Below are 57,671 nucleotides of genomic sequence, written 5' to 3'. Positions count from 1 at the left end.
AATGCAAAGCAAAAGTACATCGGCTTTTTAAACGAAGAACGTAAAGAAGAGCGTTTTTCGATTGAGAGTATTAGTGACATCTATAAATTCACCGATAAATTATTAGACTCAATTACGCTGTATGAATAACTGGGCCATTGCCCAGTTTTATGCCTTCTACAATCTTGGTAATGCATTTAATGACGGTCAACTATAAATGAAAACTAATAGGGCCATGTATTGCTTTTTGACTTAATAATTTAATTTACCCTAAAGAAAAACAGCTGCTCAGCTGCGCTCGCCTTCGCAAGCAGGCTTGCACCTACAGTTCATTAATTCTCGCGCTGAACCCAACAAATCTAGATTTAAGGGGGAGTAGAATTGCATACCCAAAACTTATTTTGTGAACATATAAAGTTATCAAGAACCTTAAAAATAAGTTATCTCAAAAAGGTTGAACTAGTTATAAAAATATGGCAACGTCGCTCTCAGTTCCTTTTTTAGGGGCTAACTGCAATTCATATTAACTAATAAAAAATCAATGTACCATAAAAGGTATGAGAAGGAATTTATATGAAAAAGGTTATAAAACTCGCTTGTGGACTTGCGTTATCAATCGGCTGCACAGCTGCAATGGCAAATACCATGAGTTGTTATGTCGATACACCAAAATACGACGAGTTCACTACAAATCAGTGTGATGCTATCGTATGGGGAGCAAATATCGCAACTGCCGTATTCAGAGTAGATGATGCGCCAAGTGGTTCAAGAATATTATGGTCAGACAATCGCTGCTCTGACACATCTAACATGTGTATGATCAGTATTCACGCTTTTAGAAATTACACGATGAAAGCAACAGTATTGAAGCCAGATGGTACCTGGCATCAAGTTAGCGCGAGTGCCTCTTTTGAAGATGGTCGTTAAGCGTTTCTGATACTGAAAAGTCTTCAATAACGTTCGCCATTCAGTTAAAGCCCCAACTTCTGAATGGCATTTCGGGCTTGAATCCAAATTTATCTGGGTTTAAATGCTAAAGACCAAAAACTTAATAATTCAACTAACATAGGCCTTCACTTAAGGTCTAATCAATAAATTATTTGAAGCGCTTGCCGCCTACCAGCATCTTGAAATCCATTGGGTAAAAGCTAAACATCGAACTAAAAACACTTGCGATCTTCACTCGCCTTCGTCAGCAGCCTTGCACCTATGGCGATGTTAAGGTCATCGAGTCTTGCTCGTTTAGACTTTAATTAACCACCATATTGACGGCTACAACAAACAATAATACGGCGAAAATTTTCTTGATTGTTGAAACCGGTAAATAATGAGTCGCTTTGGCACCTAATGGCGCTGTAAACCAAGACGTGCAGACGATACCGAATAAAGCAGGTAAATAAACAAAGCCAGCAAAGCCATCTTTTAAAGCAAAATAGGCGCTGCCTGAACTGATGTAACCGATTGAGCCAAATAGCGCGATAACAATGCCGCATGCAGAGGCGCAGCCAATCGCTTTTTTCATATCGAGGGAGAAAAACGTGAGCAAAGGCACCAACAGGGCCCCGCCACCAATGCCTATCATTGCCGATAAGCCACCGGTAAGGGTGGTAAAAACAGTCAGTACTCCTTTATTGGGGAGTTTGCGCTCAACTGGCGCATCATTTTTACTGCTCAGCAGCATTTTCAGAGCAATCAGGACCACACTGACAGCAAACACAATGCGTACAACATGCTCTGGCAGCAATGCCGCCAAAAAGCCACTAATGAGCGCACCTAAAGCGACCCCCATCATGATCCAAGGCGCAATGCCCCAAGGCACATTGCCATTTTTATGGTGTGCAATGGCCGAAGAAGTTGAGGTAAAAAGTATCGACGCCATGGACGTAGCAATGGCTGCGACCACCACCTGCTCAGCAGCTAGCACCTCAAAGTGAAGTAAAATAGCACTCAGTATGGGCACTATAACCAGCCCGCCACCAATACCTAGCAGGCCTGCTAAAAAACCGACCCCACTGCCAAGAATTGCGCAGTATATGATTAACATTATTACTTCACTCATTGAGTTTATCTCTTATTATTTTGTGGGCGACTGCATCACAATAATGCAGTGATATATGTGGCAAGCTGATTGCTAAATTAAGTGGTAATCGTGCACAATCAAAAAGCCTAAAAACCTATAAAGCTCAAGCTTTAATTAAGCCATAAGCGCATGATAGCCAACAACATTACTCACTTAGGGTAAGGCTTAAGCTCACCTCGTGTGGCGCGAGTATAACAACATAACTGATGCAGATTGATACTTTAATCTTCAATAAGCCCTGAATATTATTCATGTTTTAAATGAAAAAAATGCACCTTAATCAAACAATACTTTAGACATCTAGATTTCCATTGTGAATTTATGCTTATTTGTATGCCAAAGTACAAATAACAGCAAGAGCCACCCATTTACTGATCATCAAAAATGAATTGAATTCATGTTAAATGTGAAATTAAACCGTTTTTCTTCATGTACCTAACAACGTATAAATCTCTCCATGCTGTTAAGCGCAGCCAATTATTAATTCTGGTTTGAACTCACACCATTGGATACCCGAACACCATGAAACACGATTTTACATTTACCATTAAAACCATAGCGCTAGACGAAAATTACCACCCGTCAGATAAAACACGGATCACCACTAACTTTGCGAATTTAGCCAGAGGAAGCCATCGCCAAGCGAACCTACGCAACGCCTTAAAAATGATCGACAATCGCTTTAATGCCTTAGCCAATTGGGACAACCCTACTGCGGATCGCTACAGCGTTGAGCTTGAAATTATTTCGGTGAATATCGATGTTGCAGGCAGTGGCCAAGCCTTTCCATCCATTGAAGTATTAAAAACCAACATTGTTGATCGTCACACCAATAAACGTATTGAAGGCATTGTTGGCAATAACTTTTCATCCTATGTGCGCGATTACGACTTTAGCGTATTACTACAAGAGCATAATAAAAATCAGCCTGCCTTTAGCATTCCTGAAAACTTTGGCGAATTACATGGCAAACTGTTTCAAGCGTTTGTGAATTCAGCGGTATATAAACAGCATTTCAACAAACCACCCGTAATATGCCTCAGTGTGTCAGACAACAAAACCTATCATCGCACTGAAAATCAGCACCCGGTACTGGGTGTTGAATACCAGCCAAATGAATCGTCACTCACTGAGCAATATTTCAAAAAAATGGGCTTACAGGTGCGTTATTTTATGCCACCAAACACAGTTGCGCCGCTGGCTTTTTATTTTGTCGGTGACTTGCTTAATGATTACACCAGCCTTGAGCTAATTAGCACTGTCAGTACCATGGAAACGTTTCAAAAAATCTATCGACCAGAGATTTACAATGCCAATGCAGCGGCTGGTAAGGCTTATCGCCCCAATTTGCAGAACCTCGATCATTCACTGACGCAAATAGTGTATGACCGCGAAGAGCGCAGCAAATTAGCCAGTGAACAAGGCAAGTTTGCACAAGAGCACTTTATTAAACCGTACCAAACGGTACTTGAGCAGTGGTCTGCAAGCGCTGTTTAATCGCAAGCTCACATAACAGGCTTTAACGTTAGCTTGCAATCAAAACCCAATTTTATGGCAGCATTTATTATGAAAACACAGACTCACAACACCCTATTGCCGACGTCAACAGCCGGCAGTTTACCTAAACCACTTTGGCTTGCAGAGCCAGAAACACTTTGGTCGCCTTGGAAACTACAAGGCGATGAATTAACAGTCGGCAAGCACGACGCATTGCGCGTATCATTGCACGAGCAACAACATGCTGGCGTTGACATTGTTAGTGATGGCGAGCAAACCCGCCAACACTTTGTCACCACCTTTATAGAACACCTCAGCGGCGTTGATTTTGAAAAACGTAAAACGGTAAAAATTCGCGACCGCTACGATGCCAGTGTACCAACAGTGGTTGGCCCTGTGAGCCGCCAAAAACCGGTGTTTGTTGACGATGCCAAATTTTTGCGTCAACAAACCACGCAACCCATTAAATGGGCTCTGCCCGGCCCGATGACCATGATCGATACCCTCTACGACGAGCATTATAAGAGCCGCGAAAAACTAGCATGGGAATTTGCCAAAATTCTCAATCAAGAAGCCAAAGAGCTAGAGGCTGCCGGAGTTGATATCATCCAATTTGATGAACCCGCATTTAATGTGTTTTTTGATGAAGTGAACGATTGGGGCATTAAGTGTTTAGAGCGAGCCATTGAAGGACTAAAATGCGAAACCGCTGTTCATATTTGTTATGGCTACGGGATCAAAGCCAATACCGATTGGAAAAAAACCCTTGGCTCACAATGGCGTCAATATGAACAAATATTGCCAAAACTACAGCAATCAAATATCGATATTATTTCGCTCGAATGCCACAACTCGCGTGTGCCAATCGAACTACTTGAACTGGTTCGAGGTAAAAAAGTAATGGTGGGCGCGATTGATGTGGCTACCAATACCATTGAAAGCCCTGAAGAAGTTGCAAATACTCTCAGAAATGCGCTTAAGTATGTTGATGCCGACAAGCTCTACCCTTGTACCAACTGTGGTATGGCACCGCTTGCCCGCGATGTCGCCAAAGGTAAACTCAACGCCCTAAGTGCCGGTGCAGCCATCGTCCGAGAGGAACTTTTAACGAGTACTTTGAGCCAAAATTTAGCTTAAAAGCCGCTTAACCTAGTAAATACCTAAGCCCACGGTATGTCATTACCTGGGCTTATCACGCTTTGCCTAACCAAACCCGCTTACGCTTAAAAACATTATCCCTTAGTTCTTTACAACTAAAAGTAATTTCAACCCTCAATAATAAATTTATCTCAAGTCGCTCTTTTCAGGCCAACCCATTGAAAAAGTTTGTAATAGCGCTGCCGCAGCGAACAAGAAGCGAATAAGCAACAAGTCAGGCTAAATCAAATCACAGCTGTAACACTTCAAGACACCATACAATAAACACATTATTTTCGACTATGTACGCCACCATACAGACGCATTGCCAAAGCAGCTGCATAGTCATAGCATCGACAATAGGGGTTAACTCACTGTCATTTCAAAAATAAACATTAAAAATCAATAACACTCAGTTTATTTGGCCAATATATTTTTTCAATAACAGGAAACAAAAATGGAATTATTTCATGTATTAAAAATTGTCACCGTTTCAGCTCTACTCACGGTCAGTCTCAGTGCATGCGAAGATGCGGGGAAAGCACAATCTGCCGGAAAAAAAATCGATCAGACAGTTGAAAAAGCAGGCAGTAAAATCAGCGACACCGCAGACAACCTTGGTATGGCCATCAATGACACTGAAATTACTGGCAAGGTCAAAGCGGCTATTTTTGCCGATCCAGACTTAGCAACCCTGAGTATTAGTGTTGATACTAAAAAAGGCGTAGTTACGTTAACAGGCTTTGTTATCTCTGCCGCTAATAGTGATATGGCCACTGTATTAAGCGAAGAAATATCTGGAGTTAAACAGGTTAATAACCAGCTTACAATTAAACCAAAACAACTTTAACAGACCCGTTGATACGCTACGAAACACTGCTAAAAACAGGCTATCGCAATGCTATATTATGCGCTTAACTACACGCGCTAATAAACAATTAAACATGATATCTGCTGTTATAAAACCAACATTGTGAGGTTCTATAACAGCACACTAACAATTAATCCCTGTACCAAAGCTAAAATCGACGATCTCTAAATGGCTATAACCTCAATCCTAGATAATAAATCAATCTTGCGCAGTTTCTACGCTGTAACAGCGCCTACCAAATCTCCAGCCAAAAACTTGAATTTACCTAAAAAGCGAACTTAATTTAAACGTACACCGCATCTATCAAATGGAATTTGAAATGATCAAGCTCATACTCTTCGCATGTATATTTTTTTGTTCGCAAGCTTTCACTGCAAACATCTTTCAACTTAGCCCACAAGCCACAAGTATCGATTTAGCAAACATTGAACCAAATCATCAACCATGGAACGCCAGTTCAATCTACGTAGCCGGTGACATAGTCACCCATAACAACAGCTTATTTATTGCCGCTTTTTGGGTAAAAGGTATTGAGCCAATCGAAAACCAACCGTATTGGGATGGTTGGATTTGGTTACAAAACACAGTGATAGAAAAATGGCAAGCAAACAAAATTTATCAAGGTGGTAGTTTGATAAAACATGGCACTGACTACTACTTTGCCCGCTATTGGAATGAAAATAACCCACCTAATGCCCATAGCAGTTGGCAGCGCATTAAAGATTTATTTTACCTAAGCCCAGATTTACCTCCGGAACACCCTGACGACTTTAAAACGTTAGATGGTGTTGACCAAAATGATAACGGTATTCGTGATGATTATGAGCGCTATGTATATGAAAAGTTTGATTCACCTCAGCTCATCACTTTTAGTTTAAGTGCAGCGCCAACATTACAACTCGTCATTGATATTGAACAAGGTCGCATACCAAATTTAGATATTAATATAGGCAAACAAATAATTTTAGACTTCATCAATATCAGTATGTGTACTAGGCAATTGCAAAGTAACCATCCAACTTTTAGAAACCCAAAGCTTATGTATTTCAATACGATAGATAGAGCTTACGCCAATCGAAAAGCACAGAACAAAATTGATAATTTAATCCCTTGGGATGATGATTTTCATTATGGGGCAGATAAAAACTGCCTCGCATTAGAAGGGGCAATAAAATGACTAAATATTTAATAATATTTGTTTTAAGCCTATCTAATTACTCTTATGCTGACTATGCACCTCAAGATAGATACTGTTCCAAACAAATTGATCAATTAAGATTATTTTATATTAATGGGATGTTTACCACGCTCGATAATTTCCGTGATAACTTATTTTGGCTTGATAACTTTCAATATACTGAGTTAAGTAGCTTTCAAAAAGGAATTAAACCAACTGGAAGCTATAACAAAGATGAAGACCTTCACTTACAAATTTATGAAATAGCTCAACAAAAATATGCCGACTTACCTATTTTTTCAAAAAAATATTATGTAATTAAAGCTATATTAGGTGGAAACCTTGGATCACTTTCATCTGAAGAAGTTGAAATGGTAGAAGCTGTGCTTCAAGAGATATTCTCCGCTGTCGACTTCAAAAGATTAAATGATACCGATTACAGGAATGCCTATCAAAAATTGCTCTTTCAACTACATTCTTGTAATCGCATAATTTTAATCGGCCACTCTCAAGGCAACTATTATACGAATTCACTCTTTGATGAAATTTTATCTAATTATCAATATAGTGATGGTTATTTAGCATCAGATTACCCCATGGTGGGTCTAGCCTCAATAGCAACACCAACATTATCTCTTGGTGGTAATTTGGGCGATGAATATCGTCATTTAATTTCTCACCTGACTCTAGAACAAGATCAAATAATGCGTGTAGTAAGAATTTTATTTGGCAGTATGCCGTCTAACTTTTCTATATCTTCATTATTCGATTATACCGGACATAGCTTAATTGATTCGTATATAAGAAACCCTCCTGTCGCGAATCAAATTAGCAATGACATAAAGCAATCCATTTCGTACCAAGTTCCATTCCCATTGTTTGAACAACATCCTGTAAGCTCAACCGCTTTTTCACATATAGGTTATTCAACTATTAACAATGTGCTCGACCTAAAATTTAAATCAGGCAGTGTTTATCGCTATTACGAAGTGCCAATACCTGTATGGGAAAATTTCTATTACTCAACATCGATGGGTGAGTTTTTTAATGAAAATATTCGAGGGCAATATCGAGCTGGTAAGTTAGAGATTGAAAGTATGAAATTTATGACATTTACATCTAACGAGCCAATTGCAAGCGTTCACAAGTAACGTTATGTATTCGTTTGAATATTAGGCTATGGCATTAAATCACAGCCTAAAAGCGTTTAACCACCGAGGGAAAAGAAGCGCAACGCTTCACCGAGAGGGATTAGTTATTTAAGGTTAAGTGCAAAAAGCGGTTTCGCTATCTCGTTTAATACCAAGGTTACCGTATCGAAAAGCGGTTTATTTTGGTTAGCAGAACTGAATTAAAAACCCGAGCTGCTTTTAATATGATTATCACGTCTTGCTTTTTGGCTTTGATTTAATAATTTAATTTATCTTAACGCTCACCTTCGCACTCTAATAATGTGATAAAGATTTAAGGTGGTTTTATGAGCGTGTATTGCAAATTCGCATGGAAGATTAGCGATGACCTAAGCGTTAAAGACGCACTGAATCAATTTGCTCAGAGATATTTTGATGCGCAAGCAGCAGTACAACTCGAAGAGTATCAATATGCTGTAGACAATGGAATGAACGACTTAAGGGCTGTAATTAAACCAGAACACCACTTAATTACCTTCTGTTGTCGTTACAAAAAGGACATTCAACGTACTGAAAACATTGTAAAAAAGTTTGCCCACGAAAATGGCCTACAAATCGTAGTTTTACAGTGATGAAACTCAGAAGTCTAATGCTGATTATAAATGTTGGCTTACCGTTAGAAGTTAAACCTTAGAAAACCGCTTTGTTTAATGATGAATGAGATCTACTACATATGAGATCTGTTAACACCAATTTTCTTTGCTAAACAACTATTTTGTGCCAAAGAACTAAATTGCTCGCACTGTAGGGGTGACGCTCCAATATCGCGAAAGAATGCCAAGATTATAGCACGGAACGATTTACATCTTTTCGAAAATTATTGCACTACATCATGCGATGATTTTGTAAAAGGTGAGTTTATTTAAAATGCGAGATGAAAGAAATCGGACACCTTGATTTTTCATGTTATTTAAAAGCCCATATCAAGTCATCAATATTGGTGAACATTAATTTGACGCTCCAATCTTCCCCGCCATAATCACTCAATATATCTCTAGTCCCTATTGAAAATCGTATTTTATCAGACAAAAACCCAAAATTTATCTCTCCACCAAGTAATACTTTATTACCAAAATTATCAGTGTTTGAAATGTTTCTATTGACTGATAAAGATCCACCCCATGAAGAATAGAATGTGCTTGGACGATGAAAACGGGTGCCAACCCAAGCATTCACAAAGTCGACACGGTCATCAGATTTATCTTTAATTTGCATATGCAAAGACATACCGAACTCAAAATTCCCATTGTATGTTCCGGTAGCTCGAAAATTAGGTTCTTGGGACCAGGCAACGACGATCCCAGTTTGAACAGCGTCTAAGCCAAATTGATCAGGAGCAAGAGAAATAAGTAAACTTGATTGATCATGGGGCCTAACATTTCCAATATTCTCAGAAGCAAAACTGTCAGGCGGAATTAATATGTAGGCACCAGACAAGAGTTTATTAAAGCCACCGCGATTCTCTCGTTCTAAATAAATTAACCGTTGAGTCGCCCGTTTAACTATAAGGGTGCGCCAAAAATCTCGCCGGAACATCATGTAGTTCAATTGGTCTGAAACCATAATGGAACTGTCTTTTCCATCTCTATAGCTGATATACTCAGCAGTATAATTATTCAAAAAATCATCAATTTTTTTGTCTCCAGTTTCATGTATAGCTAAAAACACTAAATAAGTCTTTGAGGAATAATTTTTATCATACAGAGAATTAATAACCTCAAGCCAAGGCGAATTTTCTTCAGAACATTTTTGTGCATTTACACACGATGCAAAATCGTCATTTAAAAAAGCGCCTACTAAGGCGTTAAAATCTCTTAAATATATTAATTCGCTTTCCTTACTAGTAGAAACACCTTCAGTGACTTGACTCAAAACCTGCCTAAAGGTGTCCACTTCGCATTTAGTTTTAATATTGTCTGATAACTCGTCAGCGCACAATTGCTGTGAAACAAAACGCATACCATCATAAACTCCCGCTACGTAATCATATTCACGAAAAGATGGATCAAAGAAAGCGCCAAATGCTCCTAAAAAATTTCCTGTCAGATACGGATTACGAACAGTTGGACTATAGCTCCGCTGACTTTTTTTATTAACCGCGAAGTACAAGTTTAAATCGTTTTGTAGGTCGCGTTTTCGAAGCGTGCCAATTCCAGGTAATATATTTTTCAGTTGGTTCATCAATGTTAAGGATGTTTCTTTTTGTTCTTTTTGTTCTTTTTCCAGCTTCTGAGCTTCTGTTAAGTTTGATTGTTGTTCATACTCTTTAGGATCAGAGGGTCTGTTGGTATTATCCGGATCAATAAATACAAAACTTCCAATATCCCCTCTTTCATTGAAGGTAGACATAAGTTCAGCTGCTAATCCGATAGGAATATTGTTAAAATATCCACCATCAATGAACATTCCTTTCAGTGCATTATCTTTATGACAATACTTTTTGGCTGTCTGCGCTTTGTCGTAAAAACAGTAATTCAACGTGATTGGGCCGAATGCACCGGGAAAAGCGCTAGACGCTAGGCCTGCACGAATAACAGAGTCAAATGGAATTCGGCCTGCATGTGACGGCAATTGGATATACTTGCGATTTGAAGTGTCTATCAACGACCAAGGTAATTCTTCGTCTGATAGCGCCTCGAATGCTAAACGATATGCACCATCTATGTCGGGAACCGATATAAGACGAATAGGAATCGCATAACTTTGTTCCCGAATAGTAGCCGAAGTATTGTTATTTAATTCAAGTTGAATTTCATTTGGTCTTGCTAATGTCACCATGATTCCAACAATAATATTACAGTCTTTCTTAGCCTGACCTGTTTCAAACATATTTCGCAATTTATCTATGGGCTCCTCAAATACAGTTCGACTAAAAATAGAGTCTACTATTTTTTGCTTTTCATTATTGGCTGAAACCCCGCCTAGAGATAAACCATCATATTTGGAGTAATCTACGGGCATTAAATTGTCTAATCCTACACCTATCCATATATCCCTAAAGATATTGTCGAATAGAGTCTGACTGTATTTATCGTATTTGATACATGAGCTTATAGCTGACGCTATAGAATTAATCGCACCTGCTGATGAGCCTGTTGTAACATTCATTTTTGGGAGTTTTTTAACATCCATTTTTGAGGGGATTAAATATTTATGCTCAGAATTCATCGTTTTTACTATTACGTGATTCAGTCCTGCCTCATAGACTCCGAGACTAATACCACCAGATATGACAACCGCGCTTGTGTCCTTTTCTTGTGCAAGGGCAATTGATGAAAAGCATGGAACTGATAACAAAAACCAATAAAAAATAGATTTCATATGTAACTCCATTTACCAAAATAAATTAATTAAGACTATGTTTTTTAGCGCGATTGTTTCCGATTTTTCAAGTCAATGACAATACTTTGCTATCTAATCAAACCTTTCGATTTGACTTAACATTTTTCCCTCCATTAAGAGTTACTTATAAACAAAAAGATTTGTAAATTTAGAACTTGACAGAAAATACATGAACTTAGAGCGCCTACTTTTTATACAGAAAAGTTATCAATAATAAAACAATAGCACAAGAATAAAAGTTCGCTTTATGAGCAGATAAATTTTGAATTAAGTTAAAAAATCGTATGGAAAAGGAAAGTGTAGCAGTCCAGTACTCAATATATTCAGTATAGATTACATATTGTGCTGACAGGTTCTTTGGCCCGCTTCGGATAGATATCCAACCTAGATTCAGATCATCAGACTATTCTCTGTGTGTCCGTTTTTCGCTCAGGTTAATGGGAGTGAGGCTAAAATTCCATTAGCCTGCGCTCATTTGAGACTGTCAGATTTAGTCTATTTAGACTGTTCGATTATTAGAGCAATATGCTCCCGCAGGGTTCGCTCGCCGCGAAAGGCATCATCCACCCCAATTCCATCCATGTGTGAATCTATCAACCAGTTCTTCTAGTATCTCTTGCAAAATTAATGGCACCTTCCCTACCAGGGTCCCTTCCATGAATTCTTGCAGAGTCTCTCGAACAACAGGTGGACAGCTTCCCCCATTCCTGAAACGTCGTTATCACTCGGTAAGCGCGGCTTAATGGCTGCAAAGCAGCCGCCACACTTAACGAATGATTTACTTTGGGGAGAAAAGCATGGTTACTTTGATTATTACGAATTTTACAACTGGCAAAAAAAGTAGAAGCACGTTAAATAAAACATTTGAGAAAGCTGAAGCAGTTATTAAAAGAAGGCTAGATAAATTAGCTCAGAATAATAATCGATTTGACGCTGTCGTGTATGGCGATGGCCAGCAAATCGGTTTTACCGAGAGTGATTTTTAATGGTATTAAATTAACTATCACTCATAGTGATATCCCAAGAAAGGTTGCTTTACTGAATTCACTTATTTTGTGAAGCACTTTTTAGTCACAGCTTAAGCTCGATAGCCCCTAATTTCAGATTGAGTATGAGTACTACAACTTAGGGTTATCATCTCAAATCAAAAGCCCATTCAGCACAGATAAAAAGGTAACACTTTATGCTGCTAGTTTAAGATGACTTTTGTTGGGTAAATTTGTATATGACATTATGTAGAATTCACCACCTTTTTTACCTGCATCATCAGCAAACATACCAATAAGGTACTCGTAAGCATCACCAAGTAAATCGGCTTTATAAAGGTTTTTGTTACCTAGCTTATGTTTATTGAAATGACGTAATAAACGCATTAATAACTCATTACTCAGTTTGTCTTTATCACCAAATTGAATAGCAGTAAGTACTTTTTCTAGTGACGTATTTTGACGTTCAATTTCAGCAAAAGCTTCATCGATACTTTCACCGACATTTTCAGTTTTCTTAACTAAATTTGCCCAACGTGCATCTTCTGGTACAAATTGCTCAGGGTTGTCAGATTGAATAAGTTCCATTGCCTCTGTAGCGCTGCAATCTTCCTCTTTCATTACGTCAGCAATACGTTCATCAAATACATCAGAAAGACGTTTAATAAAAATGAGACCAAATATGTAGTTTTTAAAGTCACTACTGTCTACTGTGCCACGCATAATATCGGCACTTCCCCATAACCAGCTTCTTAGCTCTTCTAAGGTGATTTTTTCTGCTGTTTTTTCTACTTTAGTTTCTGTAGTCATTTGATTCTGCTTTTAAGTTTGCTTCGTTAACGAAGACTTATAATTTGGTTTTACAGTGAGTAATCATAAAAGATGATTACTCACTACTTAATTTGTTATGACTGCTCAGCGGCAAGCCATGCGTAATAGACTAATGCACTAAGCACATACCAACGCGATTTTGCGTTTTTGTCTCTTCTGACATCTTGAAACCAATTAAAAAATAAGGCTTTGGTTTTAGGTGTTACATAAAAATTCATGGTTACATTGCTAAACGATATAAACAGTTTTTCCGTAGCTTCAACATTTATTACGCCACATGCGCTGGCATATACTTCACTAATTATTTGCTTGAGTGCATGTTTTCTTTTTTGTTGTTTATCTTTACTACCCACTTGCTCAAATTGGTGGTGAAAGCTCGTTTTAACTTTTTCAGGTATCGGCAAATAGTTGTTATTATTCGCGCTTTTAATCCTGTAGTGTTCATTTCTCGCAACACTATAACAGTGTTGCTGTTCCAAAGAACCTGAGATTGATACATATATGTTTAACATTGTAACCTCCTTATTTTATTGATTTAATAACGTTAGTAACTCCTGCTGAGTTTGTTCAAAATATTGTTGATACTGAGCTAACATTTTTAGCTGTTCAGCCATGTTGGGTATTTCTATAACTTCATCAACATAAACATATTTAGAGATGTTTAAGTTGTTACCCGTATTATCAGATTCGGTTTGTCTGATCTCGCGTATTGTCACGTTTTTAGCTTTCGATTCATCTGCAATATCGCCATTAACTAAACCTGAAATTTCTTCTAAATCAGATTTACTAAGCTCAATATGAAACTTGTTTTTATGACCTATATCTCGAATATCAATAAAGCGAATTGGGCTACCTTTAACTTTCGCTTTATCAAGCACTAGTAGTACTGGCTCAATACCTGTTCCATTTAAAACCCCTGATGGTAATGCAACGATATAATCTACCAATTCATGGTTTAACAAGTGCTCACGTACAGCAGCATCATAACCACCACGAAACAAACACCCTTGAGGTAACACTAAATACGCTTTACCTGTTTCATTGAGTTGATGAAGAGCAAATTGCATCCAAATAGCATCACCTGCTGATGTAGGGATAGATTTACCCTGTTCAGTGATTATAAAAGGACTGTGTTCTAATTCCGTACGAAAATTACTCTCAAACTTTTGAGCTAATGGTGGCTCCATTACTACCAGGTCAAACTTTTTACCTTCGAACTTAAATTCACTTAAACTGTTTCCTGTAAAAATTTCTAAGTTTTTACCTTCTAGCAATAGTAAGCGATTGGACAGACTTGCTGACTCTAAAAATAATTCTTGCAAAAAAGTTTGCTTTGTTTTAATTAAGCTCGAAGTTCGAGCTAGACCACAAGCAGCATCTAACAATGTTTTTTGGGAAGCATCGCCTACTAATTTAGTAATCAATTTTTCCATGTAAGCAGTGCTACCAAATTGCCCATGCTTACCAGCATGATCAATTAATAGCTCTCTTATAGCAGGAGCAAATGCTGATAAATCTTCAAATGAGGCAATGCTATATACAATTCTGGTTATAACGCTTTCAGGCAATATATTAATTTCAGTGCAATGTTCAAAAGCTGTTTTATACTTTTTTCTTAACTCAAGTATCACTTCATTTAATGCTGGAATTATCGCATTAGCTCCCATATTTTTAATATGTGTAAAGCGCTCCTGATTCAATAAAGCACAGGTTGCAACCGTAGTGATTATATCTAAGGTATTGCGAGGGTCGGTGATCCCTCGGCCTGTATCGACTAAATTCCAAATCGCTTTTTTATAATCTTCATTAATCATTTTATGTAGCCTCAATTAAGTTAAGAACTTTAGCTTCAACAGTTTTTTGCTGTTGCTCAGCGAGCTTTAACGTTGCGCGGTTAGCGGCAATGCCAGCATGAAATAATCCTGCAATTTGGTTTTGAACTTCAACAGTTGGAAATTTAATATTTATTTTTTTAAGACCACTTAGAGAGATGCTCTTAATTACATTGGTAGAAGAAGATACACTAGAATGGTTAAGTGCTTTTTTACCTAAAGGTGAATTAAAGTAACTAACAATAAATTCAGCTTTTAGTCCGCTCTTAATTCGTATAACAATGAAGTTAGCTGTAGCAACTAAATTATGTTTTGCTACTTCCTCCGTTACAATGCAACATTTCATCGATTGGCCACGTGCTAGTAAAACCACATCACCAGATTTCAGAAGAAACTTATCAATTTTTTTGCCTTCTTTAACTTCTATACGTTGAAGGCTTTCTGTTGATATATAACCATCAGATAAAAGGTCACTCCCTTTAAGAGCACAGTACTTATGATCTGATTGCTGTGCAGTTTCTTTTTCAAAAAATGCACTTGGTGCACCTGCAAACATAGTTTCACATTGTTCAAATATCATAACAATCTCCCAACACATTAAAAATCGTAAACTGATTAGTATTTTCTTGTTGAGTGTAATTTAGCGCATGATTTAAAATGAGTCAATAAAAAATAGTAATTGACTTACTATTTTTTATTTTACTAAGAATGTTTAACTTATATATGAAAAAGGCGAGCCTATCATTTCTGATAAGACTCGCCTTTTTCTGGGTAAAAAAATAAACAAACTATGAGTTTGTCTATTTTTAATTACTTGTTCACATTTACAGGCTTCTATTAATGTTACTTTCAAACTTTATTAAAGTTTCAAACTTGTTTCTATTGTTTCAATCTTTATTCGAAAGTGACATAAATTTTAATTATTCTGTATAGCTGTCAATCGGTGGGCATGCACACACTAGGTTGCGGTCGCCGTATACGTCATCAATACGGGTTACTGTTGGCCAGAATTTGTTTTTAGCTACCGCTGGTACTGGGAACGCTGCGTAGAAACGGTCATATGCACGGTCCCACTCGTTGCCAAGTACGTCTGCTTGAGTATGCGGTGCAAATACTAATGGGTTGTTTTCCACTGTCCACTCGCCGCTTGCTACTTTATCGATTTCGCCTTTAATAGAAACCATTGCTTCAATAAAGCGGTCGATTTCAACTTTAGACTCAGATTCAGTTGGCTCAATCATTAACGTGCCAGCTACTGGGAACGACATAGTTGGTGCGTGGAAACCGTAATCCATTAAGCGTTTTGCTACGTCCATTTCTGTGATGCCTGTGGCTTCTTTTAATGGGCGTAAATCAACGATACATTCGTGCGCAACACGGCTATTTTGACCACGGTATAAAATTGGGAAATGCTTGCTTAACTTTTCAGTTAAGTAGTTTGCATTGACAATAGCCATTTCGGTTGCTTGTTTTAAGCCTTCGCTACCCATCATGGTGATGTATGCCCATGAAATAGGAAGGATGGCAGCAGAACCATAAGGCGCTGCAGATACTGCACCGTTACCTGCTGTTGTACCTGGCACGTTGATAACGCTGTGGTTAGGCATAAATGGCGCTAAGTGTGATTTCACACCAATTGGGCCAACACCTGGGCCGCCGCCGCCGTGTGGGATACAGAATGTTTTGTGTAAGTTTAAGTGTGATACGTCTGAGCCGATGAAACCTGGGCTTGTAACACCTACTTGCGCGTTCATGTTTGCGCCATCCATGTACACTTGGCCACCGTGTTGGTGAATGACGTCACATAACTCACGGATGGTAGCTTCGTACACGCCGTGTGTTGATGGATAAGTTACCATGATGCACGATAGGTTTTCTGACACTTCTTCAGCTTTCGCTTTTAAGTCAGCCATATCAACGTTACCGTTTTTATCACAGTTAACAACCACTACTTTCATGCTTGCCATTTGCGCTGTTGCAGGGTTTGTACCGTGCGCAGAGCTTGGAATTAAACACACATTACGGTGGAAGTCGCCGCGTGATTCGTGGTATTTACGAATGGCGATTAAGCCTGCGTATTCGCCTTGTGCACCTGAGTTTGGTTGCATTGACACCGCATCGTAACCGGTAATATTCACTAACCAATCATGTAATTCGTTGATCATGATTTGGTAACCAGCTGCTTGGTCTAATGGGCAGAATGGGTGAAGGTTAGCAATTTCAGGCCACGTTACTGGGATCATCTCTGCTGTTGCATTCAATTTCATGGTACAAGAACCTAATGAAATCATTGAATGATTAAGCGATAAATCTTTGTTTTCTAGACGTTTGATATAACGAAGCATTTCTGTTTCGCTATGGTACGAGTTGAAGTTTGGATGCGTTAAAATGGCATCGTCACGTACCAGTGCCGCTGGAATTGAATCTGAACCATTTGCTGTGATTTGCGCATCAAGTGCAGCAACATCTAAGCCATGGCCTGCGCCTAAAATAACGTCAAATAATGTTGCGATATCAGCACGTGTTGTTTCTTCGTTCACTGAAATCGAGTATTCACCCGCGTGGTTAGTCGCAAAGTTAATTTCTGCAGCTAATGCACGAGCAACAACTTCGTCTTTATTTGCAGCCACAACTGTTAGCGTATCAAACCATGTTGAATGTTTTAAGCTTACGCCTTTAGCTTGTAAACCAGCGGCTAAAATATCCGCAAAACGGTGAATACGCTGCGCAATGACTTTTAAGCCTTGTGGGCCGTGGTAAACCGCATAAAACGCAGCCATGTTGGCAAGTAATACTTGCGCTGTACAAATATTTGAGTTGGCTTTTTCGCGGCGAATGTGTTGCTCGCGGGTTTGCATTGCCATACGTAGCGCGTCGTTACCTAAACGGTCTTTTGAAATACCGATGATACGACCTGGTAATGAACGTTTGTATTCATCACGCGTTGCAAAAAACGCTGCGTGTGGACCGCCGTAACCCATAGGTACACCAAAACGTTGTGCTGAACCTAGCACTACGTCTGCACCCAGTGATCCTGGTGATTTTAATAAAATTAAGCTCATGATGTCTGCTGCAACACAGGCAATGGCTTTTTTATCTTGTACTGTTGCAATTAAAGCTGGGATATCAACAACTTCACCCGTTGTTGATGGGTATTGGAATAACGCACCAAAAATGTCGTGATTTGCCACATCTGCCGCAGGCGCAACAACAACGTCAAAACCAAATTGGCCTGCACGTGTTTTAATTACGTCGATTGTTTGTGTGTGTACGTCATCGGCTACGAAGAAAGCATTGGCTTTTTTCGCTTTAGCAACACGTTTTGCAAGGGCCATTGCTTCGGCAGCGGCTGTTGCTTCATCAAGTAATGACGCTGATGCTAAATCTAAACCGGTTAAATCAATCGAAAGCGTTTGGAAGTTTAATAATGATTCTAAACGACCTTGGGCGATTTCTGGTTGGTATGGCGTGTACGCTGTGTACCAACCTGGATTTTCAAGTACGTTACGTAAAATAACGTTAGGAACTAATGTCGGGTGGTAGCCTTGACCGATATACGATTTGTAGAGTTTATTTTTTGATACTACCGATTTTAAGTAGCTTAATGCTTCTACTTCAGTACGGCTTTCACCGACTGTTAAGCCCTGCTTTAAACGAATATCTGCAGGTACAGTTTGGCTGATAAGCTCTTCTACACTTGATACATTTAATTCAGCTAGCATGGCTGCAGTTTGCGCTGCATCCGGGCCGATATGACGGCGAATAAAATCTTGCTTTTGCTCTAGTTGATCAAGAGATTTGGCGTGTGACATTAGTCCAGATTCCTATTAATCCAAAAAAAATAAATGTTACAAACCGGATTGGTCGGTTTGCTAACACAATGCCGTTGAGTCAATGGGGTTAACAACAACATTTGAATTTGTGCAATCAAAGTACTTACGTATTTCAATTGGCTTTAGTTTGGTTTTTTATGATTATTGCCAAGACAATGATGGTAAAAAACCATAAAAGCCCCAAATGGGGCTTTTATACATCAAACGACTATTATTCTTCGTCGATTGAGTTTTCGTAACCTTCAGCATCAAGTAGGTTATCAAGCTCAGACTCATCTGATGCTTTAATGCGGAATAACCAACCATCACCATAAGGCTCTTGATTTACAGTCTCTGGTGAATTTTCAAGTACTTCATTCACTTCAACAATAGTCCCGCTAATTGGTGCGTAGATATCAGACGCTGCTTTTACTGATTCTGCAACAGCGCAATCATCACCGGCTTCATATTCAGCTTCAACATCTGGTAACTCAACAAACACCATGTCACCTAAAAGTTCTTGTGCGTGCTCTGTAATACCAACAGTGTAAACACCGTTACCTTCAGCGCGAACCCACTCGTGTGATGATGCGTATTTTAAATCGCTTGGGATATTGCTCATTCTACTGTTCCTTCGACTAAATTATTTTGGGACTAGCCCGAAACTGATTAAATTATTTTTTTACCAAAACGTACAAATGATGGTGCCACCACTTTTACGTCAACTAATTTTTTACGCATTTCTACTTGCGCAGTCTCACCAACGGTATTTGGTACGCGAGCAAGCGCGATACTGTAACCTAAGGTTGGTGAGAATGTACCAGAAGTGATTACACCTTCGCCACCTTCTACGATGACTTTACTGCCTGAGCGTAATACACCTTTATCTTCATAGACTAAACCAACCAATTTATCGACACCTTCTGCTTTTTGTTTAACTAAAGCAGCGCGGCCGATGAAATCACGATCTTCTGGTTCCCATGTAATGGTCCACCCCATATTAGCAGCAAGTGGTGATACAGTTTCATCCATATCTAAACCATATAGGTTCATACCCGCTTCTAAACGTAGCGTATCACGTGCGCCTAAACCAGCAGGTGCAACACCCGCATCTAATAATTTTTGCCATAAATCAGCAGCTTCGTCGTTATGAACAACAATTTCATAACCCGCTTCACCGGTATAACCCGTGGTTGCTATAAATAAGTTGTCGGCTTGAACACCAAAAAATGGCTTCATACCTTCAATTGCAGCGTTTTGCGCTGCACTTAATACGGTGGCTGTTTTTGCTTTTGCATTAGGGCCTTGTACCGCAATCATTGCAAACTCTGGGCGCTCAGTCACTTCAACGGCAAAATCAGCAGAGATTTGTGCAATCCATGCTAAGTCTTTTTCGCGTGTGGCTGAGTTTACAACTAAGCGGTAATCTGTTTCGCTGAAGAAATAAATGATTAGGTCGTCAATCACACCACCTTCGTGGTTTAACATGCCAGTGTAAAGCGCTTTACCCGGTACAGTTAATTTAGCAACATCGTTTGCAACTAATTTGCGTAAGAATGCTTTGGCATCGGCCCCTTTCACATCAACGATTGTCATGTGAGATACGTCAAACATGCCCGCATCGGTGCGCACTGCGTTGTGCTCTTCGATTTGAGAACCGTAGTTGATTGGCATTTCCCAACCGTGAAAATCTACCATTTTAGCGCCAGCTTCGATGTGCTTAGCGTGAAGAACTGTTTTATTTGTCATAATATTCCTGCACTTAAGTAAAAGCCCTAACAGTCAGGCCGCTTCCTCATCATTGAGGGGAATAACATGGGCGGCGATTATACATAAGTTAATAATCTCTACCACTGATTTCATATTGCGATTTTTTCACTGTGAATAGAGCTAAAACTCAGCATAAAACACTGTAGATCTAGCCAAATACTAGCAAAAAAATCTAAACATTCATTTAAGGTTATTTGATGCACACTAAGCTGCGTGCGCATTAAACCCTAGGCCAATAAAACGACTTTGCCAATTAGCAAGTTCGGTTGGATTGGCAATTAATTCATAACTTTGGCCGGCATCATTTGCCACCGCAGTTAAAAATACTGCGTTGCTTTGAGCGCCAAAACGCAAAGCATAGTCAGATAAACGTAAACCCGGGGTTAAAGCAAACTCATCCACCAGCGTCTTAAATGCATCAGCACCTTGCACCGATAACACCGCTAAATCATCACGAACAATCACATCAATATCAAAATAAGTTTCAAATTGAGTCAGCCAGTTGGCAAAAATAAGAGGCTCAGAGGTGTTCACAACAAGGCGAAAAGCAGATTCAGAAAAGTAGTACACATCAAGGGTCATGTTTTGGTTGGCGCTAAAGCCATTAATTTTGCTTTGTAAACCCATGCCTTGCGTGGTGAGCTTGGCCACATTAGCGACCAGAATTTGACGTAAAAAAGGTAACACCGCACTGCCGCCGATATCAAACACCCATTTGTTGGCGACATAAGATGTACTGTTTTGTTGCGTTAAAACAGTGGTGCTGTCGTGCAAATGGCTAGCAAACAATTTGGGTTGAAACGCCATGGTTAATACCTAGTTTACATTGATGCAAAAATTATATTGCGCCAGCAAGTGAACAACAAATTGTAATTTTAAATCTACTGATAAATAATACTTATATTAAAGGTTGGTTAAATTGAGAATGTTAATATGAAAAACATCCCTACCGATAGCTTACGCACCTTAGTCACTGTGATTGAAGTGGGCGGTTTTGCTAAGGCCGGTGAGCTATTAGGGTTATCGCAACCTGCGGTGAGCCTGCAAATAAAGCGCTTAGAAGAAATTTTAGATACCAAACTATTTAAAAAGCAGGGCCAACGCCAAGTACTGAACCATCATGGTGAGTTATTGCTGCCACTGGCAAAACAAATATTACATACCAACGACACTATTTTGCAGCAATTTAGCTCAGAAGTGATCACAGGTAAAATTCGCCTTGGTATTCCAAGCGAATTTGCCGCCACGATTTTACCCGCTATTATTGGTGACTTTGTATCGCTCTACCCTGATGTATCCCTTGAAGTAAAATCAGAGCTCAGTAAACAGCTATTACAGCCAAGTAACCGTGAGCAATTTGATTTAATTTTGACTTTAATTGAGCAACTGGACCAAAACGATCACCCCGTGTTTATGCAAGATGAGCTGGTATGGGTGGGCGATTTAAACTTAGTCCAAAACGCAGTTGTGACCTTAGTTGCCGCACCACAAGGCTGTATTTATCGCCGCCGTGCAATTAAAGCTCTCGAAGAAGCCGGTTTAAAATGGCGCATTGTTTACACAAATGCTGATTTAGCGGGCCTAACAGCAGCACTCAAAGAAGGGCTTGGTATTACCGTGCTTGCCAAGCAAACCGTGCCAAGCGAGATCTCTTATCAAAAATCGACCGCTATTTTGCCTGCTTTAGGCACTGTGGGTATTAGCTTAATCAAAAAGCACCAAGACACTAACCCAGCGGTTGATAAGTTAGCAGAGTTTATCGCGCTGCGATTGAAGTAAGAACGCTTAACATACGCGCAGTTAAAGTAGGTGTGTTCAAATAAGTTGATTTAATAAGTACCAGCAGCGTTTGCATGCAAGGCCAATAAAATGATAATTATAAATGGGAAAACAATTGATTTAGCCACCGGTGAGCTCAATCAACATGGCGAGACTCAGCAGCTTGAACCTAAAGTTTTGGCGGTACTCACCGTGCTTTATCAAGCTAATGGCATGCTGGTATCGCAGCAAACCTTGCTCGATACTGTTTGGCCTAATACAGTGGTAGCACCCAATGCCTTGCAGCGCTGCATTACTCAGTTACGTAAACACTTAGCCGATGACGATAAAACCTTAATTCAAACCTTTGCTAAACGTGGTTATCGCTTACAAGTTCCAACCACCACACCAAGGCTAAAAACCACTCGTTCGCTACCAAAACCACGTAGCATCGCAATGATAGCAGTAGCTTTACTGATTATACTTTCGCTTATTTGGCTGCAATTTAGCTCGCCCCAACAGCTTTTAAGCGTCTCTAAAATTTCCCCCCTCACCTACCAACCAAGCGCCGAGCAACAAGGCAGTACCTTTAACCAGCAACTGGTTTATGTGAATAAAACAGCCAATACCAGCCAGTTAATCTGGCTAAATCAGACTTCAGGTGAAGAGCGAATATTACACCAAAGCGCACATTATTTAGGCGTGGCAAGCTTTGCCGCTGATGGTGAAACGCTATTAATTGCAGAGCAAGTATTTACTGAGGAAGATAAAGAAAGCAAAAAATGTAGCCAAATTATTCTGCTTGCTGTTAAAAACAATTCAGACCCACGTATTGTCAGTCCATGTATGAGCGCACAAATCAGCCAGGTTTATTGGCTTAATCAGACTAAGGCGATTTTTTTAGCTAATAACCAACTGAGTACCATAAGCTTAACAGCGCCTCATTCTCAAGTGACGTTAAATCTTACCGATGACATCGCAAAAATTGCTCATTTTACGCTTTCAGATCAACAGTTAGTTATCAGCGGCCAAACAGCTACAGGGCAAAACTCGCTTTGGTTTTTAGCACCACATACCAATGATGGTTTTACTTTAAGCCACAAAATAAACCTTACTTATGATGTATTTTCTGCGTCAGCAGCTGTAAAACTGACCGACAATAAGTGGTTGCAAAGTCATTTAAATACGCTGTACGTTTATTGTGATGCTGAGCTTTGCGGGCAAACTCCCTTAGCCACACAAGCAACAATAACTTTAACCGCTAAACTCAACCCCAAAACGCTGCTTGCCACCAGCATACTTAAAAATGCAGCCATCACCCATCGCCACTGGCAAGAGCAACAATGGCAAGCAAAACACATCCTAACCAGTGAGTTTTTAGAGCGTAGCGCTCAATTTCAACCAAATGGTCAAGCGATTGCTTTTATTTCAAACCGTACTGGCACAGAGCAATTATGGCTTAACCAAAACACCACGGCACAAAACCCTAAACAACTCACTTTTGCCGATCCAGTTCATGACTATATTTGGCAAGCCGATGGACAAGCACTTTGGTTTCTAACCGCAAAAGGGCTTTATCAGCTGACTTTAACGGCACCAGAAAAAATCACTCATCATCCGCTTAATACTGCAATAAGTGATTTAATGCAGCATGTTGACGATAAGGATAACAACTGGTTATTAGTTAAAACACAAGCTGGCAGTCAATTAGCCACTGTGAACCTAAAAACAGCAGATCTAACACCACTTAATGTGATTGATGTGGCATGGGCGCAAGCACTTGATGCCTCAAGGATAATATTTGCCACCATAAAGCATCCGTATCTGCAATTATTAAGCGACAATTCAACCAGCCCCATTACCGAACTGGCTGATATAAAACTGCAGTGGCGTTTTTATTTACGTCATCAGCAGCTATACATACCCGATAAACAAACTCGTATTTGGCGCTATGATTTTACCAAACGCAGTAAAGTGCAGCTGGGCCATTACGATGCCGATAGCTTCCTCACTACTGATTTTCAAGGCGCACCATTACAAATGCTGAGCGATACACCCAAAGCCAGTCAAACAAACTTAGTGGCCATTAGTTTGACTGGTTTAACTCCATAAGTAGATTTTGGCTGTATTGCAACGCTTCGTCATCGTGTTGCTGTTTGGCAAGCGCTATCACTTGCTCAAGCTTTATTTTTGCCTTAGAAATATCACCGAGCTTTACCAAAGCTTGCGCATAACGTATTAAATACAGTAACTTTTCGGGATATTGCGTGACCAAATAATCAAATACTGCCACACCTTCTTTGGGTTGCTGATGGTCAAAATAATAATTGGCCAACCCTTCTAGGTTTTCAAATGGTGGCCACTCAAAACCGTATTGACGCTTTAAGCTTTGCTGATAAGCAAGCACTGCTGCGACTCCTTGCTGAGCAAAAGGTTGAAAGTTTGTAATATGAATAGCGCTAAAAAGTTGCTTAACGGCCTGTTCAAAATGAATAACTGGATTGCTGATGTAATTTTCACCACTTAAATCATTAAAAATAGCGGTTTTGTATTCTGATAATGATACCTGTAAAGATGCAAAATAAGGGCGATTACCAGTAAATGTGCCAAGCGATAAAAATAAACTGCGCTGCGCTAAATGTGCTTGTAACTGTTGGTTTAATTGCTGATGCCACTTGGCGCTTTGGAGCTCTAACGCAGGGCTTGAAATAACCGCAGCTTGGTAATGAGTTGGATATTGGCTAAAAAGCTCAAGCGCCAGATTACCTTGCGTCGAAAACCCTTCAATGAGTGTAAAAGGTGCAAGGTTAAGCGCCCCTTGCAAAAAAGGCAGTAACTGCTGGTGAAACAATTGTACGGTTAACCCTGTTTGCATGACCGAACTATTGGCTTTTACAAACTGAGGTAAACGCAAGATCACCACTTGCGGCATTGGGCCAAAGCTAACATGACTGAGCCAATCAATCTGCGCCTCAAGCACTGCAATGCGGCTATCACCGGCTGTGGTAACAAGTAGAGGATATGGCGTTTTACGCGCACCATCATAATCATTTGGCAGTAATACCGAAAATACATACGGTTCTGCCAGCGCTTGGCTACTAAAACGCAGCTCTTTAGCCACTGCGCCATAACCATGCTTTGGCAGTAAAAATAACCCCACCAGCAACAAAACAACTAATTTAAGCTTCATAACATCTCCTTTATTAAAAGTAACAGCCTACTAAAAAGAGAGTTAACTGCTTGATTTACTTGTGATTAAGCGCTGATGATTTGCTGATCTTGTATCAGTAAACTTATTTGTTTTAATACACACAATTTTGAGTGCATTTTTTATTCAATAGTTAGGTTAAATACTCGCGGCAAATTAAGGTCACATCGTATTCGCTTAATGTATCTTTTGTTAACCCACAGACAAAGCCGCTATCAGTTGTTTGGTTGTATTGACAATTTTGGCAAACACCAAACCCTTTGCGCCCTGTACTGGTTTGATAATGAAGCAATAAGGTTTTTAAAGCACTGCTGATCTCCAAGTGCTCTTGCTCTGATAAACCAGCCAGCATGTGACTAAATTGCGTAGCAGGATAAGTTTGAGCCAAATAAAACAATCCTGCTTGTGTGGCTTTTAGATGGGTAATGCGTTTATCTGTAAGGTCTTTTTGCTTTTCAATTAAACCTTTTGATTCAAGCACTTTAAGAGTTTGCGACACGGTGCCTTTGGTTAATCCTAAATAATCGGTTACTGCCAACAAGGTATCTGAGTAACGATTACAAATCGATAAATAATACAATGCCTCTTGCTGCACAGGCAGCAAGCCCAATTGCAATCCTTGATTGCGCGATTCGTAACGTAGCATGTTGGCTATACGTTCGATGAGATTAAAAATATCACTGTTCATGGCGCCATAGTATCGAGTCAAAACCGCTTTGCCAAGCAGTAAAATTATTTTTAGTTTCGACTCAAAACAATGTTGACAAAACAAATAAACTCCCCCCTAATGAATATAGTTTCGACTCAAAACAATTTATTGGAGATTTAAATGAACAAACAATTACTACTGATAACCAGCTTGCTATTAACCAGCACAACTACCCAAGCGCACAATGAACATCAAGGGCATATATTGGCCGAAAAATCAGCGCAAGTGCCAGCCGCCTTTGATATTGTTCATACCAAAGTCACCACACAAAATGGCATGCTTATTTTTCAACAAGAAGTGGCAGGTGTCGCTGGCAGCAATAAACCGAAGGCTACGGGTAATCTTGCAGGTGCTAATGTGTACAGCTATGTCTGGCCTACAAACTTAAATTCGGCGCAAGTTGGTTTTGAAAAAGACCAAGGTATTTTAGCGTTAGCGCTCACCATTCATCCCGATTTTGATGATACGCCTTTATATGATGAAGATAATGACGGGATCAAAACCAATGATGGCGACAACTGGCACAGCCATTGGGTGGTATTAGTGAATGATGAAGCTTGTGGCCCAGGCGCATTAAAGGTCAAAGATATCCCTAAAGGCAGCCAACCTAAACTGCCTGCTACATGGCCAAATTTACCACTTTTTATTGATAGCCCAGGATATGACTTCAAAATTGATCAGTCGGAAGTATTAGTGCAAGTGCCGCTGAATAAAGTCAATATTGCAGCCTCGTTTGCATTTGATGGAGTCACCAGTGCGCTGCGTATTAATCAGCAAGTGCACGACCCTTTACTGTGTGTCAGCCAAGTATTTGATATTGCCTCGGGTGATTTAAATTTACCCGGCCAAAGCCAATAAGGAGAAAAGCTATGCATGTTCATATTTACGATACCCATGTCACTACCCGCACAGGACAATATCTACACTTTGATGTATTAGTGGATGATGCCAACGTGCCCCATGTCGCCCGTTTTGCAGAAGCTTACTTAAAATCGCTAGGCATTATTGACAGTCAGATATCACAAAGTCGGTGTAATTTTTGCCACAGTGAAATGGCAAACCCTGAAGTGCAACTGGCGATTCAAAACCAAGGTCACAGTATTTTAGTCTTGGCATAAAAATGGCGTAAAGCATAAAACAAAAACCGCATCACTGCGGTTTTTGTTGATTTAAGTTTGTTAATTAAAGTGACTGATTATTGCCCCAGCGCTTTATCAGCAAACAATTGCTTCAGTGGGCTCAGGTTATCAACCAAATTAAGCCCAACACCACGAATAAGTTTTTTAAGTGGATGCTGGCCTTCAAATAATTCTTTGAGCCCTTGCATCATCGCGATATGGGTTTGAGCATCAGCTTTGCGGCCACGTTCGTACTGGCGTAGTAGTTTATGGGGCGCAAATTCACCTTGTGCACTGCTTGTTGATGCCGATGCTAATAACTCAAGTAAATAAGCAGCATCTTTTAGCCCTAAGTTCATACCAAGCCCTGCTAACGGGTGAATAGTATGGGCGGCATCACCCATTAAAATAACTCGGTTATCGAGCCATTTGCGGGCATAACGCATTTTAAGTGGAAAACTTTGCCGAGCACTGACAACTTCACATAAACCGCATTGCCCATCAAATTCGGCCATGAGCGCTTTATTAAACTCGCTATCGTCCATAGCTAATAACGCTTGAGCGCGCATCGGCGACGTTGACCACACAATTGAGTGAGTATTCGCTTCAGGCAGTGGCAAGAATGCTAATGGCCCATCGGGTAAAAACACCTGACGCGCCACATTATGGTGTGGTAACTGGGTTTTAATAGTTGCAACAATGGCGTGATGATCATAATCCCAAAACGTAATCGGCATTTTATATTGCTGGCGAATAGCTGAGTTTGCGCCATCACAGGCCACCAGCAGCTTTGCAATAATGGGAGTGCCATCTTTAAGGGTTAAAAAGACATCGCTATCACTTTGGTGAATTTGCTGATACGGGCTATCAAACAAAACCGTTGCCAAAGGCTGCTCGTCAAGTGCGGCTAATAAAGCGTGGCGGATCACATCGTTTTCGACGATATGCCCTAAATGGGTTAAGTCTTGTTCTTGTGCGACAAACTCAATTTTGCCAAATGAGTCTTTATCGCGCACATCCATTGTGGTGTAAGGCTGCGCTCGTAAATCTAACATCGCTTGCCATACGCCAAGCTGCATAAATAACGCTTGGCTTGCTAAACTAAGCGCACTCACACGTAAACTAAACTCAGCTGCTTTGCTGTTAGGCGCACTTAAACGCGGCGCACCATCAATTACCACTACGCTAATACCTTGTTTTACCAAACCCAATGCCAGTGTTAAACCAATGCAACCTGCACCCACAATACATACTTGGCTTTGTTTCATGTTTTTAATCCTTGGCGGGTATGCCCCATTAATTGCTTGGCTAATGGTTTTTTAAGGCCCTTGCTCAGCTCTAAACTTAATAAACCAATACTGCGCCCAAGGGCAATAAAACGAGCGCTATTTGAGAAGAGTTTGACTAGCGAATCAGTTAAACACAGCACAGTACCAATATCTTGCTGCCTTTGCTGTTGGTAGAGCTTTAATACTGGATAAGTACCAATATCGAGGCCTTGGTTATGTGCGGTTTTAATTAAATCGACCAGTAATTGAATATCTCTCACCCCCAAATTAAAGCCTTGCCCAGCAATGGGGTGAACAGTGTGAGCCGCATTACCAATTATTGCTGTGCGATGCGCTATAAATTGACTCGCTTGACCTTTAGTAAGTGGATACTGTGCTTTAACGCCCACTTTAATAAAGTGCCCAGCGCGATAACCAAACGCCTGTTGTAATTGCGTTAAAAACTCGTCGTCACTGGCCTGCATTAAATCGGCCACTGCATCAGGGTGCACGCACCACACCAAAGAATAACGATTTTGGCTCATTGGTAATAAAGCCATTGGCCCATGTTCGGTAAAACGCTCAAACGCACGCTGATGATGGCCGCCACTGACTTCAATATTGGCAATAATAGCGCTTTGCGGATATGACTCAGGTTTAAAGTCAATTTTTAACATGGCGCGGCTTGTCGATTGTGCACCATCGGCCACAATCACTAATTTAGCGCTCAACTGTTGGTTATCATTCAAAGTGAGAATATTTACATTGGCGCTCAGTTCGATTGCGCTCACAGTATGAGGGCAAAAAAGCGTAATGCCTTGCTGCACTAATTGTTGATGCAGCATAATGCCAAATGGTCTGACTTCGGCCACATATCCCAGTGCTGGCACTTGGTATTCTGCGGCACTGATATTGGTTTTACCAAAATGCCCACGGTCGGAGACTTGCACACTAGCAATTGTTTCAACATAAGGAGCACTTTGATTAAATAGCCCCAATTTACTCAGATACGTAGCACTATGATGGGCAATTGCGATAGAGCGGTCGTCAAAACTAGGTTGGGCGCTGTCGTTGGCTGTAAAGGCTTCGACCACGGCAATGCGCAGCTGTGGGCAGCTTTTTGCCAAACATAACGCTTGGCTTGCACCAATCAGCCCGCCTCCTAAAATAACCACATCAAACTGCTGCACCCTACACTCCTGCTTGCATAATAGCTTCAATCTCAGCGATGGTTTTTGGTACTAAAGCAGTAAGAACGATATGACCCGTTTGGGTAACCACAACATCATCTTCAATACGAATGCCTATGCCTTTAAATTGCTCTGGCGCAATGGCGTCAGCGGCAACATATAAACCAGGCTCAACAGTAAGCACCATACCTGGCTCAAACGGGCGGTCTTTTTCATCTTGTTTATAATCGCCAACATCGTGCACATCTAAACCTAACCAGTGACCAACACCATGCATATAAAACGCTTTATAGGCTTGTTTGCTGATAAGCTCATCAAGGTCACCTTGCAACAAACCAAGACTTATCATGCCTTGAGTTAATACGTTTATGGCGGCATCACCGACCATTTTTAGCGTATTACCTGGTTTTACCACTTCAAGCGCGGCTAACTGAGCATCGAGTACCAACTGGTATAACTGCTTTTGCGGCGCACTAAAACGACCATTAACAGGAAAAGTACGAGTAATATCTGCGGCATAACCTTGTAGCTCACAACCAGAATCAATCAATACTAAATCGCCATCGACAAGCACAGAACTATTTTCGGTGTAATGCAAAATATTGGCGTTATCGCCTGAACCAACAATGGTGCCATAGGCAGGATGGCGCGCACCATTCATCGCATAATGATGATGTATTTCAGCCTCAAGCTGATATTCTGTGGCACCCGCTTTAGCAAATTGCATGGCTCTAATATGCGCTTTTGAGCTGATATTTGCCGCTTCTTGCATTAGAGCAAGTTCAGCATCAGATTTAAATAAGCGCATTTCATGCACTAAGCTACGTACATCTTTAATGGTGTGCGGCGCTTTAAAGCCGCGCTTTGGACCATTACGTAACGTATTAATACATTGCCAAATTAAATCATCAAACTGGCCATCATTACCCTGAGCAAAATATAAGGTTGGATGACCATTAATTAACGCCAATAGTTTATCTTCAAGCCCATCAAGGCTATCGGCATGGTTAAAACCTAATTGAATTTGAGCTTGTTCAGGGCCAAGACGTCGTCCGCTCCAGATCTCAGCCATTTTATCTTTAGCGCGACAAAATAAAGTACATGGTTCGGCTAAATCAGGGGCCAGTACCAGGACCGCATCAGGTTCGTTAAATCCGGTTAAGTAAAAAAAATCGCTGTCTTGGCGAAAAGCATATTCGGTATCGCGACTACGAGTTTTTTCTTTTGCAGCTCCTATGATTGCGATGGAATTTGGTTCCATACTCGCAAGCAAACGTGCACGTCGTTGGATAAATTCGCTCATAAATAGGCTCTTTTAATGAATCGTTTTATTAGTCGGTGTACTTGTGACTTGTTTTTCACCTAATTCGGCAAAACATAACAAGGTTGAAATACGCACATATTCAATGATTTCATATAAACTTTGGCTGTCTTCTTCGGTCTCATCAAAATGGGTATCAAGTTTACTGATCTCAGTAAAATCTTGGATCACTTCTTTGACATCGTCTGACAAACGGCCGTAATCTTTTTGTTTTAAACCAAACCCCAGTAAAAAACCGGCAATCCAAGCAACTACCGCATTAGCTTGGTCGGCTAATGATTCGTCGTCATCGGGTAAATACAATTCAAAATGTAATTCGCGGTCGCTTAATTTGCTGGTGACTTGCTTATAAAGTTCAACTAAAAACGTTTTTAACTCAGTTTGAAAAGCCTGACCTTCATTAAATACATCACTTAATAAAGATAAATACTCAGTACTTTCAATTTCAAGGCCGCAGGCAAGTAGACCGCTAATAACGCCATGTACTTCTGAGGGCATAACAAACACTTGATGTTTTTCGAGCAGCAACTGTGCTTCTTGGTAGGTGAGGTTTTCGATCATTGTCGGTTTCTTAGCCAATAATTTGGGTTAACTATAAGCGCAATGCTACCACTGGGCTAGCAGCAACTCCAATAAATTAGCCTTAACAGTGCGATTTTAAAGCGTTTTGTTTATTTAAACTTCAGTTGGACTTTTTTTTGCAATAAAAGATAGAGCTTTGCAAATTGTCTTATATAATTAGGTTGTTCTCTGAGATGCAGGTCAGTGGGTTAAGTCCCTGAGCCGATAAATTTTTTGTTAGGGACGCAGTTTATTAGCTATTGTGCAAGCTCGGCATGTACCGAGAAGCCTGCGGCTAGTTGTTGTGTTCCGCCTTGAACCTTAGGGTTCAAGGGCTGACACCCGCAACCGCATCTTGGAGACACTTAATTTTCTCGTCTCGTGATTTCCCGCTCGTTTTTAGTTTTGTTATTTCTCTTAATTATTAAATTCCTGATAAGCTTTTTTGATCAAGCTTTGTTATTACAACTGACTTTTTAACTGATCAGAAAAAAAACCAAGTCTATCCGACTTGGCTTTTTAGCATTAAAGCTTAATACCTTTATCTAAACAGCTTTATCTACGCTGGAATAGTCACCTGTTTTACTCTTTGTAGAAAAAAGACCTTTCACTTTTTCGACCAAGAGATAATTCACAGGGATCAATAACAAGGTGATAAAGGTCGCAAATAAAATACCAAAACCTAACGAGACCGCCATCGGTATTAAAAATTGCGCTTGGGTCGATTTTTCAAACAATAACGGCATTAAACCAATAAACGTAGTTAAACTGGTAAGCATTACTGGGCGAAAACGCGATGCGCCAGCTGTGAGCACTGAATCCATCAATTCGCGCCCTTCAGCGCGTTTTTTATTAATAAAGTCAACCAATACCAAAGAGTCATTCACCACCACACCCACAAGCGCTAGCATGCCTAATAAACTCATAATGGTTAAATCCATACCCATAATCCAATGGCCCATCACCGCACCTATCATGCCAAATGGGATTACGCTCATGACAATTAAAGGCTGTAGATACGATTTAAATGGTATCGCTAACAAGGCATAAATTATAAAAAAGACAAATAACAACGCCCAAGTGAGGGAATCAAATGACTCACGCTGCTCTTTCGCTTCACCTTCTAATGAATGCGTAACGCCAGGATATTGAGCAACCAACTGATCTAAATACTCTTTTAAATCGGCTTGTAGCACTGTCATATTGGTTTTTTCTTTTTCAATATCAGCCCTAACATTCACAGTACGATAACGGTCAATTCGATAGATTGTTGTTGGGCTTTGTCCTGCTTTAAGTGTTGCAACATGAGACAATGGCACCGCACCACCACTTGGCGTATCGATTAAAATATTTTGCAAGTCGGCAATTGAGCGTCGCTCTTCAATCGGTAAACGCACCATAACCCGCACATCATCTCGTCCGCGCTGAATTCGCTGCACTTGTGAGCCAAAAAACGCGCTGCGAACTTGGCTGGCAATGGCAACACGAGTCAGTCCCAGCGCCTGACCTTGCGCTGTAAGCTCAATTTGCAGCTCTTGTTTACCATCAGATAAACTATCGGCAATATCAAAAACCGTCGGATAGGTGGCTAGGCGCTCTTTCACTCGTGCCGCCACCTCTTTGAGTGTTTCAAGGGATTGGCCATTTAACTGCACATCAATCGGATCGGATGAGCGACCAATTTCAGCCCTAAATGTCAGACTTTCAGCACCTGGAATAACGCCAATAAGATTACGCCATTCGGTCACTAACTCGCGTGATGTAATATCGCTTGAGCGTTGCTCTGGCGGAATAATTTCAAAGCGTACGCCACCTGAGTTTGATGCACCACCTCGCCCTCCCGTGGTGGCTAAAATATTAATAATGACGCTTTTGCCACTGTCTTCATCAATGTATTTTTCTTGTAGCTCATGCGCTTTGTCGGCCATTCTTAAAATGAATTTATTGGTCACTTCAAATGGCGTACCGGCAGGCAATGTTAAATTAACCCGTACCGTTTCACTTGGAATGCGCGGGAAAAAGATAAACTTAGTCCAACCGCTCGACATCAACGCGATAATAATAAAAAAGATGCCAACAAACCCCATCAAGGTACTCATTTTATGGCGTAACGCGACCTTAAGCAGTGGCTGATAATAACGTAAAATCGCATTTTCAAAGCCATCAGCAAAGCGTTGTTGCAGTTGCTCTAACTTGTTTGAACCTTGTTTTTCATGACGCATTTTTAAATATTTTAAATGCGCAGGCAGCACAAATTTAGATTCAATCAATGAAAACAATAAAACAGGGATAACAATAAACGGAATTTGCGCAAACAATGCACCACGCGCACCGTCAATAAAGGCGAGCGGTAAAAATGCTGCGACCGTAGTTAATACACCAAAAGTCACTGGCGTTGCGACCTCTTGTGTACCACGAATTGCGGCTTGCTCACCCGATTCAGCGGTTTTTAAGTGGGTATACACGTTTTCGCCGGTGACGATGGCATCATCAACGACAATACCAAGCACTAAAATAAAACCAAATAAGCTCATTACATTGAGTGTCACACCAAAAATTGGCATCGCGATAAATGCACCCATAAATGAAATCGGAATACCAATAAACACCCAAAAGGCAATGGCAGGGCGCAAAAATAAGGTCAACAGCGCAAGCACTAAAATACCGCCCTGTAAGGCGTTAGTCGTTAACGTGGCGATACGATTTTTTACGACTTGTGAATCGTCATCCCAAAAACTGAGCTCAAACCCTTTTGGCAATGAAGCTTGGCGCTGCTCAATATATTGTTTCACTTCATCGGCGACATCTATCGCACTTTGTTGACCAATACGATAAACATCAATAAACGCCGCTTGTTTGCCATTAAAACGCGTACGAACTGGGGTTTCTTCAAAATCATCTTTAATCACCGCAATATCACTTAAACGGATGATTGAACCATCGGGGTTGGTTTTAATCGCGATTTTGGCAAATTCATCTTTGCGATATGCTTGGCCTTTTGAGCGAATAAGTACATCACCACCTGAGGTTTTTAAATTACCCGCAGAAACATCAGTACTTGAATTGCCAATGGCAGCAGCCACTTCTTTTAACGATAGCTCGTATTGACGAAGGCTATCTTGCGATATTTCGACGGCTATTTCGTAGTCCCGTACACCACTTAAATCAACTTGTGTAACATTAGGCAGGCGCAATAAATCATCACGAACCGTTTCGGCAAATTCACGGGTTTCTTTTTCACCATAAACACTGGCAACTGTTACCGCTATTACTTCACGTTTACGCTCAGCTAAAGCCACAATGGGTTTTTCAGCATCCGCAGGAAAGGTATTAATCGCATCAACGCGACTTTTTATATCTGCTAACATTTCACGCGGATCGTATCCGGTGTCTACCTCGATGGTTACCGACGCAGAGCCTTCAGATGAACGACTCGATATTTGTTTCACCCCTTCTAAATCTTGCACCGCTTCTTCAATTCGAATAGCGACACCTTGTTCGGTATCTTCAGGGGTTGCGCCACGTAATGAGACACTGACACTAATGCGATCGGTTTGAAATGATGGGAAAACTTCTAAAGGAATTTTAGTAGAAAGGCTAAAAAGTCCCGCCAATAAGATGCAAATCATTAATAAATTTGCGGCAACATGATTTCGAGTAAACCAAGCAATCATACCTTAACCCCTTGATAATTTTGTTTGAAACCGAAATTCATCTTATTGACCTTCTCTTTGCGCACGGGCTTTTTTACGCTCAGCCATTAACTGCTCAACAGTGATCCCTCGCTCTTTGGCCATTTGTTCCAGTTTGGCACGACGCGCTGCTTTATCATCTTGTGGTGCAGCACTTGTATTTGCATTTTGCATTTTAACAGGGGTGCCAGAGCTCACTTGACCAAGAGGTGTGAGCACTAATTGATCGCCCTTTCCCAACCCCTCAGAGACAATAGCTTGTTCGGCATTTTGCCAACTTAAGCTGATTTCTTTGCGCTTTAAAACATCGTTTTCAACGGTATAAACATAACTGCCCTGATAAATGGCACTGTTTGGGATCACAATGACATCTGATAGGGTTTTGCCTTTAATTTTGGCGCTGACATATTGGCCAATTTTAATCGGTGAAATTTGGTTAAGTTTGGCCTGATACGGATCATCGATTTGAGCGACCACATAAAGTTGCTGTGATTGGCTATCAATGGCACTTTCGGTGCGCACCACTTGTCCTTGCCACGTTTGTGCTTGCACTAAATCTGATTTAAATGTGACATCACTACCGACTGGAGTCTGTGCGACATCGCGATACTGCTCAGGCAGTTTAATCAGTTGTAAGTCTTTATTTTTGATTGGAAGGCGAATTTCAACATAATCAACCGCATAAATATCTGCCAATTGAGTATTGTTGTTGACCACCTGACCTAAATCGACGTGTTTCTTTAAAATTCGACCAGCATACGGCGCAACAATTTGCGTACGCTCTAGAGTAAGCTGTGCTTTTTCAAGCTGGGCTTCTGCCGATAATACCTTGGCTTTAGCTGCTTCTAATTGCGGTTCACGCAGTACTAAGGCGTTAGCTTGTTGGCCATTGCCTAAGCGCTGCCAATCTGCAAGCGCTTGTTTTACTCGCGCTTGTTCTTCAAACAAGGCTTGTTTAGCCGACATCAGACTCGATTGCGCTATTTTAACTTCGGCTTTATGGTCTCTATCATCAAGTTTTACTAAAATATCGCCGGCTTCAAAAAAACCGCCATCGCGAAACTGACTACTTACTTCATTAATCTGACCACTGGCTTGCGCTACTAATACACTTTGAGTACGAGGCTGTACCACGCCAAAACTATCAATAACCACATCAAAGGTTTGGCCGTTAATAAGTTGTGTTTCAACTGCCATTTGCGCTGGTTTTGCAGCCATACCTCGAGCGGGTTTTGGTGGGTTATTTACTATAAGTGCAATTGCCGCAACAGCAGCAGACACAATGACCAGTGGTAATATATTTTTTTTATTTAATTTCATGGCGCTACTTAGCCTCTACGAGTTCAGATGGCGCAGAAAATGCGCCACCTAAAGCTAGGTGTAAATTAATGCGGTTACTTAATAACTGACTTTTTATTTGAATGACTGAACTTTGTGCATCAAATGCACGCTTTTGCGATTCAAGCACTGTGGTGTATTCAACTAAACCACTTTGATATTGCTCAAAAGCAAGCGTTTGCGCCGCTTCGGCATTTTCTTGTGCTCGCACCGTAGTGATATAACGCTGTTGTAAGCTTTGTTCTGTAGTAAGAGCATTTTCGACATCACTAAAAGCATTAAATAAAGTATCTAGGTAATTTTGTTCGCTGATTTGACGGTCTAAACGAGCGCGCTCTTGTTCTGCGGCTAATTTACCGGCATTAAAAATAGGAGCTGTAATATTGCTAACTAATGACCATGCAAGTGAACTTGGAGACAATAACTCTTTAAGTTCGCTGTCACTATTACCCAAAGAGCCCGTCAGTTTTAACGCAGGAAAACGTTGTTTGTGAGCATAAGCCACATTGGCATCTTTGGCTAAAAGCTGATACCAACTTGCAACTAAGGCTGGTTTTTTAGTTAAGAGATTAGCAGGCAAGCCTAAGCTAATTGCACTATCTAGTTTGGGCAGGTCGGCGTTTACGATTAACTCTCCCGCTGGATAAGCGCCGGTAAGTAGCTCTAAAATACGTTTTGCTTTAACTAACTCAGCTTGTTGTGTTGAGACGCGTGAAAGCTCGTTATTCACTTCATTACGCGTTAAATATACATCAAGTGCCGAATTAAGACCTTGCTCATAACCTGATGCGATAATAATTAAGTTTTGCTCAGCATTAGCGGCTCGCTTTTGATACAACTTAAGCAGTTGTTCAGCCTCAATAATTTTAAACCAAGCTGTTGCCACTTGGGCTACAAGACTTTGCTTGGCTTGCATAAATAGCGCTTGCTCTGCTAAGAAATCTAAATTAGCTTGGCGATCTGCATCTGATAACTTACCCCATAAATCAAGTTCATAACTAAGATTTAGATTTAAGGAATGAGTTGTTGTCAGCGTTTCTGTTTGGGTATTTTTAGTGCGCGATGAGCGTAGTGAAACATCAAAGGAAGGCCAAAATACAGCGCCACTACTGATAAGTTGTTGCTCTTTAATGGCAACTTGAAACGCTTTTGCTTGCAAAGCATAGTTTTTATCTAATGCTTGATGCACTAATTGCATCATGTTTTCATCACCAAATTGAGCTAACCAATTATCTTGTACCGTCATAGATTCTGATTGTTGTTGCCAATTTGCAGGTAAATTTATCGATTCTTGATAATTTTCGGCTAACTTGGGAATATTCATACAGCCCGATAAAGCTAAGCAAATACTCAACACTATGGGTTTTTTTAATAAAACGCCCATTTCATTTTCCTGTTAATAGATATTGCAGACAGGCTAAGTGTACTGGCTCAGTTTCTTAGCACTCAACAAACTTTACATAGACTTACATTCAGCCGGTTAATTTAGATCAATTTTAACCAATGAATTATTTACATTTTCTAAACTTGTTTTAACAAAAAAATCCCAATGTTAATAAGCAACGGCGTACTTTAGCTTATTCAACAAAGTGATGATTATCTGAAAATGCTAAATATAAAGGTGCAAGCGAGTAATATGAGGCAGGAATATTCTCGAGTGTTGAGCTTGAACTTTATACAGGGGATGATTTTTGATTGTCATAAACATCACGTAGGGACTTAACCGTGTTACTTAAATGGGTTTATCTATTTTTAAGCGCATGTTGTATTGCAAGCGGTTGTTATCACGACAGCAATCATGAGAACACAATACAAAAAAGTGAATATCATGCTGAGCAGCTACAAAAGCCAAGTTCGGCCTGCGCTTTATTAACGTTTAAAACCAAACAAGTATCTGTTATAGCTGATGTGTTTAATCTTATTAATTCACAAATAACTGACTTTTATCTTTCTACATACCCGCTAATCCAAACACCATATTACGCTTTATTTTTACAGCGTTTTTTGATCAAAAAACAACTGCAAATCCAATAATCGATCAACCTACCTACAAATAATTATCGGCTGATTTGAGCAAGTTAAATTAATACGAAACCTAATTTAACTGCTTAATAGCTTTTGACAACATCATGTTCAATTTTAAATCACCTATCACATCGAGATGACTATGATCATTGCTCCTTGTTATATCAACACTCTTTTTTATGCCATAACACCTTATTTTACGGAGCAAAATATACTAGAACTCAAACTTTTCATTATTTACTTACTACCTGTGAGCTTTTTTATTCTTTTTTCATGTAGTTTTAGCCCATTAATCAAAGCGGCAAAAAAACAAAAAGCGCTAGCTTTTACTTTAGGGTCGATTGTGCAAATGGTGGTGCCCGATCCGTATGTGGAACGGACAATAAAAATTGTTATTGAACAAAAACAAACTAAGCGAGACCAAGCACAGGCTAAAGAAAGAGAAGGTAAATCACCCTAGTTAGGGATAAAATCCATTTAGGCGACTGATTTAAACGCTAACAGCATTAGATTAACGCACAATAGACCCGCTCTTGACGTGCCAATCTGCTTCGTTACTTTTAAAAATCTCGGGATAAAGATAAATAAGTTAGATGTTTACTTTTAATTCAATATGTTGAAAGAACTATTATCCAGAACTGAGGTTAAATATAACAATGGGAGCTTTTACGCTTTTTTGGGCATAAAAAAAGCCAAACTAATGTTTGGCTTAAATTAATGGTGCCCAGACCCGGAATCGAACCAGGGACACGAGGATTTTCAATCCTCTGCTCTACCGACTGAGCTATCTGGGCTTTATAAATGGTGCCGATTAACCGAGTCGAACGGTTGACCTACTGATTACAAGTCAGTTGCTCTACCAGCTGAGCTAAATCGGCACACTAAAACGGTTTGTACTCTTCCAAGTACCTTATGCCACTATTACAAGCACCATAAATCAATTCTTTATTAAGAATGGTGCCCAGACCCGGAATCGAACCAGGGACACGAGGATTTTCAATCCTCTGCTCTACCGACTGAGCTATCTGGGCTTTATAAATGGTGCCGATTAACCGAGTCGAACGGTTGACCTACTGATTACAAGTCAGTTGCTCTACCAGCTGAGCTAAATCGGCACACTAAAACGGTTTGTACTATTAAAAGTACGTTATGTCGCTAATTAAAGCACCACAACTTAATTCTTTATTAAGAATGGTGCCCAGACCCGGAATCGAACCAGGGACACGAGGATTTTCAATCCTCTGCTCTACCGACTGAGCTATCTGGGCTTTATAAATGGTGCCGATTAACCGAGTCGAACGGTTGACCTACTGATTACAAGTCAGTTGCTCTACCAGCTGAGCTAAATCGGCACACCAATCTGATTTCACTAATCTCTGGTTAGATTAATGGTGCCTCGGCCCGGAATCGAACCAGGGACACGAGGATTTTCAATCCTCTGCTCTACCGACTGAGCTATCTGGGCATGCGGCGTATTAGACGTTTTTTGCTTTTCTAAGTCAACACCTTTTTTATCAACAAAGTTTGTTTGCGCGATTTTCAAACAATATGATTATTAAGTGATTCATTATTGGCGAAATAACAGTAAATAAGGTGCTATTAAGGTGGTTTTTACTATGCTCAATAAACAATAGTTTTGGCTCAATGACGTCAATGAATGTTGTAAAAAACAAAATAGTATTAAAGTTTCCAATAAAAATAGTCACTTAGTATTAGACTCTGTTAATAAATTACAATATATTCGTACAAATCATCGAGTATAAAAATAAAGCAACTAGGGAATATTAACAAATATGAGCAGCCGATCTCTTTTTCCAATTAAAGGATTGCACAGCTTAATTGCTGTATTATTTGTATTAAACTCCGGTCTCATTTATTTGAGCTCCACCTTTTATCCTGTTAGCCATAATGACTTAAATGAAAGCCAGTTAATTGATATTGCAGATAAAATTGATAGACCACTAGCAGACTCCATTAACCTATTTGGTTACAATACGGCTATTCAAATCCTTTTTTCAGCCAAAGCGATTAATCCATCACTAGACTTTCATCTTTATAAAAAAGTCAAAAATGATGAATTACAACTTGTTAGCCAGACTTTAACCAAACAATTAATTCCATCCTTACTTAATAAAACCATTGACTTACCAAACATGCTCATCCGCCAACATTTACTTGAGGTAAATGGCAACGTTATGGGGCTGCTGGTGATTGAATACACGCGCAGTGAAAAAAATTACACCTTATTTGCTCTCATGGCGACCTTAAGTTTTGCAATGTTCATTTTAACTTTGGTTGTACTGCCTATATTTGTAAATAAGCGTATTAAAGAAAACACGGCTCGCCTAGAAAATGAAATAAATCTAATTACCGATAAAAAAGATTACCACTTAACTGTATCTACTGATTTAGGAATTGGCCTAAATAAAATCGCAATATTAATTAATCAGCTCTTAAATAGCGTCAAAGAAAGTGAATCTCTGCATTTAGTTGCCGAAGATAAATTGCATGGCTTACAACTGAGCCTAGAAAACCAAATAATGAGCCGTACTCAAGAGCTTGAAAAAGCAATCACCAGCGCTCAGCAAGCAAATGAGACCAAAACCACCTTTTTAGCAACAATGAGTCATGAAATTCGTACCCCAATGAATGGAATTATCGGCACCATTGACTTACTTCGTCACACTGAATTGTCAGGGCCACAAGTTCGCTTAAGTAGTATTATTCGCGATTCAGCCTTTTCATTACTGGGCATTTTAGATGACATCCTTGATTTTTCTAAAATTGAAGCAGGTAAGCTTAAAGTTGATTTAATTCCACTTTCAGTGCAACAAATTGTTGAAGAAGTGGCCCGTGTTATGTCTTCGATTGCTCATAAAAACGCTTTAGAACTGAATCTCTTTATCGACCCTAATATTCCTGAAGGGTTACTTGGAGACCCAATTAGGGTGCGCCAAGTGATTTATAACTTATGCAGCAACGCAATTAAGTTCACAAACTCGACCAATGACAAACAAGGCAAAGTATCGATTGATGTTACATTGAGTCAAAAAACTCATGATTTTAATACCGTCGATTTCAAGATAAGTGATAACGGTCGCGGTATGACCAAACAACAACTTGGCCGTATTTTTCAACCGTTTAGCCAAGCAGAAGATAGTATTACCCGTGAGTTCGGCGGAACAGGTCTTGGTTTATCAATCTGTAAAAGTTTAACTGAATTGATGTACGGCCAAATTAAAGTTACCAGTGAACCAGGTATTGGGAGTGAGTTTTTAATCTCAATTCCTTTCACCTTAGGTGATGAAGCGAAAGTTGAAAATAAAAACCGTTTAAGAGGCAAGCACGTTGCCCTTTATAGCCCTGACAAGCTAAAAAATCAGCAACTTAAGCATTACTTAGATTTTTTAGGGGCAACAGTATTTGAATTTACCGAACTTGAAGAAAGCAATAGCTGGCAGTCAACAGAAAAATTAATTTGGTTACTCGATGGTGTCAGCGATATGGAAGCCATCAATAAACAACTGCGCCGTTTAGCTTATTTATTAGAAGAGCATAACCAACAAGTGATTGTGCTTAGTAAACTCAGTGAAGCTAAATTGACTTGTAAAAATGTATTTTACTTAAATGCATTACCTTTATGTAAAAGTAATTTATTTAACTCTTTATTAATTGCCGCGGGGCTACACCAACCAAAAGCCATCCAGTTGGCCAAAGCAATCAACCAATATCAATCTGTTGAAAGCGCGTTAAAAAATAATCAGCTCATTTTACTCGTTGAAGACAATATAATGAATCAGCAAGTGATCACCGACCAACTTCACCTACTTGGCTATGGTGTAGAAGTTGCAAATGACGGTGAACAAGGCTTTGAGATGTGGCTTAAAGGTAATTACTCTTTAATTTTAACTGACTTACACATGCCAAAAATGTCGGGCTACGATTTAACTAAGCGCATTCGTCAAGAAGGTCCATATCGTACAGATTTAACCAAAGACAGTATAATCATCGCAATTACAGCTAACGCCCTTAAAGGTGAGCGCGAGAAGTGCTTAGCCTATGGTATGAACGACTACATAACTAAACCTGTAGAACTGAATGTATTAGAAAAAATAGTCACACAATGGCTCCCGATAGAAGCGCCTAAACAAACCCCAGCCCCAGTGAACTTAGAGCGACTCACCTCTTATATAGGGGAAGATAAATCTCAACATCAACACTTTTTAACCATGTTTCTTGAGCATGGAAATAGCATAATATTGCAAATTAAAAATGCGGTTAAACATGACCAAACTGATGAAATACAAGCTGTTGCTCATCAATTAAAATCGATAGCTAAAACAATCGGTGCTTTTAAGCTAGCTGAATCAGCTAATTTATTAGAACTTGAATGTGAAAAACCTACGGTAGAGCCCCACGCGGTTGGGCACCTAAGAGATGATATTGAACAACACTTTTTTGAAGTTCAAGAGTATATAAATCAGCTACTGCAAAAAGAGTAATATTGTTATTAACAATAAAACAAAAAAGAGAGCTTTCGCTCTCTTTTTTATACTGGTTTGTAGCCTTCAATCTCGACGTCTTTACCTTCGAATAAAAAACCAACCATTTGTGTTTCTAAAAAACTACGATGTTCTAAATCCATCATATTTAGGTGTTTTTCATTAATTAGCATTGTTTGTTTGTGTTGCCATTGAGCCCAAGCTTCTTTCGAAATATTGTTAAAAATTTTCTCGCCAATCTCACCTGGATAAAGTTGAAACCCTAAACCTTCGGCTTCTTTTTGTAATTTTTGACAAAAAACAGTACGTGCCATGGTATATCCTCAAAAGTCTAATTGGGGGTTATTCTAAAACCGTTTTCGCTTTAATGAAATCTTTTATCAATTTCTTTGTTGGCGTTGCCAAACCTACTTTAGGTTGAAGGGTTAAATTATACCAAAGTTGACCGGCGTCATTGATGCTAAGCGGTTGTTTATTGAGTTCTACAACAACCGGATTAATAGTTAATTTAAAATGGCTAAATACATGAGTAAAGCTATCTTGATAAACCACTGAATCGTTTATTTGATGCTGCGCTAGGTACGCTTGCATTAATTCTTCGCTCTCAAATTCAAAAAAACAGTGTAACCCTCCCCAAATTCCTGCATTTGGGCGCCGCTCCATTAATACACTTTGTTGGTACTTTAAAATCAACATATAACATGATTTTAGTGGCACTTCTTTTTTTGGTTTACTGTGAGGGAATTGTTTAACCAACTGGTTCTGATAAGCCCCACAAGATGTATTTAAAGGACATGGGTCACAATCAAATTGGCTACGCGAACATAAACTAGAACCCAAATCCATCATTGCTTGGTTGAATTGAGTTACATTATTAGCTGGCGTGATTTGTTCCGACAAGCGCCATAAAGTATTCTCTACGGCTTTATTTCCATACCAGCCTTCAACCATAAAAAAACGCGCCAAAACACGCTTAACATTGCCATCTAAAATTGGGTGATGTTGCTGTAATGATAAAGATAAAATAGCTCCAGCGGTTGAGCGCCCTATTCCCGGTAACGCAATAACATCATCAATATTTGTTGGAAACTGCCCACCGTAATTATCAACAATTAGCTTTGCTGTTTTATGTAAATTGCGGGCTCGCGCATAATAACCAAGGCCAGTCCAATGATGTAGCACTTCATCTTCTGGTGCGCAGGCTAACTCCTCAACAGTCGGGAATCGAGCCATAAAACGTTCGAAATAAGGGATAACAGTGGCTACTTGAGTTTGCTGTAGCATAATTTCAGAAACCCATACTTTATAAGGTGTTTTAGCTAATTGCCAAGGCAAGGTTTTACGGCCATAACACTCATACCAAGCAACAACCTGCTCAGAAAACCAAGTTGCTAATGAATTTTTAATTTCCACTTATTGTTTCATCACATAATAAATTTTTGCGTCAGTCTATTGCGGTCAATAAAAAGGTCAAGGTATTTACTTGTACTTGAGGGATCGAAAAGGGATAATACGCACCCAATTTTGACCAGGTAATTTAGATATGAGTGAACAGCTTAAAAACTCGCTTGAACAAGCAGAGCAAGACGGAAAATTTATCCGCACCATCCGTAGTTTTGTTAAGCGTGAAGGTCGTTTGACTAAAGGCCAAGCATGCGCCATTGAAGAAAATTGGTCAAAGATGGGCTTAGAGCATAAAAATGGCTTATTAGATTTCACCGAAATTTTTGGCAACAGCAACGACGTTATTCTTGAGATTGGCTTTGGTATGGGCAAATCCCTAGTTGAAATGGCTAAAAATGCACCTGATAAAAACTTTATTGGTATTGAAGTTCACCGCCCAGGTGTTGGCGCATGTTTAGGTGATGCAGCTGAAGCTGGCATTACTAATTTACGAGTATTTGAACATGATGCAATTGAAGTTTTAGCTGACTGTATTGCAGATGGTTCTTTAGCTGGCTTACAATTATTTTTCCCTGATCCTTGGCATAAAACACGCCACCACAAGCGTCGTATTGTGCAACCCGCATTTGCACAAAACTTACGCACTAAACTTAAGTTAGGCGGTGTGTTTCATATGGCAACTGATTGGGAAAACTATGCTGAGCACATGCTAGAAGTAATGCAGGTCGCTGAAGGCTATAAAAATTTATCTCAAGAAAACAATTATGTACCACGCCCAGAGTTTCGTCCTCTGACTAAATTTGAACAACGCGGCCATCGCTTAGGCCATGGAGTTTGGGATTTAATGTTTGAGCGCATCGCTTAATCATTTTCATTTAAAGCCATTTTAAACCTTAAAATGGCTTAACTAGCAGCTAAATCGAGAAAAACATGAGCCATTTTACCAATCCTAGTCAAGTATTGCTTCGCAATGAAGCTGCACTAATCGCAGATTCAATCTTAGTAATTAACTTTGAACAAGATATGTTTCTCTCACAATTAGCCAATATCAACCCGAACAGTAAAATAACCGCTTACACCAGCAATTTTGCCAATGCTGCTTGGGCAAAATCAGTAAGCAATATCGATATAGTGCTTGATGCACAATTACCAACTTCATCACCAGACTTAATTATTTATTATTATCCAAAGGCCAAGCCTGAAGCATTAATGTGCTTAGATAATATCGCTGCAATCAGCCACGAAAATACCCGGCTCCTGATAGTTGGTGATAATAAAGGCGGTGTTAAATCAGCAGAAAAACAACTTAAAGGCAAAGCTCAATTTTGTAATAAAATTGATTCTGCTAGGCATTGTAGTTTGTATCAGTTTATTGGCTTAACATTACAAGATAGCTTTTTACTGACTGATTATCAAAAAACATTCCAAGTCACAATTGCAGATACGACTATCGACGTTATAAGCATGCCTGGAGTGTTTAATCATGGCGAGCTTGACCATGGCACCGCACTTTTGCTCAAAACAATGACCACGCCAGATGCAGGAACAGTACTGGACTTTGGTTGTGGCGCAGGCATTATTTCGGCTTATTTAGGCAAGAAAAATCCAAAACTGGAGTTTATTTGTATAGATGTTAGTGCATTTGCCACTACAGCGACTGAGTTGACCCTTGCGGCAAACAATATTAAAGGCGTTACTTTATTAAGCAACGGGTTAAGTGAACTCAAAGATAAAGTAAACCACATTGTAACAAATCCACCTTTTCATACCGGCCTAAATACTGATTATCAAATTACAGAAACTTTTATTAAAGAAGCTAAACGCTTTATGCAGCCTAACGGCTCATTAAACCTTGTTGCTAATAGTTTTCTCAAGTACCAACCATTTTTAGAACAAGAGTTTGGTAGCTATACTCAAACAGCTAAAAATAATAAATTTACCGTTTATTATGCTAAAAGCTAATGTTACCCCTGTGCTGTTTTAGATAAAAAACAGCATATTTACTTTTCAAGCGCTTATCTTACTTGCTAAAACGCCTAAGTCTATCTAATGTCTAGCTATATTTAACCAATCTTTTTTGCCATAAGTAATATTATTGCTAATTTATACATTTAGCTTTAACATCAAAAAAGTGAATTAAAACATAGGCTATCCTATAACTATATGCTTGCTGCCGGCAGTACCACGAGTATAAGAAAAGCGCTGATCAGAACAGTAATGCTGATCACCACCTTATGCCTAATTTTATCTATTTCTGTATCAACTTACCTTGATATCGAAAAGCAGCGTAGCTTTGCTCTAGAAAAACTTGTTACCTATGCCGATATTATCGCATTTAACGCTCAAGTATCACTTCTATTTAATGACCGAGAAACTGAACAAAAGCGCTTAGAGGGCTTTAGAGCTGCGACCGTTATTGAAAACATACATATTTACAAAATCGATGAATTTACTGACGAGATTACATTTTTCACCAGTTTTAGCGCGACCAACATCCCCCCTATTCCCACTCGTGAAAATAAGTTAGTTGGCGCAACAAAACCCGTTTTTATCGAAAATCATATCGATATCGTACGCCCTATCGCTTTTGAAGGGATAATTCAAGGCTATGTATATATCCGAGGAGGGATGACCGCCCTTAATGACTACATAAGGGAAAAATTGATCATCAATGTAGTTGTTGCCTTATCTGTTCTAACGTTGGTTTTTTTGATCACACTTCGTATTCAACGTAGATTTACGCAACCTATAGAAGCACTATCGAAACTTGTTCAGGATGTTTCTCGCAATAAAAACTATGATGTTCGAGCGCCATATGCGGAAATTTCAGAATTAAACCAATTAGGTAACAATCTAAACATTCTCTTTTCGCGCACCCAAAATCAACTAGAAAGGCAGCGTAAAGATGAGCTAGAAATTCGCCAGCTCAACCAAAATCTAGAAGAAAAAGTTAACCATAGAACCATAGCACTTAAAGAAGCCAATCAAGAGCTACTCAATACTCTTGAACGCATGCATCAATATCAAAATAAAATTGTTGAAAACGAAAAAATGGCCTCTCTTGGTCAAATGGTTGCAGGCGTTGCCCATGAGGTTAATACACCTATAGGGTTAGGCGTTACCAGCTCAACCTTGCTAAGAGATAAACTTTTTGAAGTACAAACAGCTTTTAAAAATAAAACGCTCACAGCATCGCAAATGGAGCGCTTTATTAACGATGGCATTGAGAACTTAGATCTTATCTATCGCAATTTAAATAGAGCAGCTAATTTAGTTTCAAGTTTCAAACAAGTTGCAGTTAATCAAGATACTGAATTAAGTACTAAAGTAAATATTCCAGAGCTCTTTAACAATGTGCTTCTGACCATGAAAACTGAACTTAGCGCCACAGCTCACAAAGTTAATATTGATTGTCCCTCTCATTTAATTATTCAATCTAAAGCTGGCCCACTGCAATTAATACTGCAAAATTTAATTAGTAACTCGCTAATTCATGGGCTCAGCCCAGAGTCTCCAGGCAATATTAAAATTGAAGTAAAACAGAATAAAAAAGGAGTCAGAATTGATTATTTCGATGATGGCAAAGGGATGCCTAGTTTCATTCGTAAAAAAATATTCGATCCTTTTGTAACAACGCGTCGCGGTGAAGGCGGTAGCGGCTTAGGCATGCATCTCGTTTATAACTTAGTTACACAAGCACTTAATGGCTCAATTGTACTGGTTGATGAGCATGAAAAAGGTGTTCATTTTATTATTGAGCTACCTCTGGATGAGGGGCGTTGATATGAAATATATTCTTTGCGGCCTGATCCTAATCATGAGTTTTACAGCACAAAGTAAAACAATTGAAGAAGTACGTTCTGCATTTATTTATCAATTGTCTAAATTTATTGAATTTGCCAAACCCATTGATAAGGGTGTGCAATTTTGCTTTTTTAATGATGAATCAGGTCCAGCTCTTTCTTTAATGAATCGCAAAGAGCTTTTAAGTCATAACAAAGAAATTGTGGTAAATATAATTAAGAATTTTTCGAATGTGACTGAACTTAATCTAAACTGCAATATCATATATGTTGATGATAAAAGCTTCTCGGCCGTTGACGCTCAATGGCTCAGTAAAATAGATAACAACATTGTAGTAATTGGTGAAACTGTTAATTTTTTAGAGCTTGGTGGCTTGGCTGCGTTAATCAAGGAAGGGAATAAAATAAAACTTTACATAAACAGAGCTAAGTTAAGTGAAAGCCAAACAAAAATAGGCTCTCGATTACTCGCCCTCGCTAAGTTTTTCCCCGAGTAATTTTACTTGTTAACATTTAAAATAGCCCCTATAATCTGCCTATCTACGTTCAATTAACATTTTTTAAATTAATTGTAAACAAAACTTTTCCAAAAGGTTACTAAAAATGCAAACGCCTGTCATTCTTATCGTTGAAGATGAAGACGTAACTAGACTAAACTTAGTTAGTTTATTCGAAGCTGAAGGATATAAAGTTATCGAAGCCATTGATGGTGAAGATATGCACGCAAAAATTTCAGCAAATGATGATATCAATTTAGTTGTGATGGACATCAACTTACCTGGTAAGAATGGACTCATCCTAGCTCGTGAATTAAGACAGAAACGTAACATCGGTTTAATTTTTCTGACCGGTCGTGACAACGATGTCGATCGTATTCTTGGACTAGAAATTGGTGCTGATGACTACATCACAAAACCATTCAATCCAAGAGAACTTACAATCAGAGCGCGCAACTTACTGACTCGCACAGCTAGCTTAGCTGAAGAAGGTGAAATCAGTTCTGATGGCGTTTTAACCTTTAATGGCTGGGAACTTGACGAAAACAGTCGTTGTTTAACCTCACCAAATGGTGAAGCAAAACGCTTACCTAAAGGTGAATATCGCGCATTACGTTTAATGCTTGACTCACCAGGTCGTATTTTTAGCCGTGAGCAGCTAATCAAGCATATGACGGGGCGTGAATTACGCGCTAATGACCGTACTGTGGATGTAACTATTCGCCGTATTCGTAAGCACTTCGAAAGCGATGAAAGTACAGCAGAGCTAATCAGCACAATTCACGGTGAAGGCTACCGCTTTATTGGTAAAATCGATAGCTAATTATTAGTTAGCTCAATTTTGCTAAGTATTCTTGAAGGGCGTCGAGCCCTTCTTTTATTTGTGCTGGTAACTGCTCTATCCATAATCCTAACTGTTCGTTTGTACTATCGAGTGCTTTATCTTCCATTAATTTAGCTACTTGTTGTACTTTTAGCAGCCCTACAGAACCTGCAGCGCCTTTAAGCTTATGCGCAACAGATTTATACTCTTCAAGATCATCTTGCTGCAAAGCAGTTTCTAGCTCAGTTACATACTGAGGCCATAATTTATGAAATAACTGACTACTTCTTGCAAAGATGCTTACTCCCATAGATTCTACAAAGTCATTGATAGTTTCTAGCACCAACAAATCATTAGACTCAACTTGCGCTATAGGCTTTGGTAATTCGACCTCAATTGTTCGTTCTTTCTTATCAGAGAACAAGTCTGAAAACATGCGATCAAGTTTGAGTGTACTAATAGGTTTAGCTAACGCGCCTTGAATTTTAATGCCTGCTAAATCCTCTTCAGCTCTTCGAACATTAGCTGTCAATGCCACTATAGGTAAATGATCAAAGTTAGGATCTGAGCGAATAATACGAGCAACCTCATCACCATTGATGTCTGGCAACTGCATATCAAGCAAAATCAAGTCCAAATCATCTTCTGTTTCTACGAACGCGAGTGCATCTTCACCTGTTTCAGCCCACAGAACTTCATGACCGCGTTGCTCAAGTAGATTAGTCGCGATCTCAGCGTTTAAAGGCACATCCTCAACTAATAAGATGTTTAACCCTCTTCCGCTGTAAGAGGCAACCTGAGGCGCTGCCGACAACTTCAATGGGACTTCGATTCGAAAGCGACTGCCAACTGACTGCTCACTAAAAACTTCAAGCTTGCCACCCATAGCGGTAATTAATGCTTTTGTGACCGCAAGCCCGATACCTGAACCTAATGCATTGCCACCATTTATATCTGGTACTTTATAATACATATCAAAAATTCGCTTTAAATGCTCTTGAGCGATACCAATACCAGAGTCAATTACCTCTATCACTAACCAGGTATCTTTGACTCGATATTCACGAATACAGCGCAGTTTCACCGAGCCTCTGGCTGTAAATTTCACAGCATTATTAATCAAATTCCACAAAACCTGACGTAAACGCGTCGGATCAAGCTGGGCATAAATATCCAATACCCCTTGTTGCTCGACTAAAAAATCCAAATCCTTTTGTTGAGCAATCAATCCACCGAAGTTAATTACGTCATTTAAGAAGTCCGATACATTAACACTTTCACAGGCTATATCGAGTTGATCACGATCAACTTTATCTAAATCAATAATATCATTGAAGATATTACCTAAGGTTTCAGCACTTGAAAAAACTGTATTACACCAACTGCGTTGATTAGCATTTAAATCTGTTTCGAGCAACATCCGAGTTAACCCGACAATACCATTAAGCGGAGTTCGTAATTCATGACTTAATGTGGCAATAAACTTGCCCTTATCTTTAAAGGCCTGCTCCAATGCTTGTTCAGCTTCTTTACGACTCGTGATATCACGCCCAAAACCGAGTAAGCCGATATACTCTTGTTTTGCATTAAAAAATGGGACTTTTCGCATTTCAAACCAACGCACTTCACCATTTACCGGATACTGCACATCTAAGGTTAATGATTTCTGCTGTTGCTCCACTTCTTTATCAGTATTGAGTACCGAAGGTAATATTTGTGAACAATATATTTCTTCAGCTTTTTTACCAATTAATTGCTCAGCGGGGATCCCCATAACCTCAGCAAACATTCGATTACAACCAGCAAAATTTCCGTGGTCATCGCGGTAATAAAATAAATCAGGGGAGGAATCAACAATTGAGCGTAGCAATACGCCTTGTTCTGCAAGTTCAAGCTGGGTTCTTTTACGTTCCGCGATTTCTTTACGAAGCTCATCAATGGCACGACGTTTTGCTTGAAAAGCCATTTTTCGCTCATCAATTTCACTATTCAAACGCTGAATATTATCGGTTAAAGTTTGATTAAGCTGCTTACCTTGTAAGGTCGCATTTTCGAGGTAAGCAAATGAAGCGTGAAGCTGCTGGGTAAGCTCAATAATGACATAAACAAAAAACGGTGCCGTTAAAGCAAAAAACACCATCACACCAAGCACATTAAACCAAGCGATGGCGCCATCAAGAATATAATAATAGGTAGAAGAAAGAATAAGTGCACAGACTAAACAAAAAAAATAGAGCAGTACACTTGAGCGCATCACGCCGAGTTTAGCAACAAAGGCAGATATTAAACGAGCCCAAGGGCTTAACGACGATTCAATCATATGTGAGTCATGCTCTTTCCCTGCACAATTAGAATAAAAGCAGGCTAATTAACTAATATTTTATTGCTCACACCACTAAATGAACAAACGGTTTCGCTTCGACCATCAAGTAATAAAGCACCTTGTCTAGCGGTGCTACTTGCATCTTTAACCAATTGCAAAGTATAGTTTATTTCTTGCAGTTGACCATTTGCCTGCGCCGAAGATGCACCTGTATTACACAGCATTTGATTAAATTTATAAAAGTTATTTCGCGCAAAAGGCTGAGCTGAAGTAACCGTTGGATTTGCACTATTTAATCGCGTGGCAACTTTCCAACTAGCAATATCATGAGATACCGCGTTATTTCTAAACATAAATTTATCTTGATGGGTAAAGTAATGACTAACAAACTCATCACTCGCCATTGAACCTGTTTGTAAATTACCGTTTTTGGTATCAAATACCCAGATGCCGCCACGACCAATCACTTCTAAATTAAGGCTATCGCCTTTTTCTGAATGCTCAATGGCAATTGAAACCGCTGTTTGTTTTTCTAAACCAAAAGCAAAACGAGTTTTGGTGGCGTATGCCGTCTTTAATAGGCGAGTTTCACGGGCTAAAGAGGTGATTTGATTATCTAAAATACCGTATGGAAATAAATCCAATATGCCTTGGTTTAAATAAGTAAGTGTTCTTTCGGCTTCTAATGAAATACAGTCAACACCAAGATTACATGCTTCAGAAGCATTAAAAATCGCTGTTGTTGGCTCAACAAACGTTTGTACGCCCTCGCCTGATAAAATAACATTTTGACTGGCAAGCATGTTTACCGTTTGGCCTTCAACGCCGACTATCAGTTGGTTATTTGCTAGCATCTCTTTGATTTTTAATAACTCGACACTTGGTTCTCCAGTAGGAGTATAAAAAGCATGAGAAGTGAGTAACGGGCTACCATCGGCAATATAAATCGCATCAGCTCGTTTTAACTCATTGATTAAACCCTCCTTCTTTTTACACAAGGTGAGCTGCTGATTAAATAAATCGGGATACAGAATATCACGTCTAAAACTGGCGAGTTTTTGTACTTGTAATTGTGAAAGACTATCGCAGGCATTGTTATCATAATCTTTAACCGACATGACTGTTTGCATTGCTGCATCTAACGGCAACCAAATTGCTTCAAAACCTAACTGGTTAAATAACTCGTAATAATAATCAACTTTTTGATAAGGATCGCGATTACCACCAGTTACAAAAGCAACCCGCGGCTTTCGCTTAGAACCTGCAACTTGCTTAGCTTGCTGGTAAAACGCCTGGTAAGCTAACATGGCGGTTTCATTTTCTGTTGATGCTAAATCAACCTCAGTTTTTAAACGCTTAGCTGAACGATTACTTTGCTTTTGTTCTAATAAATCAAATAGATTATTTTTTTCAAATTCAAATAAACCAGACCAAACATCACGCCCTTTAAATATCTCATCGCCATAAGAAAATGAACTGCGACGAAGAATTCTCACAAAGTCTCGCTCGGAGAGTTGTTTATCATTAATTTCGGGTTTTATCGCTTTTAACAATGCTATTGTTTGCGCTTTTAATTCAGGTTGCTCAGTCCAGTTAATATCAGATAAACGAGAAATCGCTTCATCGGTAATCGCGTAAATAGGGCCTAGTTTTGCTGACTCGTCAAAACCTTTTGTTATTTTACTTTTGGCGCAAAATTGGGTATTTTCACTTGAGCAAACTTCAAGTTCTTGACCAAACAAAAACAAACTGGCTTGCTCTTGTGCAACGCCAGTGTGTAAATAAAAAATGGTAGAAAGACCAAAAAACAGATTAGCGAGGGGCTTAGTTTTACGAATATTCATCAAAAAACACCATTTTTATTATTATTTTTAAATAATTTAGGTTAAACAATCGGCAGTAATAATGCACGCACAATAGCAAACCCTATTCTATCAATAACTCTGGTTAGTTAAAAGAATATACCTTAGATCCTCGATGATTTTATCTTTAAATTGAATTTAACTTGCCTTAATACACTAATTTTTATGCTGTTTATCGTTTTTAACTTCACTACACAATAATACTTGAGTAAATTTGTAAGGTATTTTGCACAAACATGGCTTTTTTTCACTATTGAAAAACAGCACCGCTGCAAATTTTATTGTAGAATGGCGCGTTTTTCCGCACCGGTTATTTTGGAGTACACCACCAATGCAAAAAATCATGCCTGACATTGCCCACACAGCCGAGGCATTACAAGAAGGTACTTTAGATTGGGTTGGCATGAGCCAAATTGAGTTACCTTTAATGGTAAGCAGCAAACATTGTGCTGAGCAGCATGTTTCAGCCAAAGCAGAAGCCTTTGTTAATTTAACCGACCCACAAGCAAAAGGCATTCATATGTCTCGTTTGTATTTAGCATTAGATGAGTTGTCAAACCAAACTACGCTCACCCCGCAATCACTATGCGGTTTGCTTGATCAATTTATTAGTAGCCACAATGACCTCAGCAATCAAGCGCAAGTTAATCTTAAATTTGATTATCATTTACGTCGCAGTTCATTATTAAGTGGTAAAACTGGCTGGAAAGCCTATCCAGTTGAAATAAATGCAACATTTAAAGACAATGCCGTTACTTTAGAATTGAGCGTTGCTGTAACTTATTCATCAACATGCCCTTGTTCGGCAGCGTTAGCCCGCCAATTGATTCAGCAATCGTTTGAACAACGCTTTACTGAATCGGCGGTAGATAAAGCACAAGTGCTAGACTGGTTAGGAACAACCCAAGGCATTGTTGCCACACCTCACTCACAGCGCTCTGTGGCTCAAATTAAAGTGAAATTAGCAAACACTAGCTCTGAGTTTGATATTTTGGGTTTAGTTGATGCACTGGAAAATGAACTTAAAACCCCTGTTCAAGCTGCAGTAAAACGTGAGGATGAACAAGAGTTTGCTCGTTTAAATGGTCAAAACTTAATGTTTTGCGAAGATGCGGCACGAAAAGTTAAACACGTATTAAACCAAAACACCTCTTTTGCTGATTTTTGGTTACGAGTCAATCATTACGAGTCGCTTCATGCACATGACGCTGTCAGTATTGCAGTCAAAGGTATTACCAACGGATACCGAGCCTAAAGCGACATTGAATATAGAGCAGGTCTTGACCTTCTGCTGTCCCAGATAACTCCTCGATTTTATTACATTTGACACAGATAATTTGGCACAAAAAGTGCTTAAAGAATTCAAGTGTCAATTTGTTGTCTTGGAGTTTCTATGGAATTTGTCTTGTTATCAATCTTAATTTTAGTTGTCATTGCTGCGGTGATTGCAGGTCGAATGACAGATAACGGTAATCCCTACCCCTTTAAAAGTAAATCAACCTTATTCACTCAAGTCGAAAAATCTTTTCTTGCTCTACTCGAGCAATCTGTTGGTGAAGATTACAAAATTGTCAGTCGAGTAAAGCTTGTTGATATTATTGATTTTAAATCAGGAATATCAGTCAAATCTAAACGAATGGCTTTAGCAAAAGCTAAAAACAAACAGTTAGACTTTGTTTTACTGGATAAACAAAACTTCAATATTGTTGCTGCAATTGATTTAGTCAATAACAACAATAAAGAAGGCCATAAAGCGCAAAAAGACTGGTTTGTTGGCGGGGCACTTGAATCTGCAGGGATTCCACACATCCGTATGAAAGTAAAAGCAGGATATAAATCATCAGAAGTGCGCCAAGCTATTTTATTTAAACTTGGCAAAAAGGCTGTACGTCAACCTATTGTAAAAGCAAAAACGATTATGCGTCCGGCAGTTTTATCGCCGACACAAATAAAAGCAAGCAACTCAACGGCACTTGCTCAGGTTTAAACCTAAAACGAAGCAATCAAAGTCGCCAAACCTATGGCGACTTTTTTATTTAAAGACCAAAACACTTCGCTCGTAACTTCGCATTTTTTATCTTGAAGCAGTATAATCAGCCCATCTTGATTTAGGATAACTCTCTATGAAAATTGGTATTATTGGCGCTATGGAGCCTGAAGTTGCTATTTTACGCGACGCGATGACAGACGTAACAAGCACACAAATTGCAGGTTTTACTTTTTTTACTGGCTTACTTGCTGATCAAACCGTTACCTTAGTGCAATCAGGCATTGGTAAAGTAGCATCTTGTATTGCAACGACATTATTAATTGAACGCTTTAGCCCAGATTGTGTAATTAATACGGGTTCAGCCGGTGGTTTTGAACAAAGCTTAAATGTAGGTGATGTTGTGATTTCATCAGAAGTGCGTCACCACGATGTCGATGTCACCGCTTTTGGTTATGAAATTGGCCAAGTACCGCAGATGCCGGCAGGATTTGCCGCTCACCCAACGCTGATTAGTGCAGCACAAAAGGCGATTGAAAGCCTTGGCAATATCAAAACCATGACTGGGTTAATTTGTACTGGTGATTCGTTTATGTGTGATCCTGTGCGCATTGAGACTACACGCTCACAGTTCCCAACTATGCTTGCAGTAGAAATGGAAGGCGCTGCTATCGCGCAAACTTGCCATCAATTGAATACTCCATTTGTGGTTATTCGCTCGTTATCGGATATTGCTGGTAAAGAATCACCAGATTCGTTTGAAGCTTATTTAGTGACGGCTTCAGAGAACTCATCAAAAATGGTTACTGCTTTACTTAATAACTTACAAGGTGTGAGCCTGTAAGTGTCTCTCGATTTTGTCCAACCTTTTTTGGGCTTAATCATCTTACTGGTGGCAATTTGCGCTGAGCGCTTTTTGCCACTCGCTAAGAGCTACCACCCGCTGACGCTTTATCAACTCATCATCCAAAACATCAGAACCCGTATTTATCAAGCCAATAATCCAACTTGGTATCAATATTTGGCTGGCACTTTGGGTGCTGTTTTACCCGCAGCACTGGTATTGGCCCTGTGTTTCGGCATTATCTCTTTTGCACATTATCCACAGTGGTTTGCAGGGCTCATTTTGTATATCAGCCTTGATTTTCAACCGCTAAAACAAAGCCTAGCTAAAATTCCATCTTTACTAATGCATAATCAAAAATCCACCGCGAGGGATATTTTAAAGCCTTGGTTAAGAAGGCAAACCGATACGTTATCATCTCTTGGTATTATTAAAGCAAGCATTGAAACGCTCACCTTACGCTTTGCTCGTCATTATTTTGTGATCGTATTTTTATATTTGTTTTTTGGAGCTTATGTCGCCCTTGGTTATCGTTTATTGCAAATAACTCGTCAAACTTGGTCGAAAAAAACGCCTATTAATAGCCCGCTATTGCGCCCCGTAGATACGCTGATTTATTTAATTGAATTTGTACCTATCCGCTTACTTTGTTTATCTCTCATTTTAAGAAAAGCCATTGCAACCCCTTGGCAAAACATCAAAAAGTATGGTCAATTTTATTATGATAAAAACAGTGGCTGGCTACTGAGCGCAATGAGCAGCACATTGCAAATTCAATTAGGTGGCCCAGCCTTGTACCAAAAAAGGCGATATGCAAAAATGCGGATCAGTCAGCACTCATTACCTCAAGTGACTGATTTAATACTCAGTTTCAATGTGATTAACCAAGTTCGATTTTTTTGGTTAATCCTGATTATTTTTTTGGAGATTCTTT

Annotated in this window: 48 protein-coding genes, 6 tRNA genes and 1 other RNA gene (2 of these 55 only partly in view); 26 read left to right on the top strand and 29 right to left on the bottom strand. The window is 39.5% G+C overall.

Features of this window, described 5'->3' with window-relative positions; all coding sequences use genetic code 11:
- Positions 1 to 129, top strand: the final stretch of a protein-coding gene (locus tag PTUN_RS04975) for a hypothetical protein (RefSeq protein ID WP_009838602.1). 360 nt of this gene lie to the left of the window's left edge; 129 of the gene's 489 nt are visible here — the last part of the coding sequence; the start codon falls outside the window, past its left edge; its stop codon occupies positions 127 to 129.
- Between the two features lie 423 nt (positions 130 to 552).
- On the top strand, positions 553 to 906 hold the full coding sequence (locus PTUN_RS04970) for a hypothetical protein (protein ID WP_009838601.1): 354 nt from the start codon (positions 553 to 555) through the stop codon (positions 904 to 906).
- 322 nt (positions 907 to 1,228) lie between these two features.
- Here PTUN_RS04970 and PTUN_RS04965 read toward each other — a convergent pair whose 3' ends face one another.
- Entirely contained in the window at positions 1,229 to 2,038 is an 810-nt protein-coding gene (locus PTUN_RS04965) for a sulfite exporter TauE/SafE family protein (RefSeq protein WP_009838600.1), read from the bottom strand.
- 543 nt (positions 2,039 to 2,581) lie between these two features.
- Between PTUN_RS04965 and PTUN_RS04960 the strand changes: the two genes are divergently transcribed.
- The 6 genes from PTUN_RS04960 to PTUN_RS04935 all read left to right on the top strand — a co-directional run bounded on the left by PTUN_RS04960 (position 2,582) and on the right by PTUN_RS04935 (position 8,503).
- The gene (locus PTUN_RS04960; RefSeq protein WP_009838599.1) at positions 2,582 to 3,556 is read left to right on the top strand and encodes a DUF1852 domain-containing protein; all 975 of its coding nucleotides are present in this window, start codon (positions 2,582 to 2,584) and stop codon (positions 3,554 to 3,556) included.
- 69 nt (positions 3,557 to 3,625) lie between these two features.
- On the top strand, positions 3,626 to 4,693 hold the full coding sequence (locus PTUN_RS04955) for a methionine synthase (protein ID WP_040643957.1): 1,068 nt from the start codon (positions 3,626 to 3,628) through the stop codon (positions 4,691 to 4,693).
- Positions 4,694 to 5,150: 457 nt separating this feature from the next.
- Positions 5,151 to 5,543 carry a BON domain-containing protein gene (locus tag PTUN_RS04950; protein WP_009838597.1) on the top strand — a complete coding sequence of 131 codons (393 nt, stop codon included), beginning with the start codon at positions 5,151 to 5,153 and terminating at the stop codon, positions 5,541 to 5,543.
- Between the two features lie 340 nt (positions 5,544 to 5,883).
- Entirely contained in the window at positions 5,884 to 6,741 is an 858-nt protein-coding gene (locus PTUN_RS04945) for a chitodextrinase (protein WP_040643956.1), read from the top strand.
- Positions 6,738 to 7,892 (top strand): KTSC domain-containing protein, encoded by a 1,155-nt coding sequence (locus PTUN_RS04940; RefSeq protein ID WP_009838595.1) that lies wholly within the window; start codon positions 6,738 to 6,740, stop codon positions 7,890 to 7,892. Before PTUN_RS04945 ends, PTUN_RS04940 begins: the two co-directional genes overlap by 4 nt.
- A gap of 326 nt (positions 7,893 to 8,218) precedes the next feature.
- Positions 8,219 to 8,503, top strand: coding sequence for a hypothetical protein (locus tag PTUN_RS04935; RefSeq protein WP_009838594.1), 285 nt, complete (start codon positions 8,219 to 8,221; stop codon positions 8,501 to 8,503).
- Between the two features lie 334 nt (positions 8,504 to 8,837).
- On the opposite strand, the gene PTUN_RS04930 is transcribed toward PTUN_RS04935, so the two are convergent.
- Positions 8,838 to 11,252, bottom strand: coding sequence for a patatin-like phospholipase family protein (locus tag PTUN_RS04930; RefSeq protein ID WP_040643935.1), 2,415 nt, complete (start codon positions 11,250 to 11,252; stop codon positions 8,838 to 8,840).
- 818 nt (positions 11,253 to 12,070) lie between these two features.
- Here PTUN_RS04930 and PTUN_RS04925 point away from each other — a divergent pair.
- Positions 12,071 to 12,259, top strand: coding sequence for a hypothetical protein (locus PTUN_RS04925; RefSeq protein WP_040643934.1), 189 nt, complete (start codon positions 12,071 to 12,073; stop codon positions 12,257 to 12,259).
- A 195-nt stretch (positions 12,260 to 12,454) separates the two neighbouring features.
- Here PTUN_RS04925 and PTUN_RS04920 read toward each other — a convergent pair whose 3' ends face one another.
- The 8 genes from PTUN_RS04920 to PTUN_RS04885 all read right to left on the bottom strand — a co-directional run bounded on the left by PTUN_RS04920 (position 12,455) and on the right by PTUN_RS04885 (position 21,311).
- Complete coding sequence (locus tag PTUN_RS04920) at positions 12,455 to 13,069, bottom strand: type I restriction-modification system subunit M N-terminal domain-containing protein (RefSeq protein WP_009838590.1); 615 nt, start codon at positions 13,067 to 13,069, stop codon at positions 12,455 to 12,457.
- 95 nt (positions 13,070 to 13,164) lie between these two features.
- Positions 13,165 to 13,602 carry a hypothetical protein gene (locus tag PTUN_RS04915; protein ID WP_009838589.1) on the bottom strand — a complete coding sequence of 146 codons (438 nt, stop codon included), beginning with the start codon at positions 13,600 to 13,602 and terminating at the stop codon, positions 13,165 to 13,167.
- Between the two features lie 15 nt (positions 13,603 to 13,617).
- Positions 13,618 to 14,904, bottom strand: a complete 1,287-nt coding sequence (locus PTUN_RS04910) for an N-6 DNA methylase (RefSeq protein ID WP_009838588.1) — start codon at positions 14,902 to 14,904, stop codon at positions 13,618 to 13,620.
- Between the two features lies 1 nt (position 14,905).
- The gene (locus PTUN_RS04905; RefSeq protein WP_040643933.1) at positions 14,906 to 15,502 is read right to left on the bottom strand and encodes a restriction endonuclease subunit S; all 597 of its coding nucleotides are present in this window, start codon (positions 15,500 to 15,502) and stop codon (positions 14,906 to 14,908) included.
- Positions 15,503 to 15,842: 340 nt separating this feature from the next.
- The gene (gcvP, locus tag PTUN_RS04900) at positions 15,843 to 18,734 is read right to left on the bottom strand and encodes an aminomethyl-transferring glycine dehydrogenase (RefSeq protein WP_009838586.1); all 2,892 of its coding nucleotides are present in this window, start codon (positions 18,732 to 18,734) and stop codon (positions 15,843 to 15,845) included.
- A 232-nt stretch (positions 18,735 to 18,966) separates the two neighbouring features.
- Positions 18,967 to 19,356 (bottom strand): glycine cleavage system protein GcvH, encoded by a 390-nt coding sequence (gene gcvH, locus PTUN_RS04895; RefSeq protein WP_009838584.1) that lies wholly within the window; start codon positions 19,354 to 19,356, stop codon positions 18,967 to 18,969.
- A 47-nt stretch (positions 19,357 to 19,403) separates the two neighbouring features.
- Positions 19,404 to 20,483 carry a glycine cleavage system aminomethyltransferase GcvT gene (gene gcvT / locus PTUN_RS04890; protein ID WP_009838583.1) on the bottom strand — a complete coding sequence of 360 codons (1,080 nt, stop codon included), beginning with the start codon at positions 20,481 to 20,483 and terminating at the stop codon, positions 19,404 to 19,406.
- A gap of 225 nt (positions 20,484 to 20,708) precedes the next feature.
- Complete coding sequence (locus PTUN_RS04885; protein ID WP_009838582.1) at positions 20,709 to 21,311, bottom strand: aminomethyltransferase family protein; 603 nt, start codon at positions 21,309 to 21,311, stop codon at positions 20,709 to 20,711.
- Positions 21,312 to 21,437: 126 nt separating this feature from the next.
- Here PTUN_RS04885 and PTUN_RS04880 point away from each other — a divergent pair, with 126 nt between their 5' ends.
- On the top strand, positions 21,438 to 22,283 hold the full coding sequence (locus PTUN_RS04880; protein ID WP_009838581.1) for a LysR family transcriptional regulator: 846 nt from the start codon (positions 21,438 to 21,440) through the stop codon (positions 22,281 to 22,283).
- 90 nt (positions 22,284 to 22,373) lie between these two features.
- The gene (locus tag PTUN_RS04875) at positions 22,374 to 24,374 is read left to right on the top strand and encodes a winged helix-turn-helix domain-containing protein (protein WP_009838580.1); all 2,001 of its coding nucleotides are present in this window, start codon (positions 22,374 to 22,376) and stop codon (positions 24,372 to 24,374) included.
- Here PTUN_RS04875 and PTUN_RS04870 read toward each other — a convergent pair.
- The gene (locus PTUN_RS04870; RefSeq protein ID WP_009838579.1) at positions 24,349 to 25,452 is read right to left on the bottom strand and encodes an alpha/beta hydrolase-fold protein; all 1,104 of its coding nucleotides are present in this window, start codon (positions 25,450 to 25,452) and stop codon (positions 24,349 to 24,351) included. The genes PTUN_RS04875 and PTUN_RS04870 overlap by 26 nt on opposite strands.
- 151 nt (positions 25,453 to 25,603) lie before the next feature.
- Entirely contained in the window at positions 25,604 to 26,158 is a 555-nt protein-coding gene (locus PTUN_RS04865) for a MarR family winged helix-turn-helix transcriptional regulator (RefSeq protein ID WP_040643955.1), read from the bottom strand.
- Between the two features lie 141 nt (positions 26,159 to 26,299).
- Between PTUN_RS04865 and PTUN_RS04860 the strand changes: the two genes are divergently transcribed.
- Together PTUN_RS04860 and PTUN_RS04855 are read left to right on the top strand one after the other, a co-directional pair.
- Entirely contained in the window at positions 26,300 to 27,037 is a 738-nt protein-coding gene (locus PTUN_RS04860; RefSeq protein ID WP_009838577.1) for a hypothetical protein, read from the top strand.
- An 11-nt stretch (positions 27,038 to 27,048) separates the two neighbouring features.
- On the top strand, positions 27,049 to 27,297 hold the full coding sequence (locus PTUN_RS04855; RefSeq protein WP_009838576.1) for a DUF2024 family protein: 249 nt from the start codon (positions 27,049 to 27,051) through the stop codon (positions 27,295 to 27,297).
- Positions 27,298 to 27,374: 77 nt separating this feature from the next.
- On the opposite strand, the gene PTUN_RS04850 is transcribed toward PTUN_RS04855, so the two are convergent.
- Genes PTUN_RS04850 through PTUN_RS04835 form a run of 4 tightly spaced genes read right to left on the bottom strand, consistent with a single transcriptional unit; the run spans position 27,375 to position 31,637 of the window.
- Entirely contained in the window at positions 27,375 to 28,565 is a 1,191-nt protein-coding gene (locus PTUN_RS04850; RefSeq protein ID WP_009838575.1) for an FAD-dependent oxidoreductase, read from the bottom strand.
- Positions 28,562 to 29,755, bottom strand: a complete 1,194-nt coding sequence (gene ubiH, locus PTUN_RS04845; RefSeq protein WP_009838574.1) for a 2-octaprenyl-6-methoxyphenyl hydroxylase — start codon at positions 29,753 to 29,755, stop codon at positions 28,562 to 28,564. The genes PTUN_RS04850 and ubiH overlap by 4 nt, the downstream gene beginning before the upstream one ends.
- Position 29,756: 1 nt before the next feature.
- Complete coding sequence (gene pepP, locus PTUN_RS04840; RefSeq protein WP_009838573.1) at positions 29,757 to 31,058, bottom strand: Xaa-Pro aminopeptidase; 1,302 nt, start codon at positions 31,056 to 31,058, stop codon at positions 29,757 to 29,759.
- A 12-nt stretch (positions 31,059 to 31,070) separates the two neighbouring features.
- Entirely contained in the window at positions 31,071 to 31,637 is a 567-nt protein-coding gene (locus tag PTUN_RS04835) for a UPF0149 family protein (RefSeq protein ID WP_009838572.1), read from the bottom strand.
- A 183-nt stretch (positions 31,638 to 31,820) separates the two neighbouring features.
- Between PTUN_RS04835 and ssrS the strand changes: the two genes are divergently transcribed.
- Positions 31,821 to 32,003, top strand: a non-coding RNA gene (gene ssrS, locus PTUN_RS04830) — 6S RNA.
- Between the two features lie 179 nt (positions 32,004 to 32,182).
- Here the strand turns inward: ssrS and PTUN_RS04825 are convergent.
- The 3 genes from PTUN_RS04825 to PTUN_RS04815 are packed head-to-tail and all read right to left on the bottom strand — an operon-like array spanning position 32,183 to position 38,051.
- Entirely contained in the window at positions 32,183 to 35,311 is a 3,129-nt protein-coding gene (locus PTUN_RS04825) for an efflux RND transporter permease subunit (protein ID WP_009838571.1), read from the bottom strand.
- Between the two features lie 42 nt (positions 35,312 to 35,353).
- Positions 35,354 to 36,649, bottom strand: coding sequence for an efflux RND transporter periplasmic adaptor subunit (locus tag PTUN_RS04820; protein WP_009838570.1), 1,296 nt, complete (start codon positions 36,647 to 36,649; stop codon positions 35,354 to 35,356).
- 4 nt (positions 36,650 to 36,653) lie between these two features.
- Positions 36,654 to 38,051: an efflux transporter outer membrane subunit gene (locus PTUN_RS04815; protein ID WP_009838569.1), complete on the bottom strand. Its 1,398-nt coding sequence runs from the start codon at positions 38,049 to 38,051 to the stop codon at positions 36,654 to 36,656.
- Between the two features lie 341 nt (positions 38,052 to 38,392).
- Between PTUN_RS04815 and PTUN_RS04810 the strand changes: the two genes are divergently transcribed.
- Together PTUN_RS04810 and PTUN_RS04805 are read left to right on the top strand one after the other, a co-directional pair.
- The gene (locus PTUN_RS04810; protein WP_009838568.1) at positions 38,393 to 38,701 is read left to right on the top strand and encodes a hypothetical protein; all 309 of its coding nucleotides are present in this window, start codon (positions 38,393 to 38,395) and stop codon (positions 38,699 to 38,701) included.
- Between the two features lie 133 nt (positions 38,702 to 38,834).
- Positions 38,835 to 39,152 carry a hypothetical protein gene (locus PTUN_RS04805; protein ID WP_040643932.1) on the top strand — a complete coding sequence of 106 codons (318 nt, stop codon included), beginning with the start codon at positions 38,835 to 38,837 and terminating at the stop codon, positions 39,150 to 39,152.
- Positions 39,153 to 39,410: 258 nt separating this feature from the next.
- Here PTUN_RS04805 and PTUN_RS04800 read toward each other — a convergent pair.
- From PTUN_RS04800 to PTUN_RS04775, 6 genes are all read right to left on the bottom strand, one after another.
- A tRNA-Phe gene (locus PTUN_RS04800) sits at positions 39,411 to 39,486 on the bottom strand.
- Between the two features lie 8 nt (positions 39,487 to 39,494).
- Positions 39,495 to 39,570: transfer RNA gene (locus tag PTUN_RS04795), tRNA-Thr, on the bottom strand.
- Positions 39,571 to 39,647: 77 nt separating this feature from the next.
- Positions 39,648 to 39,723 (bottom strand) — tRNA-Phe (locus PTUN_RS04790).
- Between the two features lie 8 nt (positions 39,724 to 39,731).
- Positions 39,732 to 39,807: transfer RNA gene (locus PTUN_RS04785), tRNA-Thr, on the bottom strand.
- A gap of 77 nt (positions 39,808 to 39,884) precedes the next feature.
- Positions 39,885 to 39,960: transfer RNA gene (locus tag PTUN_RS04780), tRNA-Phe, on the bottom strand.
- A gap of 8 nt (positions 39,961 to 39,968) precedes the next feature.
- Positions 39,969 to 40,044 (bottom strand) — tRNA-Thr (locus PTUN_RS04775).
- A gap of 441 nt (positions 40,045 to 40,485) precedes the next feature.
- Between PTUN_RS04775 and PTUN_RS04765 the strand changes: the two genes are divergently transcribed.
- Positions 40,486 to 43,194, top strand: coding sequence for a hybrid sensor histidine kinase/response regulator (locus tag PTUN_RS04765; RefSeq protein ID WP_009838565.1), 2,709 nt, complete (start codon positions 40,486 to 40,488; stop codon positions 43,192 to 43,194).
- Between the two features lie 47 nt (positions 43,195 to 43,241).
- Here PTUN_RS04765 and PTUN_RS04760 read toward each other — a convergent pair whose 3' ends face one another.
- Positions 43,242 to 43,508: an oxidative damage protection protein gene (locus PTUN_RS04760; RefSeq protein ID WP_009838564.1), complete on the bottom strand. Its 267-nt coding sequence runs from the start codon at positions 43,506 to 43,508 to the stop codon at positions 43,242 to 43,244.
- Between the two features lie 28 nt (positions 43,509 to 43,536).
- Complete coding sequence (gene mutY / locus PTUN_RS04755) at positions 43,537 to 44,607, bottom strand: A/G-specific adenine glycosylase (protein ID WP_009838563.1); 1,071 nt, start codon at positions 44,605 to 44,607, stop codon at positions 43,537 to 43,539.
- Between the two features lie 130 nt (positions 44,608 to 44,737).
- Here mutY and trmB point away from each other — a divergent pair, with 130 nt between their 5' ends.
- The 5 genes from trmB (at position 44,738) to arcA (ending at position 49,721) form a co-directional block, all read left to right on the top strand.
- Positions 44,738 to 45,463 (top strand): tRNA (guanosine(46)-N7)-methyltransferase TrmB, encoded by a 726-nt coding sequence (gene trmB, locus PTUN_RS04750; protein WP_009838562.1) that lies wholly within the window; start codon positions 44,738 to 44,740, stop codon positions 45,461 to 45,463.
- Between the two features lie 65 nt (positions 45,464 to 45,528).
- A complete protein-coding gene (locus tag PTUN_RS04745) occupies positions 45,529 to 46,560 on the top strand; it encodes a methyltransferase (RefSeq protein ID WP_009838561.1) in 1,032 nt (343 codons plus the stop codon).
- 201 nt (positions 46,561 to 46,761) lie between these two features.
- Positions 46,762 to 48,381 carry a sensor histidine kinase gene (locus PTUN_RS04740; protein WP_009838560.1) on the top strand — a complete coding sequence of 540 codons (1,620 nt, stop codon included), beginning with the start codon at positions 46,762 to 46,764 and terminating at the stop codon, positions 48,379 to 48,381.
- 1 nt (position 48,382) lies between these two features.
- Positions 48,383 to 48,898, top strand: coding sequence for a YfiR family protein (locus PTUN_RS04735; protein ID WP_040643931.1), 516 nt, complete (start codon positions 48,383 to 48,385; stop codon positions 48,896 to 48,898).
- A 106-nt stretch (positions 48,899 to 49,004) separates the two neighbouring features.
- Entirely contained in the window at positions 49,005 to 49,721 is a 717-nt protein-coding gene (arcA, locus tag PTUN_RS04730; RefSeq protein WP_009838558.1) for a two-component system response regulator ArcA, read from the top strand.
- A 7-nt stretch (positions 49,722 to 49,728) separates the two neighbouring features.
- Here the strand turns inward: arcA and arcB are convergent, their stop codons facing one another.
- Both arcB and PTUN_RS04720 read right to left on the bottom strand, forming a co-directional pair.
- Positions 49,729 to 52,041 carry an aerobic respiration two-component sensor histidine kinase ArcB gene (gene arcB, locus PTUN_RS04725; RefSeq protein ID WP_009838557.1) on the bottom strand — a complete coding sequence of 771 codons (2,313 nt, stop codon included), beginning with the start codon at positions 52,039 to 52,041 and terminating at the stop codon, positions 49,729 to 49,731.
- Between the two features lie 44 nt (positions 52,042 to 52,085).
- Positions 52,086 to 53,888, bottom strand: a complete 1,803-nt coding sequence (locus PTUN_RS04720) for a type 1 glutamine amidotransferase family protein (protein WP_009838556.1) — start codon at positions 53,886 to 53,888, stop codon at positions 52,086 to 52,088.
- A 349-nt stretch (positions 53,889 to 54,237) separates the two neighbouring features.
- Between PTUN_RS04720 and folE2 the strand changes: the two genes are divergently transcribed.
- From folE2 to PTUN_RS04695, 4 genes are all read left to right on the top strand, one after another.
- A complete protein-coding gene (folE2, locus tag PTUN_RS04710) occupies positions 54,238 to 55,161 on the top strand; it encodes a GTP cyclohydrolase FolE2 (RefSeq protein WP_040643954.1) in 924 nt (307 codons plus the stop codon).
- Between the two features lie 138 nt (positions 55,162 to 55,299).
- Positions 55,300 to 55,893 carry a DUF2726 domain-containing protein gene (locus tag PTUN_RS04705; protein ID WP_009838554.1) on the top strand — a complete coding sequence of 198 codons (594 nt, stop codon included), beginning with the start codon at positions 55,300 to 55,302 and terminating at the stop codon, positions 55,891 to 55,893.
- Positions 55,894 to 56,029: 136 nt separating this feature from the next.
- Positions 56,030 to 56,737, top strand: a complete 708-nt coding sequence (gene mtnN, locus PTUN_RS04700) for a 5'-methylthioadenosine/S-adenosylhomocysteine nucleosidase (protein ID WP_009838553.1) — start codon at positions 56,030 to 56,032, stop codon at positions 56,735 to 56,737.
- Positions 56,738 to 57,671: the 5' portion of a cobalamin biosynthesis protein CobD/CbiB gene (locus PTUN_RS04695; RefSeq protein WP_009838552.1), read on the top strand. It continues 17 nt past the right edge of the window; the window shows 934 of its 951 coding nt (coding positions 1–934); it begins with the start codon at positions 56,738 to 56,740; the stop codon falls past the right edge of the window. It begins immediately after the preceding gene.

Source organism: Pseudoalteromonas tunicata (genome assembly GCF_002310815.1).
Lineage (GTDB): Bacteria > Pseudomonadota > Gammaproteobacteria > Enterobacterales > Alteromonadaceae > Pseudoalteromonas > Pseudoalteromonas tunicata.
The sequence above is the reverse complement of the archived record's forward strand: the minus strand, read 5'-3'. Positions and strand labels throughout refer to the sequence as shown.

Coding starts and splice junctions, on each gene's coding strand:
- PTUN_RS04825 (WP_009838571.1), bottom strand. CDS start 35,311: ATGATTGCTTGGTTTACTCGAAATCATGTTGCCGCAAATTTATTAATG.
- PTUN_RS04865 (WP_040643955.1), bottom strand. CDS start 26,158: ATGAACAGTGATATTTTTAATCTCATCGAACGTATAGCCAACATGCTA.
- trmB (WP_009838562.1), top strand. CDS start 44,738: ATGAGTGAACAGCTTAAAAACTCGCTTGAACAAGCAGAGCAAGACGGA.
- PTUN_RS04875 (WP_009838580.1), top strand. CDS start 22,374: ATGATAATTATAAATGGGAAAACAATTGATTTAGCCACCGGTGAGCTC.
- PTUN_RS04880 (WP_009838581.1), top strand. CDS start 21,438: ATGAAAAACATCCCTACCGATAGCTTACGCACCTTAGTCACTGTGATT.
- arcB (WP_009838557.1), bottom strand. CDS start 52,041: ATGATTGAATCGTCGTTAAGCCCTTGGGCTCGTTTAATATCTGCCTTT.
- PTUN_RS04945 (WP_040643956.1), top strand. CDS start 5,884: ATGATCAAGCTCATACTCTTCGCATGTATATTTTTTTGTTCGCAAGCT.
- PTUN_RS04930 (WP_040643935.1), bottom strand. CDS start 11,252: ATGAAATCTATTTTTTATTGGTTTTTGTTATCAGTTCCATGCTTTTCA.
- PTUN_RS04855 (WP_009838576.1), top strand. CDS start 27,049: ATGCATGTTCATATTTACGATACCCATGTCACTACCCGCACAGGACAA.
- PTUN_RS04745 (WP_009838561.1), top strand. CDS start 45,529: ATGAGCCATTTTACCAATCCTAGTCAAGTATTGCTTCGCAATGAAGCT.
- pepP (WP_009838573.1), bottom strand. CDS start 31,058: ATGAGCGAATTTATCCAACGACGTGCACGTTTGCTTGCGAGTATGGAA.
- PTUN_RS04950 (WP_009838597.1), top strand. CDS start 5,151: ATGGAATTATTTCATGTATTAAAAATTGTCACCGTTTCAGCTCTACTC.
- gcvH (WP_009838584.1), bottom strand. CDS start 19,356: ATGAGCAATATCCCAAGCGATTTAAAATACGCATCATCACACGAGTGG.
- arcA (WP_009838558.1), top strand. CDS start 49,005: ATGCAAACGCCTGTCATTCTTATCGTTGAAGATGAAGACGTAACTAGA.
- PTUN_RS04870 (WP_009838579.1), bottom strand. CDS start 25,452: ATGAAGCTTAAATTAGTTGTTTTGTTGCTGGTGGGGTTATTTTTACTG.
- PTUN_RS04965 (WP_009838600.1), bottom strand. CDS start 2,038: ATGAGTGAAGTAATAATGTTAATCATATACTGCGCAATTCTTGGCAGT.
- PTUN_RS04860 (WP_009838577.1), top strand. CDS start 26,300: ATGAACAAACAATTACTACTGATAACCAGCTTGCTATTAACCAGCACA.
- gcvT (WP_009838583.1), bottom strand. CDS start 20,483: ATGACAAATAAAACAGTTCTTCACGCTAAGCACATCGAAGCTGGCGCT.
- PTUN_RS04925 (WP_040643934.1), top strand. CDS start 12,071: ATGGTTACTTTGATTATTACGAATTTTACAACTGGCAAAAAAAGTAGA.
- PTUN_RS04705 (WP_009838554.1), top strand. CDS start 55,300: ATGGAATTTGTCTTGTTATCAATCTTAATTTTAGTTGTCATTGCTGCG.
- PTUN_RS04740 (WP_009838560.1), top strand. CDS start 46,762: ATGCTTGCTGCCGGCAGTACCACGAGTATAAGAAAAGCGCTGATCAGA.
- folE2 (WP_040643954.1), top strand. CDS start 54,238: ATGCAAAAAATCATGCCTGACATTGCCCACACAGCCGAGGCATTACAA.
- PTUN_RS04760 (WP_009838564.1), bottom strand. CDS start 43,508: ATGGCACGTACTGTTTTTTGTCAAAAATTACAAAAAGAAGCCGAAGGT.
- PTUN_RS04955 (WP_040643957.1), top strand. CDS start 3,626: ATGAAAACACAGACTCACAACACCCTATTGCCGACGTCAACAGCCGGC.
- PTUN_RS04720 (WP_009838556.1), bottom strand. CDS start 53,888: ATGAATATTCGTAAAACTAAGCCCCTCGCTAATCTGTTTTTTGGTCTT.
- PTUN_RS04805 (WP_040643932.1), top strand. CDS start 38,835: ATGATCATTGCTCCTTGTTATATCAACACTCTTTTTTATGCCATAACA.
- gcvP (WP_009838586.1), bottom strand. CDS start 18,734: ATGTCACACGCCAAATCTCTTGATCAACTAGAGCAAAAGCAAGATTTT.
- PTUN_RS04960 (WP_009838599.1), top strand. CDS start 2,582: ATGAAACACGATTTTACATTTACCATTAAAACCATAGCGCTAGACGAA.
- PTUN_RS04835 (WP_009838572.1), bottom strand. CDS start 31,637: ATGATCGAAAACCTCACCTACCAAGAAGCACAGTTGCTGCTCGAAAAA.
- PTUN_RS04765 (WP_009838565.1), top strand. CDS start 40,486: ATGAGCAGCCGATCTCTTTTTCCAATTAAAGGATTGCACAGCTTAATT.
- mtnN (WP_009838553.1), top strand. CDS start 56,030: ATGAAAATTGGTATTATTGGCGCTATGGAGCCTGAAGTTGCTATTTTA.
- PTUN_RS04820 (WP_009838570.1), bottom strand. CDS start 36,649: ATGAAATTAAATAAAAAAAATATATTACCACTGGTCATTGTGTCTGCT.
- PTUN_RS04885 (WP_009838582.1), bottom strand. CDS start 21,311: ATGGCGTTTCAACCCAAATTGTTTGCTAGCCATTTGCACGACAGCACC.
- PTUN_RS04970 (WP_009838601.1), top strand. CDS start 553: ATGAAAAAGGTTATAAAACTCGCTTGTGGACTTGCGTTATCAATCGGC.
- PTUN_RS04905 (WP_040643933.1), bottom strand. CDS start 15,502: ATGATATTTGAACAATGTGAAACTATGTTTGCAGGTGCACCAAGTGCA.
- PTUN_RS04915 (WP_009838589.1), bottom strand. CDS start 13,602: ATGTTAAACATATATGTATCAATCTCAGGTTCTTTGGAACAGCAACAC.
- PTUN_RS04920 (WP_009838590.1), bottom strand. CDS start 13,069: ATGACTACAGAAACTAAAGTAGAAAAAACAGCAGAAAAAATCACCTTA.
- PTUN_RS04850 (WP_009838575.1), bottom strand. CDS start 28,565: ATGAAACAAAGCCAAGTATGTATTGTGGGTGCAGGTTGCATTGGTTTA.
- PTUN_RS04910 (WP_009838588.1), bottom strand. CDS start 14,904: ATGATTAATGAAGATTATAAAAAAGCGATTTGGAATTTAGTCGATACA.
- PTUN_RS04815 (WP_009838569.1), bottom strand. CDS start 38,051: ATGGGCGTTTTATTAAAAAAACCCATAGTGTTGAGTATTTGCTTAGCT.
- PTUN_RS04940 (WP_009838595.1), top strand. CDS start 6,738: ATGACTAAATATTTAATAATATTTGTTTTAAGCCTATCTAATTACTCT.
- PTUN_RS04935 (WP_009838594.1), top strand. CDS start 8,219: ATGAGCGTGTATTGCAAATTCGCATGGAAGATTAGCGATGACCTAAGC.
- PTUN_RS04735 (WP_040643931.1), top strand. CDS start 48,383: ATGAAATATATTCTTTGCGGCCTGATCCTAATCATGAGTTTTACAGCA.